Here is a 57281-nt window from a genome sequence, read left to right as displayed (position 1 = left end):
GCCCGGCGCTTGGCGTCATCGAATATCGATTGGGCGACGTCGGCCAACTTCCTGTGGTCCTTCTGGCTCATCTCGCGCAGTTTCGCGAATGCCTCCGCGCTTGTGCATCCACTGCGGCTCACCACGATGCCGATCGCGTGGTCGATCACCTTTCGATTGGTCAGCGCTTTCTGCAGTTGTTCGGACAGCGTCAACGCGTTGGCAAGCGCCTGGGCATTTTGCACCGAAACCGCTGCGGGAACGGCGAACAGCTCGCCCAGCGCGACTGCGCGGTCATCGAATGCATTCTTGGCGCGGGCATATACGTTCATCGCGCCGAGCACCCCGCCCTCCGTCTTGAGCGGTAGCGACAGAACACTGTGTACGCCGAGTCTGCCGACCCGGGGCCCGAAACGCGGCCACTGAGCGTCCCCCCCGAGCGAGCCCGAGCGCACGGTCTGCGCGCGCTCGGCGGCAGTGATGCACGGACCCTCGCCGAGCGAATACTGGATGCTGTCCACCGCGACCACGAAGTCGTCGCTGGCGACGACCGTGTTGCGGCGATCGCCGTCGAGCAACGTCAACCCGGCACCATCGGCACCGGGAATGGCGTTGACAGCGAATTCGGCTATGTGCGTGAGGGTTTGGGGAAGTGTCAGTGACGTCATCGCCAGCTGTGACAGCGAACTCAGACTGTTACGGAGGTCATCGACGTCGTCGCCGAAGAGTTCGTCGGGGTCCATCCCGAGTTCAGGGCGGGGGTCACCGTGCGCCGTAGCCGCGTCGGGGATGTCTTCGGTCATATGCGTCCTCACCTCGGTCACGGACGCACGCATCCTTCGAACAAAGATGAGCCCAGTTTATCGGGTGGTGACAGAAGGGGTCGGTAACGTCCCGGCGAGCATGATGAGACAGTCCACTGGGGGCCGTTCTTGAAGAGTCTTGCCGCTCAGGCCCGGGCTCCCTCCTCAGGGGCAGCGCACTGCCAGGGCTGCACGCGTCTAGTCCCGGCCTGGACAGGGTTCAAGCGTGGCGGGCTTTGCTCCAGCACTGGTTGATGGCCCGCTGGGTGAAGTCATGTCTCGATCGCGAGATGCAAGAAGTCGATGAGATCGGCTTCCCGGAACCGCCGCACGGTCGATGGCCCTCGTCCAATGCGCGGCGGCCCATGATCTCCGCACCGACTCCCCGCCCCAACAGACTGGTCACGGCGTGAGTACGTCATCTTTGACGCTCCGATCGGCGATGCTGGCCAGCTATTCGATTTGTTTGATGGATGTGTCATCCACGGAATCGGAAAAAGTGAACCCGCCCTGCTGGGCGGTGGTCAAGTACCAGAATTGGCCGGGTCAGTGAGGAGGGCTCGGGCAAGTCGGGTGGTCTGAGCAAGGAGACTTGGCCCCTTGCTGTGGACGTCTCGGGTGAGTTTGTTGATCACGGCGATGGCCGCATGAACGCGAAATCTGCCTTCTGCCTGACTGATTCGCGGATCGCATTGTCCTAGGAGTTGAACCCACTCATCGATATAGTTGTGCTGGTTCAGTCGGTAGATCTCGCGGAGTGATTCTGGCAGATTGACCACCTCGGCCGTCAGGACAGCCAACGTCGACGGGTTGCGGTAGACGAACTGGGCATAACTGTCGATAACCCTATCGAGGGCGTCGTCGACGCTGTTGGCAGCGTTGAGCGCGTGGCTCAACGACAACCACAGTGACTCGTTGCCACGTACAAGAATCGCGTCGAGGATATCGATCTTGCTCGGGAAGTGATGGTAGATCGCCGGTCCGGTGATTTTCGCCGCGGCGCCGATGTCGTTAAGGCCGACTGCGGCATAACCTCGCTGGTCGAACAATCGGGTTGCGGCGGCGAGAATGGCCTCGCGCTTGGTGATTGGAACCTGCGGCGCCATTCCGATGGGGGCGTAGGACACGGAAACCGGTTGCTGCGTGGTCGTGGTGGCTGCGTCGAGGAGACGAGCGGCCAACTGGGTGATTACGCCAACGGCCTTGTCGGGGCCCAAATCGATGGTGTGCCGCGAGGGGCTGAGCATCATTGCGAGCAGCGCTTGAGCGCACGTTTGGCCGTCAGTTGAGGGGTGATCGGCGTGGATGCGATCGCCGAGCCGACGGGTGATCGACTCCATCCGGCCAGCCAGTAGCTTGTGGTCGCTCTCAGGGAGTGAGGGTAAGTCGCGCATCCACAGCACGCCGAAGTTCCGGTTACTGATACCGATGCGCGCGACCGTGTTGATCGACTCGGCAAGGGTGCACTGTGGGTCGGCGATCGCTACCTCAATATCTGAAAGAGTGCGATCCAGGACTGCGGCGAAAAGGTCTTGTTTGCCGCGGTAGTGGCGGTAAACGGCGCTGGCGCCGACGCCGACATCTGCTGCAATGGCGGCCATCGAGACCTGGCTGAAACCCATCGTGGCGAATTGGTGCTCGGCGGCAGCGAGAATGCGCTGTTTTCGATCGCGAGGGCGCCGTTCGATCGCGTTGTGCTTCCCGTCGATTGTCACGCCAGCTCTCTAAGGGTCGATGGCACTGTGCCCATGTGTGGGTAACCAGTATTCCCTGATGCGCAGACCATCTCAGTGGTGGGTCGAGTGATGGTCAGATGGGCGTGGGCGCCAGACCCGAAGGATGGACGTTTTTCCATGGAGCTGCATACTCGAGTTGGGATGCCAGCTGCAGCAAGACGTCCTCGCGGCCGCGGGCCGCGACGAACATGACACCTAGAGGAAGTCCCTGGGGTGTGACGTGCAGAGGCAAGGTGAGGGCGGGTTGCCCGGTCGCATTGAAGATGTGGGTGAATGGAACGTACGAGAAGTATTGGTGGGCTAAGTCTTCGAGTGTATCTGCCGGACCCATCGCGAGCTCGCCGATCAGCGGAGCGCACCGTGAGACTGTTGGCATCACCAGTACGTCGTACCCCTGTTCCCACCATTGGGCGATTCCCCGTGAAACAGAGTTGCGCCAGTCGGGGTAGGCGAGATAGGCCGTTGCTGGAGTCTGCTTGCCGCGCTCGATCAGTGCCCACGTCCACTGCTCGAAGTCATCGGCAGTGAGTTCACGGCCGAGTTGGTGTTGCATGGTCGCAGCGCCCGCGGCTTCTTGGCAGGCAACGATATTCAAGAAGGCGTCGGTGAGACCGTCGTTCTCCAGTACCGCTGGGTGGGAGTCCTGGACACGGTGACCTAACGACGTGAGCAGGGTAAGCGCGTTTGTGAGGGCGGTCAGCGCGTCGTTGCTGAAGTCGGCTACGTCTGGTGGGGTGCGGTCGAGATACCCGATGCGCAGGTTCCCGGGGTCGATGCCGATCTCGTCGGAGTAGGGGCGGCTCGGCGCGGGTGCGGGAAAGGGATCACCGGGCATGCTCCCGGTGATGATGTCCAGTCCGAGCGCTGCGTCTCGCACTGACCGCGCCAGGACGCCCTCCTCGGACTGTGCACTGAGGTAGTCGCCATGCAAGGGACCCAGCGATGAACGCCCTCTGGTGGCTTTGAGGCCTACAAGTCCGCAGAATGCTGCTGGGATTCGGATGGAGCCGCCGGCGTCGTTGCCGTGCGCCAGTGGCACCATTCCCGAAGCGACCGCTACTGCCGATCCGGTGCTTGATCCTCCTGCCGCCCGGTTGGTATCCCACGGGTTGCGGGTGATACCCCAGGCGGCCGTTTCAGCCGATAGGGTGGCTCCCCACTCTGGAACCGTGGTTTGGCCGACTCGGATTAGGCCGGCGTCATCGAACTTCTGGGCGACGTAGCTGGTCGTTGTCGCTCTGTACTCGATGTCTTTCAACACTTTCCAGCCCATGGAGTGTGGCTCGCCGGCCACGGTTTGGATGAGGTCCTTGAGAAGGAACGGAACGCCGTGCAGCGGACCGTTGGGTAGATCGGCAGGACGTGCCGCTTCCGCACGCGCGGCCTCGAATCGTTGGTGGATGACCGCGTTGAGGGTGGGGTTCATCCGTTCGATTCGGGCGATGGCCGCGTCCACGAGCTCGAGAGGGGTGCATTCACCGTCGCTGATGGCCGCGGCCTGATCGGTGGCGTCCATCCATTGAGTGGCGTTCAGGTCCATCGTGTATGTCCTTTGGGATTGAAAGGTGACGCTTGTGATTCCACATGCGTCGTTGTCGTGGACTATTCGTTAAATTACGAGGACCTAACTAGCAGCGTGCAGTGGTTGTACGTTCCAGGGGTAGGCCGATTCGATTTGGGAGGCCAGGCGCAGTAGTAGGTCTTCGCGGCCATATCCGGCGACAAGCTGCACGCCGAGTGGCAAGCCCTCGGGGGTGATGTGGAGTGGAAGGGAGATCGCTGGTTGGCCGGTTGCGTTCCAGATGTGGGTGAAGGGAACGAAATCGAACGTGCGCCGGACTGCGTCGTCAACTCGTTCGCCGGGCCGGATTTGCCACTCGCCGAGACGAGGGGCGACGGAGCTCACGGTCGGCAGGATCAGGACGTCATAACCCTGTGCCCACCACGCGCCCGATCTCCGCGACACGTCGTTACGCCAGTCGGCGTACTGAATGTAGTGCGTAGCGGTATGGGTCCGACCCTGTTCGATCAGGGCCCAGGTGAATGGCGCGAAGTCATCGGGTCTTAGTGGTCGTCCGAGTTGGTGTTCGATGGGTTCGACCGCGGCTGCGAAGTGGCTCGCAAAGGTTCGGGCGTAGGGAACGAAGATGTTCTCGTCGTTGAGCATGTCTGGATAGGAGTCTTCGACGACGTGTCCCAGAGCGGTGAGGTGTGTGATTCCTGTTTCGAGGGCGGCAATGGCGTCGGAACTGAAGGGAGCCATATCGGCAGGTGCGGCGCGAACGACTCCGACTCGCAGTGTGCCCGGATCCCGGCCGACTTCGTCGGAGAACGGCCGGGCTGGGGGCGGGGCGTTGAAGGGGTCGCCGGGCATATTGCCTGAGACGATGTCTATCCCGAGGGCGGCGTCTCGGACCGAACGTGCGAGGACCCCTTCTTCCTGTGAGAGTCCTAGGCCCTCGCCCTGGAGGGGACCGAGTGAGGTTCGGCCGCGGGAGGGTTTGAGTCCGACGAGACCGCAGAAGGCAGCCGGTATCCGAATTGACCCGCCCGCATCGTTGCCGTGCGCGATGGGGACCATTCCGGATGCGACAGCTGCTGCTGCTCCGCCGCTGGAGGCCCCCACCACCCGCGTCGGGTCCCACGGATTGCGGGTCTGTCCCCATGCTGGGGTTTCGACCGACACGGCTGAGGCGCCCAGTTCCGGCACTGCGGAATGACCAAGGCGAATCAGCCCTGAGTTGATCAGCTTCTGCGCGACGTAGGAGGTCACGGGGGCGCGATAGTCGATCTCCTTGAGGACGCTCCACCCGATGGTGTGTGGTTCGCCTTCCACCATTTGGCCGAGGTCCTTGAGGAGGAACGGCACACCCGTCAACGGCCCGCGGGGTAGCGACCCGGGGTCGGCGGCTTCCTGTCGTGCTTGGTCGAAACGTTCGTAGACCGCAGCGTTGAGTGTGGGGTTGAGTTGTTGGATTCGAGTGATGGCGGCGTCGACCAAGTCAAGAGGGGTGAGGTCGCCGCGTCGGACGAGCGCGGCCTGTTCGGTGGCATCAAGCCTGGCAATGTCGTTGGTATCCATGTGCGGTCCTTGATTGGTGGTTGTAGTCGGAAGAGGGGTTCGCGGCGCGTTAGACCTTGCGCTCGAGATGGTTCCAATACTTCTCGCGCAGTTCGCGGCGCAGTACTTTGCCGACGGGGGATCGGGGCAGGTCGTCCTGGATGTGTACAGCCTTGGGGGCTTTGACTGAGCCAAGAGCCTTCTTGCAGGCGGCAATGACCTCGTCCGGATCGATGTCGTGACCGTCTTTCACTTCGACGAAAGCGGTGACAGCTTCTCCCCATTTGTCATCGGGTATTCCGATCACCGCGCAGTCGTTGATTGACGGCAGAGTGTGCAGGACGGCCTCGACTTCGGAGGGATACACGTTGAATCCTCCGGTGATGATGAGGTCCTTCTTGCGGTCGAGAATGTAGATGAACCCGTCTTTGTCTCGGTACCCGATGTCGCCGGTCCCGTGCCAGTCGCCGGCGCGGCGGGTCTCGGCGGACGCGTTGGGGTTGTTCCAGTACCCGCTGAACACGAGATCGGACCTGATCACGATCTCACCCTGTTCGTTGACGCCGAGTAGATGCCCGTCTTCGCCCATGATCTCAACGCGCGCAACGACACTCGGCCTGCCACAGGATGCGAGCCGATGGCGGAGACTGGCGTCTTTGGTGGCGTCGGCAATCTCTTCTGCGGTGAGGATGGTACAGACGAATGGCGCCTCGGCCTGTCCGAATACTTGGGTCATCACAGGGCCAAAGATGTTGACAGCTTCAGCGAGGCGCTCTGGAGCGACGGGGGCAGCCGCAAGCAGGAAATGACGCAAAGACGAAAAGTTCGTGTGTAGTACGTCCGGGTGTGCGAGCAGTGCGTAGAGCGCGGTGGGGGGAGGAATATGCGAGTGGCGCGATTGCGTTCGATGGAGCCGAATATCTCGGGCGCGTTGACGCCGCGGTGGATGATCACCTGACCTCCTTCGGCCAGCACCGGAAAGGCTGCCATGCCTGCTGCGTGTGTCATCGGCGTCGCACACACGTACCGCGGCGGTTCGGGCTCGGCTAAGTGTGTGTTGTGTGCCAAGCACATCAAGACCAGTTGGCGGTGACTGGCGGGGACGGCCTTCGGAGTTCCTGTGGTTCCGCCGGTCGGTGCGAGAACAGCGATGTCTTCGGGGTTGCGCCCGTGTGGTGGCCGATACTCGTCGGCCGAGGCGATCCATGTGTCGAGAGCCAGGTCGTCTCGTTGCCCTGAGCCAATCGAAATGACCGACGTGATGGTCGGAACGTGTTGCAGCAGTTCGTCGATGTGCTCGGAGAGATCGGCGTGGTAGATCAGACGGTTGCACCCGACCAGGTTCAAGAACGCTGCGATCTCGATGGGGCGGCTCGCCGCGTTGACGGCTGTCCATATGCCGCCGGCTCGTATGACGCCAATGACACACGCGAAGGCGTCCGCGTCGTTCGGGCTGTATATCGCTACTCGCTCCCCGGGGGCGAGTCCATCAGTGTGCAGGGCGGCTGCGATCTGCTCCGTGAGCCGGCTGAACGAGGCATGGGTGTAGATCTCAGATCCGTCGGATCTCACCATGCACGGCGCGTTCGGGCGGATCCGCACTCCGCGGTCGATGTAGTCGATCAAGTTCATGGATTCTCCTGGTCTGACATGTGGTGTGACACCACGGCCGTCGGTCATGGACGCTTCACTGGTCGACGAATGTAACCACCATCACAGACCGTGGCTTCAGATTAACCGATATTCACGTATTGGCAAGAGCACCTGGTCACGCCATCGTGGCCTTGACGTACGTTCCATTCAACTTTACGGTGATTCACATATCTCCTCAGCTGACGCTTCGCTGTGGATGCCAATCGAAGTCAGTGAGCAAGCCCAGCCGGATCGGTAGGGGGCGAAGAGAGGACAGAGGTTGAACTCATCAGTTGCTGGAAACGACGTCGTCATTGTGGATGCCGTGCGCACGCCAGTGGGCCGCAGGCGCGGGAAGTTGGCTCATATTCATCCCGCAGACCTCCTGGCTCACACTCTGAGCTACCTCACCGAACGGTCGGGGGTTGATCCGTCACGGCTATCTGACGTCATCACCGGCTGCGGCGCGCAAAACGGAGAGCAGGCCCACAACATCGGTCGCTGGGCCGCGTTGGGCGCGGGACTACCAGAAAAACTTCCCGCTACCACCATTGATCGGCAGTGTGGGTCTGGGCAACAAGCCGTACATTTCGCGGCACAGGCCGTGCGTAGCGGTGAATATGGCTTTGCTATCGGTTGCGGCGTCGAATCGATGAGCCGGGTTGACCTGGGCCCCCTGTTCGATCCGTCCCGCGGCCCGGGAACATGGTTCGGAATCAGAGCCCTGGACCGATACGACGGAGCCGTTCCGGCCCAGGGCCCCTCTGCGGAGTTGGTTGCCGCCAAGTGGGGGCTGACTCGAGCGGACCTCGACGCGTACAGCATTGAAAGTCACCGGCGCGCAGCAGCAGCCACCGACGCACACGCCTTTGACTCCCAGCTCGTACCACTGGCGATGGAAGGCAACGAGAGCCGCTCCGAGCCGCAGATATCGGCCACCGACGAAGGCATCAGAAGGAACATCGACCCGGACAAGGTCGCCAGTTTGGCACCAGTATTCGATCCGCACGGTGTGATCACGGCCGCGAACTCCTCGCAAATCAGCGACGGAGCGGCCGCCGTGCTAGTCGCTGATCATGCAGTCGCTGCCGATGCAGGACTGCGACCCAAAGCGGTCATACGAGCGATGGCAGTAATTGCAGATGATCCAGTTCTACAGCTGACCGCAGTCGTCCCGGCAACGCTTATGGCACTCGCGCAAGCTGGACTCACCCTCGACGACATCGACCGGTTCGAAGTCAACGAAGCTTTCGCCTGCGTACCGCTGATGTACATGCGCGAGCTGGGATTGGACGCTGAACGCGTCAACGTCAACGGTGGCTCCATCGCTATCGGCCACCCGATCGGCTCGACCGGCGCACGCATGCTCACCGACCTCGTCCATGAACTACACCGCAGCGAACTGCGTTACGGGCTTCTGACCATCTGTGAGGGCGGTGGAATGGCAAACGCCACCATCATCGAACGCATCTAGACAGACGCGCCGGTCCTCACCGCCTCCTTTGCGAGACAACGCATTCTGTGCACGACCGGTCAGGTGCATCCCCACCCGGGCGGCAGCGTTTGGCCGCGGCAGCCGTACCGAGTCTGATCGCAAACTGCAGCGCTCACGCACCCAGCGAGCGCCGCCCACATCTCACACCGGCTCGACCCGCACGATCGACTTCGTAGCAAGAGAAGGTCGGAGCTCGCTTCATCGTTTGATGCTTCCCAAGGAGAACCCATGCATTTTCGAAGGTCCTCGGCCGTCTTCGTCGTTCTCGGCGGCCTACTCATCGCTGCAGCCGCCGTCATACGCTTGGTCCTTGTGCCGTACGCGACCCAACTACCCGGCGATCTCGACAGCACTGCTCACTACGAGGGCACCGCGGACTTCTTGGACCCAGCAGCACTGCAGAACGGCGACATTGACAATCTCATCACCCGCGGTGTTCCCATCACCCTTGACCGTCGAATCTACGTAACCGACACCGATGGTGACAAAGCTACTGTCAACGACGACTCGACACTCAACACCCCCGCCGGGCCGGTACAGAGCAACCTGAGCTACGAGATGGACCGCACCACACTCAACAGCACTCTCCTGCCGAGAGATCCGACGACGAACGAGCAAAGTGGGTTGACTGTGTCACTGCCCCTGCATCCTCCCAAGTCGTCAGAGCTCAACTTCCTTGACGCCACTACGCGGACGAGCGTTCCGCTGGTCTACGTCGACGACGGCACCGTCGCGAACCGCGAGATCTACAACTACCGAGTTGACGCCGAGGGGTCGGTGAGAGACCCAGCCGTGGCCTCTTCGCTCCCGCCGGCGTTGCCGAAGGCGTTGATCACTGCTTTGTTGCCTACCTTGCCTCAAGACATCCAGAACGAAATCAGCAGCGCGCTTGCCGTTTTCGCTGACCCCGTCCCACTGACATACACCGCCGACACGGACCTCGCATTCTCTGCAGATGCAGTCACGGGGGCGCCGATTGCCGCAACGACGTCGCAGAAGGTGATCGCGAACGTGACGATTGCCGACCATGAGATACCTCTGCTGACCGTCACGTCTGTCAACGCCTCAATGACACCGGAGTCCACCAAGGACGCAGCAGAAAAAGCGCAAGCGGCAAGCCAGCAGCTCACACTCATTGGCACCGCGGCCCCCATAGTCCTTGCTGCACTTGGTCTTGTGCTCATTGCGATCGGCTGGGTTCGCCGCCAGCCGAAGACGGCTACTGGGTAGACGCGCTCAGGGATTAAACGAAGTCTCCTCGGGATCGGTACCGGCTGCTGAGCCATCTAAGCTACTGGGTGCAACTCGCGGACCGGTAGCATGAGCACACTACCGCAATGGTGGCCTGGGCGACACCATGAAGTACACACAGCGCCAACAGATTACGGTCGACACGCACGATACCCGACCACTCACGGTGAGAAGATCTTGGCTATGCAAATAGTGATGGCTCGGGTTCGAAAGCTGGCTCCGAACGCATTTCGACCAAGCGACTTGGCCCCGTGCGACTGCGCCGGCAGGAGCTCGCCGGGCCTCAGTCAGTACCACATCAACCATTCAGCGCGCTGCCACATGCGAACCGAGCATTCAGGGCAGCACGATGATCTTCCCTGCGATCCGTCCGCCGGCTGCTTCCTTGTGGAGGGCGGGCAGTTCGGTGAGGGGTATCCGCCGCGTGACCTCGATGGTGAGTGCGCCGGCGTCGACCAGGGACACGATCTCGGTGAGGCGTGTGCGGTTCGGTTGAACGAACACGGTGGCTGCCCGCACATTTCGTGCTTTGTCGTCGGGCGTCGCCATGAACGCGGTGGTGCTGACAACGGCGCCGCCGTCTCGAACGGCAGTGACGAGGGTGGCGAACTGCTCGGGTTCGATGGGGGCGAGGTTGAGCAATACGTCTACATGCCCGTCGAGGGCATCGAGTACGGCGGTGTTGGTGTGATCGATGATGTGGTCGGCGCCCGCGGCGCGGACTGCGTCGATACTGCGTGGGCTGGCGGTTGCGATGACGTGCACGCCAGCGCGTTTGGCCAGTTGGATGGCGTACTTGCCGACCACGCCTCCGGCGCCGACGATCAGCACGCTCTGTCCGCTGGTCAGCTGTCCGTCGTCGAACAGCGCCTGCCATGCAGTCAGGGCGACAGACGGTAGGGCCGCGGCGTCGTCCAACGGGACTGTGGTGGGGGCATGCACCAGTGCCTGGGCTGGGGCGGTGACGTACTCGGCTGCGCCACCGTCGTGTTCCATCGGCAGGAACCCGATGACATTGTCGCCGACTGCGAGGTCGTCCACGTCCTCGCCCAGCGCATCCACGGTTCCCGAAATGTCATATCCGGGGATGTGCGGCAACACAATTGGGATGGGCAAGAATCCAGCCCGCATGCCGTTGTCGGCGGCGTTGTACGCCGACGCTGCCACACGCACGCGGACCTGTCCGGCGGCCGGCGTCGGCTGCTCGACATCTCCGTAGTGGAGGACTTCGGGGCCCCCGACCTCGTGGAACTGTACTGCCTTCATGGTGACTCCTTCAGCTAGATGCTTCGAATCGGAAGCACTTGGCCAACATAGCAGTGCTTTGAAGTCGAAGCAACAGGTAAACTGTCGACGTGACCGAACGCAGAGAACAACAAGGTCTGAGCGCCGTCGAACTCGGCGCGTACCTCGCGCTGATCGAGACAAGCAGCCTGGTGCGGCATGCGGTTGAGCAGCAGTTGCAGGAGGCGGGCAACCTCAGCTACGTGCAGTTTCAGCTGCTCGCATCGCTTGGCGACGCACCTACGGGCAGTCGCCGGATGACGGAACTGGCCGACGGCGTGGTCTACAGCAGGAGCGGACTCACCTATCAAGTGGGTCTTCTCGAACGCGCGGGGCTGGTGACCCGCAGCCCTTCTGAGGAAGATGAACGCGGAATCACCGTCACCGTGACCGAGGCCGGCCGTCGAGTACTCGCGGCCGTGTTCCCAGGGCACATCGGGATCGTCCGGCAACTACTCTTCGACGCTCTTGATCAGGACGACATCGACGACCTCGCCCGCGTACTCACCAAAGTCCGTGACCACATGCGAACCATTCCCCCTCGCTCGGCCAAACCCCGCCGGGCGAGCAAGCGTCGGGGGAGTGAAGCGCGAACTACGAGGGGTCTCTTCGCAACCCGGATTCGCCGGGTAAAACGCTCTGATTGCGAGGACTTTCTCGGGGGCAGGATGAGGGTAAACCTGGATGTGCTTGCAGCTCACCGTTCGTAGGCTGTTTTCATGCGAACACACACGTCGACGGCACAGACCGCCGTCGCCTCGGTAGCCTTCGGCATCGCTGCGGCAGCCGGTCTACTGCACGCGGTGGCGAGTTTGTGCTGGGCCGTCGGCGGCCGTTGGCAACTCGAGTCAGTGGGAGAGTGGGCCGTCGAGCTCGCGCGCGAGAGCCCGGTCAAAATCGGTCTGGCCCTGGGTCTCATCGCGCTGGTAAAAGCGGTCGCAGCTGTCGTGCCGATGGTCAACGAGCGACGAAAGAGCCGGTTCTATCGATTGATTCGATGGTGTGGGTGGTCAGGCGGTGTCGTTTTGGTCGTGTGGGGTGGGGTCTCGTCGTTGTCGGCGTGCGCGGTGCTCGCCGGCCTCGTCTCGCCCAGCAATGGTTACAACCGGACCACCATGATCGGGCACGCCTTCATATGGGATCCGCTGTTTGTGGTGTGGGGTGCCGCGCTACTGGCGGGTCTGTGGCTCACCAGGCCCGCACGTCTCTTGGTGCGCCGAGGCCCCTGAGCGCGATCAACCGCGGAAGTCAGCACCTCCTTTTGTCAGCGATAATCATTCGCGATCAGCGCGGCGTTCAGCGACGATGAAACTGTGGAACCCGATGAAGTACCTGAGGATTGGCGCCCAGCGGCCGCGGACAGCCCAATCGACCTTGTTGTGGGTGGAGAACTGTTCCAGGTAGCGATCGCCCCAGACGGCGGTAGCCGATACACCTGGGTGAGCGGCCCCAATCCTGGCTACGGGTTCCAGTCCGGCGCCCCGAGCGTTGCATGGAGGACTGGCGATCGGCTTCCACCGGCGCCACTCCCGATCCCGCTACCGACCGTTCGCTATCACCGCACATGTATCAGTGAGTTTCTAGCGGAGATAGATCCTGAGACCGGCTACATGTCCGAGGCACCTTCTGGTAGTCCGTGACGAAATGGGTTGGGCGCCCGAAGTCGTTGTAACACTACCAAACTAGTCACCCGAAGATCGAGGTCAGCGCGGGCGCCACGTCGTGGTGGTCGCGGATCACTCGGCAGCGGCCGCGGCCGACGATTGCAAGATCCCGGCCGAGGTCCAGGTCGTGCTCACCTGAGGTGTCCAGCAATACATCGAGTCGCGGCAACCGTGCTGCGACACCGCGGGGATCCGGTCCGGCGTTGTGTACGCAATCACTGAGCAGCAGCACCCTCGCATCGGCGGGTGGAACGCCGGCCAGTTCGCGCACCGCGACCTCGAGTGCGAACGCGACGTTGGTCAGTCCTTGCGTCGGCAGGGTCAGCAGTTGGTCGAGCACGGTCTCGGGACCCACTCGTTCCCCCAGCCGAACCAGAAGCGCGGCATCTGACCAAAAGGCCACCACTGCAACGTCATCGCGAGCCAGTTCACCAATCATTGCGCCGACGGTGGCTGATGCGGTCCGCACTTGCTCGCCCTTGGTCGAGCCGGAGATGTCGACGACAAGGACGATGGACCGTCGGTTGCGGACCCGCTCTCGGACGAGAATGTCGTCGTCGGTCGGCAACGGGTTACCGGCAATCGCTTCCAGGGTTGCGTCGAGATCGAGTTCGTCGGTCCCACCGCGCCACCGCATGGTCGTGAGGGTGCCTGCGCTGGCCCGCCGCGCACGACGCTGCCGCATCGGTTGCGCGAGTGCGAGTCTGCGCGCGATCTGCCTCGCGCGCCGGCGACCGGCCTCATCGATGACCATGGCCCCGCCCGATGCCGAGAGCTCACCTTCGTCGTTCGTTTCTCCCGGTGCCGACGACCCCGGCAATTGCATCGGCTTCCCCGAGGGACCTCGGTTGGGGATCAGCGTGAATCCGCCACGACCACCGGCCGCAGGCTTGAGCAGTTCTGGTTCGTCGTCGAGCTGCTTCGGCTTGCGTCGCAACGGCTTCATGCGGGCGCGATCGTGTCCGGCACCCTTTCTCGGTCTCGACACAGGGCTGTCGGCCGGAACTGCTCTTCAACCGGGTTCGGCAGCGGCGGGGAGGAGGACGAAGTGGTCCTGCCAGATCTGGTGCAATACTGCTTCGGGTGTCTCGAATGCCGTGTCGTCGAGATGTATTCGACCGGACAGTGCCACCATCATGGCGTCGAGCACCACGGCCGTGTAGTCCTCGGGTAATCCGCGCGGCGGCTCCAGCGAATCGGCGGCAGGCAACTCCACGCCTCGCATCAGGGCGAGCTGCGCCACCATCAGCGCGACGTCGATGGCACCCCGGACGCTACTTCCCTGACGGATGTCGTCGCGCTCTCGCGTCGCCCTGGTCACCGCGACGGCATCGGCCACGACGCGGGCCGACTCGACTCCGGTTCGGAGGCGGACGATCTCACGTTCGGCCGCCGCATCCTGGTAGGTGATGACGAGTCGGCACATCCGGTCGTGCACGGACGTCGACAACCTCGTGGTGCCGATGTTGTCGTACGGATTCATCGACGCCACGATGCGGAACGTCGGAAGCGCGGTGACACTACCCACCCGTGGCACAGTGATCACCCGCTCGGCCATCGCAGTCAGGAGCGTGTTCAACGTATCCTCGGGTGCTCGGTTGAACTCCTCGATGTAGAGAAAGCCACCGGTGCGCATCGCCTCGATCAATGGCCCCTCGACGAAGTTGTCCGCCGTGTAATCCTCCCGGAGTACTCGGGCCGGATTGTGGTGGCCCACAAGACGGCTCGGTGTCAGATCCGCGTTACCCTCCACGAACACCAGCGGGATGTCCCATTCGGAGGTGATGGCGCCGAGCAGCGTCGACTTGGACGTACCCGGCGGACCCTCGAGCATCAGGTCACGGCCGGCGGCGACCGCGGCGAGCAGGAGGTCGGTCTCCCGCTCGCGGCCGACCACCTTGTGCGCGATACGCGACCGCACGTCCGCCAGTGACGCCGCTTCGACCACCGAGACGTTGTTCTGCACGCCCTAGAGTCTTCCACCGGCGTCGACAACATGGGTGGTCCCGGTTACGTATCGACCGGAATCAGACACCAGATAGAGGACCGCTTCAGAGATGTCCACGGGTTCCACCATCGTCACGGGAAGCCGGTTCATCTGGGCAGCGGCTTCATCGAAGTCGGCCCGGGTCGGCTTCTCCAGGTCAGGCCGGAACAGCTTGTAGGTCGGCTCGTTGAGAATCATCGGTGTCGCGACCGTTGTCGGATGAATGCTGTTGACTCGAATGCTCTGCGGTCCCAGTTCTTTCGCCAGCACGCTCATGAGACCGACCAGTCCAGACTTGGCCGCCGAGTAGTGGGCAATGTTCTCGTTGACGCTGATAGACGCCAGGGAACTGGTGATGACGATGGAACCACCACGGCCGCCGGCAACGATGTGTGGGCCTGCCGCACGGATCGTCTTCCACACGCCGGTGAGGTTGATGTCGATCATGGTCTGCCACATCTCTTCATCCATCTCGAGCGCGGGCGCCATACTGTTGATCCCCGCGTTCGCGATCACGATGTCGAGGCGACCAAGGGCTGCCACCCCGTCGTCGGCGGCCTTCTTCAGGGCCGCGAGGTCGCGGACATCGACCTCCGACGCGACGATCCTGCGATCGAGCGCCTCGACGTCCTTGACAGTCTGTTCCAGATCCGCCGCGGTGGCGGTGTCGTAGGGGACAGTGGCGACTTGTTTGGCGGTGTCCACCGCGATGATGTCCGCGCCCTCTTGCGCAAGGCGGATTGCGTGGCTGCGCCCTTGACCTCGTGCGGCGCCGGTGATGAAGGCGACCTTGCCTTCGAGTTTGCCCATGTCAACCACTTCCGTTCTGTTGTGACCCAGCTCTCACATCGAGGTTATGTCACCTAGTGCCAGAACGCCAGCATGGACTTCCCGCGGACGTGCACAGCGACGGACGGAGGTGAGACGATGGTCAGATGGCAGACGGGGAGGTCCGCGCCGCGGTGACCGACACAGTTGATCGAGGCGGCCGTCCTGCCGCGACCAGCGCGCACGAGCTGGCAGCTGCGGCCCAGAAGTTGTTCATAGAGCACGGCTTCGAGCAGACCAGCGTCGAGGACATCGCGAAGGCGGTCGGGGTCAGTCGCCGCACGTTCTTTCGCTACTTTGCGACGAAGGCCGACGTGCTGTGGGTCGAGTCTGACACCGAGTTCGCCCGCCTCACGGCGTTTCTGGCCGCCGATGACGGTACCGCCGCTCCGCGCGACGTCATCGAGGCCGCGATAGTCTCTGCCCTCGCCTTTCGCCCGGAGGACGAGGAATGGGCACGTCACCGTGCCCAGTTGGTCCTGACCGTGCCCGCAGTGCAGTCCTACGCATCGGTGCTGTACCGGCAGTGGCGCGAAGCAGTCGCTGATTTCATCCGCCGTCGCGGTCTCTGGCGCAGCGACGAATTGTTCGCAATCGCCTTCGCCCATTCCACCACGGCCGCCATCATGACCGGCCATGAATACTGGGTGTCGCATCCGGAAACGACGCTGCCGCAATGTCTTCGATCGTCCATTCAGCTTCTCGTTCCCAGCGGGCCGCCGGCTCCTGAGAATGTTGCGCGCGGCGACACTGCGGCGGTACTGCCGGTGGGCGTCGGTTGACATCTCAGAGAGCGCGCTGGGGAGGATATGTGACGTAGGTCACTTTGAGGGTGGGTTGCCTCAGGGTTGCGACTCCGAGAGTTCTTGGACATCTGCAGCAACAGATCACGCCGGAGTTGGGAGCACCATGTGAACGGCGTATTCGATCTCGGAGGGACCGATGGTCTCGGTCCGGTCGATCCTCCGGACAGTGAACCGGTCTTCAGGGCCGAGTGGGAGAAGGCCGTGTTCGCCATGTACCCGGCCTGCGTTGGCGCCGGGTACTTCGGTATCGACCAGTTCCGGCACGGCGTCGAGAGGATGGACCCGGCGACTTACCTCAGCTCGCCTTATTACCAGCACTGGCTCCACTCCATCGAGGCCCACGTCATCGCGGCGGGCGCTGTCGAGGCGGATGAACTCGCCCGCCGCACCCGCCACTATCTCGACAACCCCGAGGCCCCACTCCCTTCACACAGCCAACGCCAAGAGCTGCTCGACTTCGTTGATGTCGCGGTATCGGCGGGCGCTTCGGCTGCTCGAAGAACCAGCAAGCAGCCGCGGTTCACTGTCGGCGACAAGGTCCGCACGGCGCACGTCAGCCAGTTCGGACACACCCGGTTGGCCCGGTACATCCGAGGCAAACAGGCTGTAGTTGTCGCTCACCGCGGGTCGTTCATCTACCCCGATTCCGCAGGGAACGGGCTCGGCGACGCACCGGAGCACGTCTACACCATCAAGTTCACCAGCGAAGAGTTGTGAGGCAAAGGCTTTGGCGATCCGAACGCGTCGGTGTGTTTCGACGTGTGGGACCCCTACGTCGAACTGGTCGATGAACAGAACGGAGCACGCGCATGAGTGAAGGGGCCTCAAATCATGAAGAAACGGCCGCCCGCGTCAAGGCGCTGGAGTCGATGCTCATCGAAAAGGGGGTGGTGACGAGCTCGATGGTCGACCGCATCGTCGACATCTATGAGAATCAGGTCGGACCGCAGCTGGGAGCGAAAGTGGTCGCGAAGGCATGGGTTGACAACGACTTTCGGCAGCGTCTCCTCGACAACGCCGCCGAAGCCTGCCGAGAACTGGGCATCGGTGGCCTGCAGGGCGAAGACATGGTGGTCCTCGAGGACACCGAAGAGGTGCACCACGCCATCGTGTGCACATTGTGCTCGTGCTACCCGTGGCCCGTTCTCGGGTTGCCTCCCAATTGGTACAAAGACCCGCAGTATCGGGCCCGAATCGTGCGTGAGCCGCGCAAGGTCCTGGCCGACGACTTCGGATTCGCCATCGCCGACTCCGTCGAGATCCGGATCTGGGACTCGAGTTCGGAGATGCGTTATTGGGTGCTGCCGCAGCGACCCACCGGTACCGACGGCTGGAGTGAAGAACAACTCGCTGCACTGGTCACACGGGATTCGATGATCGGCGTCGGCCCGGTCAAGGCCGCATCATGAACGACGTGCCCGCCAACGCACCAGATGCGGACCGCCGAGCGGTGGATGATCTGGTCCGCAACCTACCCGGCGGGCGTCCCGGAGAAATGTCATTCGATCACCCCTGGGAGATCAGAGCTTTCGCGCTGGCAGTGGCGGCGCACACCGCAGGCGAGTTCGATTGGCAACTGTTCCAGGGCGCGCTCATCGACGCCATCAAGGACTGGGAGTCAACCCGCTCCGTCACCTCCGACGAGTCGTGGTCCTACTACGAACACTGGGTCAGCGCACTGGAGGCAGTCATGGCCACTGGTGGAGCCATCGACCGTGCCGCTCTGACGAATCGAACGGCCGAGGTGTTAGCCGCACCGCCGAACCGCAACCACCACAAAGCCATACTCGAACCAGTGGCGATTGACGCTGCGATCAGTGCAGCGACAAGCTGACTGCGCGCGCTTGACTGACTGGCCTCTTATTTACCCGAGGGTCCACATCACGAACCCAGAACCTCCCTCACCCTGTTCAACTGTTCCACGAACCGCTGACGGTAGAGCGCGGTGAATCGATGCAGGGGTTGATTGAGGATCGCACGGGCTGTCAGATCTGAAACCTCCAGCAGCTCAGCCACTTCAGCCGTCGCAACCGACGGATCTGCACTGTGCTGCACGATGTCGATGAGCTCGGGAGCATGGTCCAAGGCCCTGAGGTAGCCTGCGAAACGATCCCGGTCGGCCTGCAGCTGCCCGTGCGATTGCTCGGCGAAATCGGGTTCCACCACGGGCTCCGAGGGAAGGAATCGGCGAGGATCCACGGCGACGTTGAACTCGATGTTAGTGATCTCCATGAGGTGCGCGTCGCCGTCCGAGTGCTCGTAGACGCGTAGGCATGCTCCGGTGTGCTCATCAAGGGTGGCGTGCAATGGATTGATCTTCCCGCGCGGTGGATCAAGAAGGAACTGCCAAGCAGGCCGGCCTGCGACCGTGGTCGCGACGGGATCGGGAGCGGGGAGTGGTAGTTGCGCGGGTCGGCGAAGAGCCAATCGCCCGGGTCGCCCAGCAAACGGTACGGATGTACGTGCCGCCACTTGGCCGCAGCCGACATTGCCGAGCCGCCTGAAACAGGTTCGAGGCGGCCTCGACCGCCCCGTATCCAACACCGGTCTCCTTGCTGGATGTGTACCTCTCCGTGGTCATCGCTGACGTGCCAGCGGTCGCCGGGCATGATCGTGAAACTGGCGGTGGCCGCGGTCACCTCACCGCCGATGGTGGTCACTGAGCGCAATTCGCCTACGGCGCTGGTGAACCCGACGTCGGCGTACTTGGTCCGCAACTCATCCCACAGGCCTACCCGACGCCCACCAGGCTCGCCAGAGGCCACAACCGTGGTGTCCATGAATACATAGTGCCGAAAACCGCCGTGCTCACGTGGCGAGTTCGCCGATGGCGGGCACAACTCGACCGGACTGTGTGCCCCCATCAGGCAGGCGGGGGCGTCCGCCGCAACTCGATGAGCCCGGCACGGGCCATCCTCGCGACGTCAGATCGGAACTGCGACAACTGCATTGCCGCCACCGCCTCGGCACCACGTTCGGAGACACCGAGCACTTCGATGATGGCGGCTCGTGCGGCGGCGCCGTTGTCGGCGCCGGCGATGGCTTCGAGGACGTCTCGCGGCCGATCCAGAGCTGCCACCGTCGCCGCCATCACCTCGAGGGTCTGCTCATGTCGTTCGCGTGGGTCCGTGGGCCGGCCGCCCGGGCGCCCGCGGGGCTCGGCGTCCACGACGGGTCCGGTCCAGACGAAGAGATCAGCAGGTAGGTCGTCGTGCTCGCTGACGTTGTACACCTCGAACAGGTCGCCGCGTTCGGGATTGCCGACTCCCACGATGATTCCGGTGATGTCGTCGAAGGTGATCTCCACCGAATCGTCAGACCGGGACAGCAGAGTGGTTCTCCACGCAGCCCGGCCTGCTCTGTCGATGGGCGCCGAAGGTGCGGCTACGCGCATGTTCTTGCTCATCCGCCGCAGCAGTGAGTTCTCACCCAACAGGTCGAGAGGGCTGGCCCGCGAACCCAGATTGACGATGCCGAAGTCACCGCCGAGACGCCGCATCTCGCCGTCGATGCGGACCAGGGGCTTTTCGCCCGCGGCCTGGATGTAGACGGCATCGCCTTCACGCTCGATCCGCCACCGATCATGAGGTCCGTGCCAGAAGTCGAATACGAGCCCGGGCGTCTCGCTGCTTCCTCTGGCGGTTGTTCGCATCGACCCGGACACGTATACGGTCTCGGCGGCCGCATTGCGACCGGCCAACTCCACCCACGACGGTGTGCTCATGCCTGCGACGGTAGTCAGTACATCCGCGGTAGGTCAGACCGGTGGCGCGAACCCGCGTTCTGCGAGCGCATCCAGCACACGCTCAGAGCCACGGAACGGGTCACCGTCTCGCGGCCAGTGGATGATCACGTCGGTGAAGCCGAGTTCCCCGGCCCGGCCGACCATGTCATCGAACGTCGCCAGACTCGTCAGCGAGAACTGCGGCGATGCGTCGAGATTCAGGTAGCGATCGAAGCCATCAGGGGAACGACCTTCATCGGCCAGCGCCTCATCGAGGTGGTCGCACCCACGCTTGACCCCGTCGAACCACTCATCGAGCGTCTCGGCCTTCTGCCCGGTTGTCATCCAGGCATCACCGTGGCGGACGGCGAAGCGGATCGAACGGGGCCCGTTGCCGGCCAGGATGAACGGGACCCGGTGCCGGACCGAGCCGCCGACCAGACGCATGTCGCGAGCCTGGTAATACTCGCCGTCGGCCGAGACATGGTCGTCGGTGAGCAATCGGTCGAGTAAGAGGGTGAACTCCTGGAAACGGTCGACCTTCTGGCGCGGTGTCATCGCCGGGGCGCCCTGCAGTCCGTCGTCTGGTGTGCCTCCGGCGCCCAGCCCCAGCAACACGCGGTCGCCGGCGATGTCGAGCAAGGTCTCGACCTCGCGCGAAAAAGACACGGGATGGCGGAAATTGGGCGACACCACAAACGAGCCGATCTTGATCGTGGAGGTCACCATGGAGAGAGCAGTCATCGTCGGAACGCTGGAGAACCAACGAGCGTCGGGCAGCCCGCCCCACACCAGATGGTCGAACACCCAGGCGTGGTCGAACCCGATCTCCTCGGCTCGTTCCCATTCCGGCCGCGCGTCGTGCCACGACTGATCGGGCAGGATGGAGATTCCGTATCGCATGGGCTCACTGTAGCCGCGGGGGGCGACACCATCGCGAAACGCGATGCATCAAAGGCATATTGAGAGTTATCCACAAATCGTGGGGTTATCCACAGAGGAGTGTGGAGAAATTCGCCTTCGAAAGTGGCTGGGAGAGCGAAGAATCAAGCCCGCCGCCAGTTTGTGTTCATTCAGGTGAATCAAGTTGCTAAGCAGGTGTTCTCACAACCGACACCAAACGCACGAGAGCCCCGCCGCACGTAGCGGCGAGACTCTCGGCTTGCAAAGAGGTTTAGCGGTTGTGCCTGGGGACGTGGCTTCCGTTGTCGCCGGGGCCGTTCCCTGCCTGGCGGGGGTCCAGATTGTGGCCCGGACCGTTTCCGGTGTGGCGAGGATCGAGGCCGTTGCCGGGACCGTTGCCGGGGCCGGTTCCGGCCTGGCGCGGATCCATACGATTGCCGTTGTCCTGGCGGTTGTCGTCGCGTCCGTTCCGGCCGACATCCGGGTCGAGCTTGTCGGCGCGCTGGAACTCGGCGTCGAGTTCTTGGCGCTTGCTGGCGGCCGTGCCCTGATGGGTGCTCGCTTCTGCGGCCAAGCGCTTGGCCTCAGCGGCCTTGGCGTCGGCTTCCGCCTGAGCCCGTCGGGCGTTGGCTGCATGCTCTTCGGCGATGGCCTCACGCTTACGGACGCCGGCGACGCGTTCGGACGCCTGCTCCCGGATCTGTCCGGCTTGCACCCGACGGCTTTCCTTGCGCTTACGTGCCAAGAACAGTGCGAGCGCGATGAGGGCCAGCACCACCACTACTGCAATGACGATCCAGACGACGGTATCCACGTTGACTCCTGACGAGACGATTTCCTCCCGGACTACCCAGGGATTTGTGGTCTCAAACACAAGACTCCGCCGGTCAAGCGACTGCAAGCGGCCAATTTGTGATCTCGATACCGGAATGAGATCTGTGCAAGGTCGCTGGTCCGCAGCGGACGAGCCAGAGACACAGCGAACAGGGATGTCGGCGACGATGTCTAGAGTGCGGCTATGAGCGACGACGACGGCTACCCGGACGGCTGCCCCACCCTGTCCCGCGACGGCCAGGTGGTCGGCTTCTGTCCGTCGCCGAATGGCACCCACCTATTGGTGTGGTGGCGTGCGGACAGCGAGATCATCGGCGGCTACGAAACCTACGAGGCAGGCGTCACCGCGGCACTACGCGCAATCGCCGCAGATGGTCTCGATCCGGACCCCGACGACGTGCGCATCGAGGCCGCCAAACTGGAGGCCGACTTTGTGGGAACCGACTGGATGGGTCTCGGTTTTTGAGGTCGGGTGCCTCAGCGAATCGACTCATAGAGCACCGGCCACGAGTCGTGCACGTCGTCGCGCCAGTAGTCCCAGGAATGCGTTCCCTTGTCCTTGAAGTTGTAGGTGGCCGGGATTCCGAGCGCGTCGAGCCGGCCCCGCAAGTTGTGAGTGCACTGATTCGTCGCGGCTTCGATCACCCCGCCGGCAGTCAATTGCGCCACCAGCTGGCTGGTTTTGCCGTCGACGTTGGGGGCCTCGAGGTTGTCGTGCTCACCCGGCAGTCCTGAGCCGGTGGAGATGTACAGCGCGGTCCCACGCAGCCCCGCGGCGTGGACATACGGATCGTTCGCCTGCCAGGCGGGGTCGTCCGGCTCACCCCACATGTTGACGGGGTTGCCACCGAAGTTCGACACCGTGATGTAGACGTACGCACGCCCGAGAGGATCGCTGGTCTGTGCGCAGCCGCTGAACGAGGCCACGCCTTCATAGAGGTCGGGTTTCTGGATGGACAGCGCGAGCACCGAGGTGGCGGACATCGAGACACCCACGATCGCGTTCTTGCCTGTGGTGTTCAGGGCCGAGTCGACGATGGGTGGGAGTTCGTCGGTGAGGAAGGTGGTCCACTTGTTGCGCCCGAGTTCGGGATCGTCGCGCTGCCAATCGGTGTAGTAGCTCGAGTCTCCACCGAGCGTGGCGACGACGTTGACGTCTTTCGTCTTGTAGAACGACGCTGCATCGCCCCAGCTGAGCAGGCCGTTCTCCTCGCCGGCCCCACCGACCCCGTCGAGCACATACACGGTCGGTCGCGGCTCGTCTCCGGGCGCGATCAGCAACTTGAGCCCGATATTCTTGTCCATCGCGGCGGAGTACACCTCGGCGGTGGCCTCGCGTCCTTCTCCGCGTACAAGACTCACGAGATAGGAGCCGTCGGGCGCCGCGATCGCGCGGTCGAGGATGGGGTCGGCGGAGGACGTGGCGGCAGGCGCCAACGCCACCGCTAATCCCGCGACTGCCGCAGCGACGAGCAGACGGGAATTCCGGCGGAGCTGTGTGACGGGGTTTCTCATGGTGTCCCTAGTGACGTCGCGAGCATGAACATGTGATGGGTCGAAGGAGAGAGATCAGGGGCAGGGTGCAGGGTTCGTGTCGGCATGGTCTGGGTCGAGAGCGGTGTGGATCAGCCACAAGGAGCGCGGGTGGGTGGTCAGACCCATGTGGTCGACGGCCAAGCCGGGGCAACCGTCCTGAACCCACACGTTGCGCACCGTGGCGTCGGGGCCGGCGGTCAGGAACGCCGACTCCGGCGGGGTGACCACCCTGTCGCCGCGGGTTGCCACCGCCACGTAATCCACCCCGGGTACGGTGTCGCCCCCGGCGTTCAGCTGCGTGAGGAAAGACGACCCGGCCATTTGCTGGGCGTACGCGGGACCGACGGTCGCGGCGAGCACCTCGTCGGCGGGCAGTCCGGCGGCGACGGCCTGCCTGCGTATCTCCGAGTTGGAACCAAGGGGCAGGTCCGTGTTCGATTCGAAGGTCGATCCGTGGTTGGTGCCGCCGACGCTCACCACAGTGTGAATGGTGTTGCGCTCCACGAACTTGAGGTAGTGGCGTGCAGTGAGTGCGCCCATCGAATGGGCGACCACGTCGACCTTGTCGGCCGCCGTCGCCGATCGCACCTTGCTGATGAACGCGGCAAGCACGTCCGCTGACTCCCCGATGTCGCTTCCGCCGGCGAGGTCAAGGAGGTTCTCATCGCTACCGGGCTGATGACGTCCGTAGTCGAGCGCAAACACGCAGAAGCCGGAGTCGGAGAGCCGCTTCGACAACGTCCGCCAGGTCGCGGCCATACCGGACCCGTTGCCGTGGACCAAGACCACGGGTCGTTGATGTTCGGGTGCCGGCGTGCACGAGGTGAACTGGTTGACGCCGGGGAGGGTCGACTCCTCGGTAGGCGCGGCGTACGCCGGGACAGGCACCAAAAAGGCCAACACGAGTACCGAAACAGATGCGGCCAGTACGGCACCCAGACGTAGGTGACCCATTCGATACCCCTTGGCTTCCACCCGACCATCACGTCCGCATCCGCGTGATATACGAGAGGCTTACCACACCCTGCGGCCCGTGGTGCGGTGAAGACGTTGGTTCGCGGGTGGTTACAGGAGAAAGTGATCGTCACGGGCACGCTACCCGGCAGATGGATAGTTTTACTCACGATCTTTGTGACGGGTTGGCAAGGCGCCGAACGGCATTCGGTGCGGCGCAGCAGGGTCGTGATCGAGAGCCGTCACGCGTTCCGCTGTGAGTACCCGTGTGGTCTGAGAGACTCGATCGCGTCGGTAGGCCTGTGCGGCACCGCGTATGAAAAACCAGGAATGGGGGCCACCGTGGCGGCTCAGGGCGCCGATGCGATCCGCGAGCTGAATGCGGCGTTGCCAGGCCGGGTGCACGAACCTGGAACGGACGCTTACCGCGGCGCGCTGGGACGGATCTTCTTTCCGGATGCAGCCCGGCGTCACCCGCTGTGCGTGGTGCAGCCGACCTCCGTGAGCGAGGTGGCCGCGGCCGTCACCATCGCCGAACGGTCGGGCAATACGGTCACCGTGCGAGGCGGCGGACTGAGTTCGAACTGCGTCGCCGATCAGTCGATCATGATCGATCTGTCGGCCCATATGAACGGTGCGCAAACTCACGGCGACACGGTCATCGTCGGTGGGGGAGCGAGCGTGGGCACCATGCTCGATGCTCTCGCCCCTGGACGCATCGTCCCGGTCGGGATCTCACAGCACGCCGGGTTCGGGTTGGTCACACGCGGTGGGGTCGGCTATTACACCCGCAGCCTCGGGCTGACCCTCGACCATCTCGTCGCCGTGGAGCTGGTCCTGCCCTCCGGCGAGGTGGTGCAGCTGTCCGAGACCAGTACCGGCCGGAACGCAGACCTCTGGTGGGCGGTTCGGGGGTGCGCGCCACCGTTCGGCGTCGTCACCTCGGCCACCCTGAACTCGCATCACGCGGGCCCGATGTGGGTGCACCGAACTGTGGTGGGTCTGGACGCTCTCGCCGCGTATTTCCGCGTCGCACCAGAGGTGCCGAGGCACACGATGATGGGTGCAGTGCTCGGCTACACCGACCTGACGCCGGGAGAACCGGTGATGCTGCTGTTCACCACGTGCGCCAGTCAAGACACCGCCGACATCGACGAGTCACGAAGGGCAGCAACGGCTGTCATGGATGCGTCGAAACAGGTGCACTACCGTTCGGAGATGTCGGGCCGCTACCTCTCGGGCCTGCCCGAATACACCCCGCCTGGTGCGGGCGGTGCCGAACCGTCGCCGCTCTCGCTGCCCGAACCCGCCGACGCCAGGGGATCGTTCTTCGGCAAGGCCGTGTTCACCGGCCCCACACTCGATGCGTCGGTCGCGGACGCGCTCGCAACACAGATTGCCGCCGCACCTACACCGGCCTGCCGTATCGACTTCCAGCAGACCGGGGGCGCTCTCGCCGATGTCGGTGACACCGACACAGCCTTCTGGGGGCGGTCAGCAGAATGGAACATCCCGCTCAACGCGATCTGGTCGGATCCGTCTGACGAACAAGCATGTCTGTCCTGGGCGAACGAAACGCTGGCCGCCCTGTCCGGGCACATCACCGGTGTCTACAGCGTGGAAGTCCGTCCCGGATTCGCCGAGACAGAAGCCGAGATCGATGCCGCGTTCGGTGGGAACCTCGAGCGCCTGCGCGGGCTGCGAGACCAGATCGACCCCGCCGGAGTCTTCGGTACCTACCCGCTGTGATGGCCGTCGACCCCGCGGTGATGGCCGTCGATGAGGTGCGGCGTCGGCCCGTCATGTCCGCTTGCCATACTTGTCGGGCCACCTCGGCATCCGAAGGGAGCTCACAATCAACAGGTTTCTGGCGCCCGCGCTGATCTTTTTCGGCGTCGCGGCCGTGACCGCTGCCATTGCCGTCCCGGTCTGGTTGGTCCCCCAGCTCAAGGTGGTGCCGCTTGATCTCGACATCACCACCGTGGCGGTGTCGCAGCCGGCCGGAATCACCGACGACGACGAACTGCCGGCAAAGGTCTTCGACCGCTGTTCGGTGTCCGGTCCACGCGCCGAGGTGTTCGACGCGCACCTCACCCAGCAGCGCCGCACCGTGGTCATCGAACCGTCTGACGCCGATCAGGTGACCGTTCAGTCCGGGCAGACCGTGCGGATCGACCGCATCCGCGACGGCGACGAGATCGTCGAGCCGGATGTTGCTGCTGTCGACAGCGCCCGCACGTGTTCCGACGGTGTGCTCACCGGCAACATCGATGTCGTCTCGATCAACCGGGAGACGAGCAAGCCGAACGGCGAGATCCACCGCCTGCACACTGTGCAGGCGCCGGCCGGCGTTCGAACCATCGAGGACGAGAGCAACTTCGTGGAGGCGCCGCGAGAGGGCTTCCAGTACAAGTTCGGCTTCGATGTCGAGAAGTCGGAGTACCCGTACTACGACGTCAACACCCGCCAGGACGTCCCGGCCAAGTTCGTCGGCGAGACGAAGATCAACGGACTCACCGCGTACGAGTTCGTGAGCGAGGTGCCCGAGATCGATCAGGTGCAGCTCGAGACCCCCAGCGGCGAACCCGCACCAGGGACGTCACTCGAGATGCCTGCGAGCTGGTGGGGCATCGAAGGTGTGCCTGCCGACGAGAAGATCGTGATGGACCGCTTTGCGACTGCCACGCGGCATGTGTGGGTGGAACCGAAGACGGGAACCGTCTTGCGCGGACTCGAAGAGCAGCACCAGTACTTCAAGTCGCCGGGTTGGGAAGATCCGGGTCTCGCCCAGCCCGTCCGCGACTTCCGGATGGACGTCTTCAAGGCGACGATGGCCTGGGATTCGGCAACCGAGGACCGGCAGTCGGACAAAGCCTCCGGCTATGTCGATCAGCTCCGATGGGGTGGTGTCATCATCCCGGCGATTGTGGGAACGATCGGCGGCATCTCGCTGATCGCGGGCATCGTGCTGCTGATCCGCCGTCGTTCTGACAGGCCCACGGGTGGTCAGAACCTCGCCGGCTGAGCAAAGGTCTAGACACGAATCAGGGCGACGCGCATTGTGCGCGTCGCCCTGATGTGTCATGTGCCGGTGATCAGACCGCGATCACCGGCGCGGTGATCATGCGCTGGCGTTCTCCCGCCGTGGCAGCTTCCAGCCCGGACGCACGAAGTGGCACGTGTACCCGTTCGGAATCCGCTGCAGGTAGTCCTGATGCTCGGGCTCGGCCTCCCAGAACGGTCCCGCAGGAACCACTTCGGTGACGACCTTGCCCGGCCACAGGCCGGACGCGTCGACATCGGCGATGGTGTCAAGAGCGACGCGCTTCTGCTCGTCGTCGGTGTAGAAGATCGCCGAGCGGTAGCTCATCCCGATGTCGTTGCCCTGCCGGTTCTTGGTCGACGGGTCGTGGATCTGGAAGAAGAACTCCAGTAGATCGCGGTAACTCGTCTGTTCGGGGTCGAACTCGATCTCGATGGCCTCGGCGTGCGTGCCGTGGTTGCGGTAGGTCGCGTTGGGGACGTCGCCGCCGGTGTAGCCGACCCGGGTAGCGATGACGCCCGGCTGCCGACGAACCAGTTCCTGGACACCCCAGAAACATCCGCCCGCCAGTATCGCCTTTTCGGTCATCGTGTGGCCTCCTCGCTGTTGAACAGATGCAGGTACTCGCCGTAGCCGGCGCTTTCCATCTCGGCGACGGGGATGAAGCGAAGTGCGGCCGAGTTGATGCAGTAACGCAGGCCACCCTCGTCGATCGGGCCGTCGTTGAAGACGTGCCCCAGGTGGCTGTCGCCATGGGTGGACCGGACTTCGGTGCGCACCATGCCGTGAGTGCTGTCCGTCTTCTCGACCACGTTCGCCGGTTCGATCGGCGTGGTGAAGCTGGGCCATCCGCATCCGCTGTCGAACTTTTTGGTCGACGTGAACAGGGGCTCACCGGACACGATGTCGACGTACAAGCCGGCCTCGTGGTTGTCCCAGAATTCGTTCCGGAAGGCCGGCTCGGTGGCCGACTTCTGGGTGACGGCGAACTGCGCCGGGTTCAACCGGGCGACGGCGTCAGGGTCTTTGCGATATTCATGCGACACGTTGTCCTCCTCGGGGGATTCGTCTCCGCTGGCTGCGGGACGGAGGTGTCACTCGGGTATGACAACACCAAGTGTGTCCCTGGTGTTCCTCCGACGCCAGTGGCGCATCAGCGGTCCTCGGTTGTTACCTAGGCTACCGATTGCGTACCCCTGAATGGCTGTGCGCACGCGACCGGTGTGGACTGAGGGCATCGCGGTGGCGGCGGGTCGCGGGATGAGCGAGTACAGCGAAGGAGGAACGGTGCGCGCTTGGGTGGTCTGGTCCGTCGGAGTGCTGGCGTATGTCGTCGCCGTTCTGGACCGGACAACTCTCGGAGTGTCCGGACTCGACGCCGCTGACCGGTTCTCAGCGAGTCCGAGTGTGCTCTCCACCTTCGTGGTGCTGCAGGTGATCGTGTACGCGAGTATGCAGATCCCGGCCGGTCTGCTGCTCGATCGATTCGGCAGCCGGGCGCTCATCGTGACGGGCGCCCTGATCATGGCCGTCGGCCAGATGACCCTGGCGCTCACCGAAGCCCTTCCTGCAGCCATCGTCGCCCGTGCTTTGGTCGGAGCCGGCGACGCCTTCACCTTCATCTCTGCCCTGCGGCTGGTGCCACGGTGGTTCACGCCCAAGCGGGTACCTCTGGTGACCCAGTTGACCGGCATCCTCGGTCAACTCGGCCAGGTGCTGTCGGCGGTGCCGTTCCTTGCCCTGCTGAACGGGCCGGGCTGGACGGCCGCGTACTCCTCGGCTGTCGCGCTCGGCCTTCTCACCGCCGCACTGGCACTGGCTCTTGTGCGTGACGCGCCCCCCGGCACCGAGTCTCCCTCCGAGTCGGTATCGGTGAGCGAGACACTGCGCAGCATCAAGATTGTGTGGTCGCGGCCGGGAACCAGGCTCGGGTTCTTCAGCCATATGGGCACTCAGTTCTCCATCACCGTCTTCGCGTTGATGTGGGGTATCCCGTATCTGACAGCGGGGCAGAACTTATCGGCGGGTGCGGCGGGCGCTCTGCTGAGTGCTTCGGTGGTGTCGATCATCGGTGCCGGGATCATCATCGGTTTGCTCACCGGCCGCTTCCCGGCTCGACGCTCCTGGCTCGTGCTGGGAATCATGGGTAGCAATGCGGCCATCTGGACTGTGGTGCTGGCATTGCCGGCACCCGCACCCACGTGGCTACTGGTGATCCTCGTGGTGGTCATCTCCGTGGGCGGGCCGGGATCGGTGGTCGGTTTCGACTTCGCGCGTACCTTCAATCCCAGCAAGAGCCTCGGAACCGCACAGGGCATGGTCAACATGGGTGGCTTCCTGGTGTCGCTGATCGTTATGCAGGTGATGGGCATCATCATCGGTGCGATGGGGGGCTACTCGTTCGACTCGTTCCGTGTTGCATGGACGGTGCAATATGCCGTCTGGCTGATCGCCGTCACCGGAATATTGACCACTCGTCGCAAGGCAATCCGTGAGATGGAACGCGAAAAACGTGCGCAGCTCGAGGAGTTTTGATCGGTCGTTGCGCATGAGCAGCGTGCATCCCTCTACGTTGGTGTCACGACGTGACTGGACATGCTCACTGGTGAGTCTTCGATGAGAAGGGCCAACGATGACCCGAAACAACCGCCCAGGCGGCCTGCACAGCGTGCCTACCAACGCGGACTGGCAGGGCGTTGCGGCCGTCATCGATGCGCTGCCGATCGGTGCGATTGTTCTGTCACAGAATGGGCTCCTGCAACTCGCCAATGACGTGGCAAGCAGCTTGTTCGAGCTCGACGAACGCCAGGTCGACGATATGTCGTTTCCGAAGGGATTCGGGATATTGTTCCACGACTCCCAGGGAGAACTCGTTGAGTCGCAAAGTATTTTATCTAATCCAGCCGATCATGACGACAAAATAGACACTGCGACAGTCTCTTTCGATGGCCTCAATGGTCAGAAGGTGTGGCTCGAAATGTCCCGAGCTAACCTACGGATCGACGATCCTGATTGCTCGGTGTTGCTGTCGTTCCGCGACATCACGGAACTTCATCTCTCGCGGAAACGTTTGTTCGCCGGCGACGTGAACGATCAGTTGACCGGACTTCCCAGGCTGCCCGCCGTCCTTGAGCACCTCGCCTCGCTGCTCGAGTCTCCGCCCGACGATGTCGGCCGCAGCAACGTTGTGATGGTCATCAATTTTGACAAGCTGAGAGAACTCAACGCCTCTTTGGGCCACCTACGTGGCGACGAGGCCCTCGCCGAGACCGCGCAACGCCTACGTGACTGCCTTCCCCAGCCCCATCTGCTGGGTCGGGTCGTCGGTGCAGAGTTCATCGCAGTTCTCCAAGGAGTGGATCAGGACTTCGTCGACGACGTCTCCGATTCCATCCACCTGGCGTTGACCGAACCGGTGGTCATCGAAGAGACTGCTGTCCGGTTGCGCGCCAGTGTGGGAATCACCCACATATCGCCACACGACGAACGCAGCCCAGAGGAGATCGTCAGCTCCGCCGACACTGCGATGTACGTCGCCCGCAACAAGGGCGGCGGCCACACCGTCGACTTCGGCTCTCTGCAAATTCGAGATGTCCTAGAAGACTGATCCTTCGAGCTCGGCGTGCGGAGGTTGTTGTCAGCGACTGGCTGTTCAGTCATTTTGGTGGAAAGCAGAAACCCATCGCAGCCACCAAGCCGGTGAGGCAGACAACCGCGACGTACGGCACTTGTGCCGAGTCTCCGCCAGCCAGAACAAAGAAGACGATGAAGAGCAGCATCCCGATGACTGCACTGACGTAGGCACTGAACACAACTCGGAACCATCTGTGTCGTGACACCCTCCGCTCACCGCCGCCGGAGGCTCTGAGGAAGAGTGCGCCAGTGCCAACGATGATCAGGGCCGCGATCGCCCCAGCCGGCACCGCCATCATTGCCCCGACGATGGCGCCCACGATCGTCGTCGAAGTGACTGCGCCAACATAGCCACCGGCCAGGGTTGCCAAAAAGAGGGAAGAGATCCACACCATACGAAGCCAATTCGTGGACTGTTGCCGCTTCTCGGTGGAATTGGCACCGATTCCGTTCGCCTCGCGTACTGCGTCGACCAAATGCACCGCGTCGGTAAGGCCTAGGGCGGGGTAGGTCTCGCGTAGTGCCTTGACTGCGTCGAGGCGGTTGTGTCCGTACACGGCCTGATCCACATCAGTGGCGGTTACATCCACATCCGGCAAAGCCGCATCGGGGGTGCGCCGGGTGCGCCACGCCCTTCTGGTCGACCATGCGGCCCCAAGGACCGTGCACACCCATACGGTCAGCAGAAACCAATCCCACGGGGACCCATCAGACGCTGCAGTCCCGATGAATGCCGGACCACCCAAAGCGACCATGACGACGAGGAACATGGTGGTCAGCAACCGATCGCTGGTCGCGTTCGGCTGACTCCCCATTCTGTGATCGTCGCACAGGCAACCGAGTATTTGTCTGGCTCATTGCTGCGGCTGTGGTCACAGCCATCCAAAACGTCAGGCCGATGTCTCGCGAGCAGTCGGATGATCGGCGAACCAGCGATACGCGGTAGCGGGCGATCCACCCGGGTCGATTTCAAGGAGTGGAGTTGACCCCGACGAAACCTTACGTTCGCCGGCCGTGGGTGTTCTGTTTCGATTCGCGTCTTTCGGGGTCGACAACCTGTGGGGTATGCCTGAGACGAATCCCATGTTGAACCGCCGTACGCTGCTGCGCGCCGGCGCCATCGGCGCTCTGCTCATCCCGGCCGGAAGTGCACTTGCGGCATGTGGCGGGTCCGGGTCGGCAACGTCACCATCGTCGAGCGGACTGGCGGTGCCACGCCCGCGGCTCACCCACGGAGTCGCAAGCGGAGATCCGCGCGCCGATGGTGCCCTCATCTGGGCGCGCTCCGACACCCCGGCGACCATGTTCGTCGAGACATCCGCAACCGAGTCTTTCACTAATACAGGGCAATTTAGCGGCCCGATGCTCACGCCGGCATCGGACGGAACCGGACGTGTGCGACTCACCGGCCTCGAGCCCGGCCAGACAATCCACTACCGCGTGATCCTCGAGGGAGAAAACGGCGCTCGGTCCGAGCCCCTGACCGGTGTATTCAACACGGTGCCGGCGCGACCAAAAGAGATGCGCTTCGCTTGGTCGGGAGATGTTGTGGGGCAGGGTTGGGGCATCAACGAAAGCCTGGGAGGTATGGCGATCTTCGGCGCGATCGCTGATCTGAAGCCCGACTTCTTCCTGCACTCCGGTGATGCAATCTATGCAGATGGCCCGGTCGCGGAGTCGCAGCAGCAGAACAACGGTGGCACGTATGTCAACGTGACATCGGACGCGAAATCGCATGTGGCCGAGACGCTGGACGATTTCCGCGGCAACTACGCCTACAACCTGACCGACACCCACTACCGTAGGTTCGCCGCTAACGTCCCGCAGATTGTTCAGTGGGACGACCACGAGGTGGTCAACAACTGGTTCCCCGGGGAGTCCCTCGCCGGGCAGGATCGCAAGGGCTACACCGAAACCGATGTGGACAAACTCGCTGGTTTCGCCGCGCAAGCCTGGCAGGAGTGGCAGCCCGTCCAACCCAGTGAAGCCGTCGACGGACGTCTGTACCGCAAGATTGCCTATGGCCCGGACTTGGACCTCTTTGTCCTCGACATGCGTAGCTACAAAGATCCGAACCCGGATGCTTGGAGCCCGAACAGCCCGGAGGGTGTCCTCGGGGCCAAGCAGACGCAGTGGCTCATCGACGGATTGAAGATGTCGTCGGCGACGTGGAAGGTCGTGGCGAACGACCTACCCCTGTCGATCGTCGTGCCTGACAAAGCTACGGACCCCGTCGAAGGCCCGAAATCGATGGAAGGTGTTGCCCAGGGAGACAACGGCCAACCGCTCGGCCGCGAGATCGCGTTCTCCAGAGTCCTGTCCCAGACCAAGAACGTCCCCAACATTGTCTATCTGACCGCCGACGTGCACTACACCGCCGCCATCTCGTATGACCCGAGCCGAGCCGGGTTCACCGACTTTGCGCCGTTCTGGGAGTTCGTGTCGGGTCCACTGAACGCCGGCGCGTTCCCGGAAAGCCCGCTCGATGGAACGTTCGGTGCCCGGTATGAGTTCGTGCACGCGCCGACGGAAGCGAACGTTTCACCGGCCGAGGGCTTTCAGCACTTCGGTGAGGTGACCATCAACCCCGAAGATCGCACCTTCACGGTGAATCTGCGTGACGCGAAGGGTGTCAGTCTCTACTCGAAAGTACTGACGGCTGTGTGACGGAGTCGGCGTCATCGGCGTCAGTCCAGCGAATCGGACGTACCGAGCGCACCTCGCAACGTCGTGATCACCTCGGCCCTGATCTGTGAATCGATCCGGTCACTGGTGGCCGCGAGAGGGCCGGTCTGGTCAGTCGAAGGTGCAGCCGGCGACGGGCTTGTTTGCAAACCGATCCATGAGGTAGTCGACGGCGCCACCCGTTCCTAGACCGTCGATGAGATCGGGTCCGAAGTGGTTGGGCAACACCAAGCCCGGGGTGATGGGCGGCAGCTGGTTGGTGCGGAACGTGACGTCGGCGCCCTTCTCACACCACTCGCCTGCGAGCTGCCGCGCCTGCTCGTACGGGATGGTGTCGTCGTTGATGCCGCTGGTCACGAACACCGGACTCGCCGGTGTCAGGGTGCCGATGCGTTGTTCCTCGAAGATGGGAGCAGCTTCGGGAATGGTGTCGAGGTTCTCGAGTAGAGACTTGCCGTCCCTGGTGAGCGAGCTGGTGCGCAAGAACGGTTGCTGGAAGATCACATCACCGATGCACTCGGTGCCCAGGCGATCCAGCATCGCCTGTCCCGCAGGCGTTGTGCGTTCGGCGAGGGGCTTCTTGAGCGCGGGATGGCGTGCGACGAAGCCGTTGATTGCGTAGCCGATGACACCCCCGATCAGATTGCCGTCGACCTTTGCCAGTACGTCGAGGAGATCCGCCGGGGGCGCGCCTGCCCAGGTGCCCTTGAGGTTGAGCTCGGGGGCGTCGGTCGGCTGTAGTTCGGCCGCGGACGCCGATGCCCCACCACCTTGGGAGTACCCCCAGAAAGCTATCGGCGTGCGAGAACCGGTACCGCTGAGTGTGTTTGCCGCTCGGGCAGCATCGATCATCGCGTGGGCTTCCTCGACGCGGTTGACGTATGTGTGGATGCCCGGTGTGCCCAGCCCGACGTAATCGGTGACGAACACCCTCGCGCCCAGGGCATTCCAGCGTGCCGCCGACAACGCTTCTTGATTCGCGGAGAAGGAAAGAGGGTCGGTTTGTGCGATCAACCCGGTGGCGAATGCTCGCGACGGTGCGCATTGATCGCCTTGACCCATGGTGCCCGGGCCGATGATGACGGTCGGCCGCTCGCCCTCGCCTTGCCACGGCTGGGTCGAGTCGATGAAGGTGCCGCTGACCGGCGTCGGCTCACCGTTCTCCAGACGCGAGGTGTAGAGGACGCGGCTTGCTGAACCCGGCCACGGGCCGTTCACACCCGGGATCGACACCAGCAGGGGCATCGACTCGGTTCGGATCACCGAACCCGGAGTGGTCGAATACTCGGCGGGCGTGCTGTAGAAGTCCGAGGACGGGGCAGCCGACGCAGACGGAGCCGCGCCTACGGCGGCAGCCGTCACCACCGAGACACTCAGCGCCAGAATCGCGAAGCGAACCCGCCTGGTGGCTCCGCTGCGCATGGAGAGGTTGTGTAGCAACGTGATTCCTGACTATGAAAGGGATTCGCCGACCGCTGGTGATCGTGGACTCAGATGACCGTACCGACATCGGTGGTGACGAGATGATCGAGTGCCCGTTCAGCCACAGCGGCGATGGTCATCGACGGGTTGCACGCTGCCGAGTTGCCGGGCATCAGCGCGCCGTCGAGAACGTAGAGACCGCGTTGCCCACGCACGCGACCCTCGAGGTCGCACACCGAGCCCATGCTGGCACCACCGAGCGGATGCCAGGTGGAAGGGAAGAACTCGTTGGTGTCGGTGAGGATGCCGCCCGGTCCCGCGATCTTGCGCACCGTGGGGCCGATATGGCGGTTCTGGATCTCTGCGTCACTGTCGGTGGGCCACCGCAGGATCGCGTCGTCACGGTCGGAGTCGTAGTGGAAGCGGCCGCGTCCTGTGCTCACTCCGTAACCCACCATCATCGTGCTGCGGGCATCAAATGACAGCGGCGGCACCGACGCCTGGATCACGGTGTGCGCGGCGTTCGGGTCGGACCAGTTCTTGCTGCCGTAGATGACCGGCCCACCTTGCGGCGCCCCGAACTCGGTCTCCAGATTGGTCCACACGTAGATGCGGTCGGCGTTGCTGCCCCAGTTGCCGCCGAGGTCGTCGGGCATGTCGGGTATCTGTCCCTTTGCCGCGGCGCGCATCAGCAACTTGGAGGTGTTCATACTGCCGGCGGCCATCACGAGTGCGTTGGTGGTCAAGATCTTGTTCTCGAGAACGTTTCCGGCCGAATCGATCCGGTCCACATAGACCCGCCAACGGCCTTCGGGTGTCCGCTCGACATCGGTGACGTGGTGCTGCGTGTGCACGGCAACCCGCCCGGTCGCTTCGGCCGCAGCGATATAGGTGACGTCGACCGAGTGTTTTCCGCCGTTGTTCACGCCGAGTGCGCCGTCGCCGTTGGTGTACGAGGGTTTCATCTTCCCGCGCAGCTCGTCGAGGGCAAAGTTCCAGTCGATCGGCATCGGGATCTTCGACACCGGCAGGCCCGCTTCGCGAACGCTTTGGGCGAACACCCGCGCGGCCCGGTAGTTCGGGGTGCCGATCAGCTCGTCGGGTGCTTCCGCGAGCCGGAGCATCTTGGCGACACGGGGGTAGTGGACACGATTCATGGTCGCCCAGTCGAGTTCCTGGGGGAAATGTGTGTTGAACACCGATTCTTCGGGTTGCAGCGTCATGCCTTGATAGACCAGCGACCCACCGCCGACCCCGGCCGCACACAGCGCGGTCATGTTCTCGCCGGGGACCGCCTCGAGCAGTCCGACGTAGGGCTCGAACACGGCGGGTTTGCCGAACAGTTGAGGCGCAGACCGGTACCAAAGAATGCGCTTGTCGGGCGTGGTGGCTCTGGGGAATGTCTCCGAGTTCGGACCTGTCGCCCAGCGCCTTCCGCGTTCGAGCACCGTTACCGGCACACCCGCTTCAGCCAGACGGAGTGCGGCGACACCGCCACCGAATCCCGAGCCGATGACGATCGCCCGATGGTCTTCACGGACAACCGGGGTGCGCTTTCGCGGTGTGGGATTTCCGCGGGCGATGGCCGGACTCGCGATGGCGGCTCCGACCACGGCAGCGCCGGTCAGAAAGGAACGGCGGTCGAACGCGGACATAGATCCCCCGAATCACGAACTGGACAAACCCCGAATGCCCTGGCCGACGCGAGTGGTGACCGTTCTGCAGGCGTGGTCAAAACTAGACAGTAATCGGCCAATGTGTCAATAATTACATCCGGGCCATCAAGTGGGTTCCAGCGCAGGCCGAAGCCACAGGGTGAGGAATTGGCGTAGATCATCGTCGGTGTGTACGGCGTCGCTGTCGAACAGCACCACCGACAAGCCGAGGCGCAGAGCGATCTCGACGATGTTGTCGAGGTTTTCCGCGACGTGGGGATCTCGAGCTGCCAAAGGCGAGAGGAACTCGCGGGCAACCGGTTTCGCTCGCGACATCATGCCGGTGTCGAACACGGGGTTGCCCTGCTGTGCTCGTAGCAGCAGAGCGAGTACGGGGTCAGCGCGCACCGCAGATCGTCCGGCCACGATGAGTTCGACAACATAGGCGATCGAGGTGTCGATGGTGTCCACCCGGGCGTGGATGTCTCCCAGCACGTGGACGGTGAGATCGGCGATCGCCGAAGAGACCAGTTCCTCGCGGGACCCGAAGATGGAGTAGACCGTCTGCCGCGACACCCCCGCGGCGTGTGCGGCAGCAGCGATGTTGACGCCGTCGAACCCCTGCTCGGCGATGAGTGCACGAGTGGCTTCGAGGATCTTGTGCCGCGACCGCATATCCGACATTATCGCCCCACGCTGCACAAATCTGTCGGACCCGGCTCCCGGAATCGAAACAGGCTGAGAAGCAAACGGATACGCGACTAGTCTGGGCGACAACACCGATGTCATGGCTGCAAGGAGGCTTCAATCGTGTTCACCGAGTTGTTCCCCATCCTGTCCAGCCGAGATCTCGATCGCCTCGTCGCCTTTTATCAACAGGCATGCGATGCCCAACTGGTCTACCGGTTTCCGGAAGAAGGGCCCGCGGTTTATGCGAGTCTGCAGATCGGGAAGTCGTCTTTCGGAATCGGATCAGATTCCTCAGCACCGGAGACACCCAGCCGGGGAGCGCTGTGGCTGTACGCAGAGAGCTGTGAGGACGGGTTCGACGCGCTGGTGTCTGCGGGTGCCACGGTTGTCAGTCGGCCCACTGACATGCCCTGGGGCGAGCGGGTTGCAGACGTGACCGACCCTGACGGCAACCTGATCCATGTGGGCCAGCGACCCGAACCCGTCGAAGACCCGGAACCCACTGAGCTGCAAGGTCATCCGACCTGATCAGTGGGCTCCGGGTGCACTCACACGACTGGCGACACCGGACCGCCGGTGAGCACGCGGTACGCGTAAGTGCTTGCGATGAGCGTGACCGGAATGGTCACCAGCAGGCCGACCAAGCAAAGGATCGCGCCGAGGACGTTGAGCCCGAAGCAGGCCAGCGCCAACAGGAGCAGTGACCCGATGTTCTTCGATGTCAGTTCGAAGCTCGACTTGATCGCGGTGAAGGCGTCCTGATCACGATCGATCGCGAAAGTCAGTGCGTACCAGGTCAAATACAAGACTATGAGGCCGGGGATGATCAGCAGGATGAACCCGACGACGGTTGCTACGCCCACCAGGACCGCGATGATGAACACCGCGCTGAGATTGCGGAAGTTGAAGAACGCGCCGATCGGGGGCCGGTTACCGTCGAGCTCGGCGAGAGCGCCGTTGGTGAACGCGGCACGGAACAACGTGCTGACGATGAACGACAGCACCGTCCCGATCACACTGAGCGCGGCCCCACCACCGGACAACTCATTCTGGAAATCAAAGCCGGAGAACGCGAACTGGACAAACCAGCTGGCCACCAGGGACAGCAGGCAGATCGCGATCCAGGCGCCGGCATTTGCCTTGTATTTGGACCATCCGTAACTCAGAGCCGAGCCGACCGATAGTTGCGGTGGTCCGAAGCCGGCAGGCCCGGGGTAGCCACCCTGAGCGGAGTACTGATCCATCGGAGGAGGTGGTGGCGGGAAGCCGCCTTGAGGCGGAAAGCCCTGGCCGGGCGGTGGATAGTTCTGGCCGCCGGGTGGGGGGTACTGCCCGGCCGGTGGCTCTGGCTGACCCGAACCCTTCCCGAGGGGGACGTTGGGTTCGTTCTCGCGCGGTGGGTACTCGGTCATGGCCTGCTCCTACGTCGGTGCGGCTGGTCGATTGTGCACACTGTTCTGACCAAAGCCCGTATGTAGGTGCGGTGTCAAGTAATACGCGTGGTGTTAGCCGAGCTGTGCCTCAATCGTTCCCGCAGCGACAGCGGCGACCAGTTCAGCGTGGTCGCGTTCGGTCTGGTCGGCGTAGTTCACCGCGAACGCCGCGATGTCCTTGTCGATCACCTTGCCACCGCCGAAGTAGCCGGCCAGCAGGCGCGGGTCGACCGACCGCGAGTGAGCTCGCGCCAGCAATCCGCCCGCCAGGCGCCCGTAGTCATCGAGCAGACTGCCCTTGAGGGTGGTGGGGTCGATGTCGCCTTTGAGGTTTCGGAACTGTCGGACGATGAACGGGATCCCACCGATCGTCGTCCAGCCGAGCAGGATATCGGTCTCGGCCTGAACCATCCGTGCGCCGTTGACTATGCGCCGGCCCTCGTGCCGGGGAGTGTCGGCTGCAACGTAGGGGGCCAACGCCGATGGCTTTGCCTGTTTCACCTGCATCACAAGGTCTTCCGAGCGATTCCCGTGCAGCAAGGCCACGTAGTTCCGAAGGCCCACGCTGCCGGTACCCACTATCCGGAAGGCCACATCGGACACCGCGAATCGGGCGATCAGGTTCCGTCGCGACTCGCGCAGCGTGTCGACGTAGTCCGTCAGGCCGTCGATGACCGCATCAGCGGTAGCGGCGTCCACCCGGGTGAGGTTCGGTGGATCGGCGACGAACCGGTGCCGCAGGATTCCGGTGGCAGGGTCGTCGACCTGTTGCGTCCACTTCGCCACCACCTTCTCGCTCGTGTTCCTCATCGCCTTGTCTGCGGCAGCCTCGAAGCTGTCCAGCAGAGAGTCGGCTTTGACCTGATCCAGAACCGAGACGTCAGGGATCACTGACCACGACCGCAGAAAAGGCGCGTCGGCGAGCTTCTTCATCGTTTTGCGATACGACTTCACGGCGTCCTCCGCGGCTTCGCGACAGCCGGATTCCGAGACCCCGCCCTGCCGGCCCGCGAGCACCAGACTCGCCGAAAGGCGCTTGAGGTCCCACTCCCACGGCCCCGGGATGGTCTCGTCGAAGTCGTTGATGTCCATCACGATCTTGCCGTCGGGGGTCCCGTACAACCCGAAATTGGCGGCATGCGCATCGCCGCACAATTGTGCAGGCAGCCCGCTGTCGGGTGTACCGGCCAGGTCGGCCGCCATCAGACCGGCCGCACCGCGGAAAAAGAGAAAGGGGACGCGGTCATCCGCCCGATGCGCAGCGGAATGAGGTCGGGCATCCGGCCTTCGTTGCTGGCAGCGATGTATTCGAGCACGCCGGGTCGATCCCTGGCCGCGGCGCTGTGGGCGTGAGCACCGGGTGCAAGGTCCTCGCGCAATCGACGTCCTTGCTCGAGGACATCATCTGCGCGCACGAACCGGCGCAAGTCGATCGTCTGTCTGGCCATGCCGGCGCCCTCCGTCGAATCAGTCAGCCACTCGCGGGGTGGTGAATCGGGCGAGGATGGCGTGCGCCGCACGGGATGCGAGGTCACGGTTGTAACTCTGGACCACGTCGAAGGTGCGATCGAGGTCGGGGACCGGTTCGTGCCGGTCTCGCGCGGACAGGAGTGCCGAGGCGTGCGGGCCGAGAACCACCACCGTCCACTCGTTGACGAGGTCATCATCCGGGTCGAGCGGGGCGTGCTGAACGTTTCCGTCGAGCATCTGCGGCAGGCCGACGCCGTACACACCGGCGAAACCGGCTTTGTCCGCCAGGGAACGCCAACGCCGTGCCGTCGCCGGCGTGAACTGCCGAGCCTCCTGAAAGGTGCCCAGCACCAGGGTTCCCGGGCCGGCGGCCGCAGCCTGCGTCGCCAGGGCCTTGCTCATCTCGATCAGCAGGCGTTTGTCGCCGGGGCGGGGAACGTGACTCGCACTGACGATGGCGTACGGGGTGGTCGCCGAATCATCGTCTGCGGGGCCGGCCGCGGTGTCACGCGGCGGAAGCGCAGCCAACGGCTCGCCGGCGAAAAGTGCCGGGCTGTGGGCGGTCGGGAACAGGGCACCCATTCCGTGGGTGGCGCCGACCGTCTGCGCGGCCACCCGCAGCGCCTCGCTGTCGACACCTTCGGCGATGACCAGAGCCCCGGTCCGTTCCGCATGGGCGGCCAGTGCGTGGGCCAGCCCGGCGATCTCTGGATCGCGGGTACGAGCCAGTAACTCTGCAGGGGTGAAGATCACGTCGGGTTCGATCAACCACAGCAGCGTCAACGCGCGATCATCGAGTCCCAATCGGTCCACGCAGATCAGACGACCCGCGGCACGGGCCGCGGCGACCTCGTCCAACACCGAGCGGGGCCGGCGGAAGGTCTCGCCGGGGTCTACGGAAAGAAGCAGATGGCCCTCGGGCGGCGCCGCGAACGTGAGGTGAACGGGCGACAGCAGATCAACAGTCGCAAAGGTGGGCACGGTGGTCGTCGCTGGGGCCGCGTTGAAGAAGGAAAGCTTGCGACCGTCGACGACGTCGGTCTGCTGCATCATCCGCGCAGCGCGGCGCAGCGATTTCGGGGTGTTCAGGGCCGTGTCCCCGCGTCCACGGACCTGTAGTTCCACAGCGACCAGCGCATCGTCGGCGAGCCGGCGAATGGGTGCGTAATGCGGTACGAGTTCGAGTCCCTCGAAGATCTCGTCCGACTCAGAGGTCGAGGTCACCGGTTGCCACTGTCAAGCACTTGCGTTCGATCATCAACCCAGCCAACCACACGGTAGGCCCAGGTGTACGCCCGCCCGTTACCGAACTGTTATGGCAAGGTCGCAGTTCGGTCTCGGCGGCACGGTCGGGTTTGAGATCTGGGTCGGCAGGGCAAACTGCGGTCATGACTTTTACCGCGCCTGGCCTCTCTGATGACGCCACAAAGAAACTGGTCACTGTCCTGCAGGAACGTCTCAGCGCGTTCAACGACCTCCATCTGACTCTGAAGCACATCCACTGGAACGTTGTCGGTGCCAACTTCATCGGCGTTCACGAAATGATCGATCCCCAGGTCGAACTCGCCCGCGGTTACGCCGACACGCTCGCCGAGCGCATCGCGACCCTGGGTGGCTCACCGAAGGGCACCGCCAAGGCGATCGAAGAGGATCGGTCCTGGAACGACTACTCGGTCGGTCGCGACACGGTACAGGCCCACCTCGGTGCCCTCGACCTCGTCTACGTCGGTGTGATCACCTCGCAGCGTGAGGCCATTGCCGTTGCGGGTGAGATCGACCCGGTCACCGAAGACATCCTGATCGGCCAGACCGCTGAACTGGAGAAGTTCCAGTGGTTCGTCCGTGCGCACCTCGAGAACGCTTCGGGAGAGCTGGCCAACGCCGGCGCAAGCACTGAGCAGGGCGCCGCCGACCAGAGTCGCTGACCGCTCACGACAACCATCTAAGTCATCTCGAGGTGCTCACCCATTGCGGGTGGGCACCTCGTGGCGTTGGTGGGGGTTTGAACCTTTCCGGGACTCAGCCGGCCATCACGGGTAACGTCCTCGAACTAGAACATGTTCTAGTCGATGAGGGAGATGCGAAATGCCGAGTGTCGAGGAAATCAAGAAGGTCGTCGAGTCCTACGTGGACCTGGTGGCGAACGGCAAGCCAGAGCAGGTCGCCGATCTGTACGCAGAGGGCGCGACGGTCGAAGACCCGATCGGCGCCGACGTGCGCAGCACGCGCGAATCGATCGTGGAGTTCTATGGCGTGATCGCTGCGATGGACAAGACCACCGCTGAGCTGCATTGGTCCAAGATCGCCGGCGACACGGCAGTCTTCGAGTTCACCCTCATCACCGAGGCCGGCGGCTCCGCATTCAAGATCACGCCCGTGGACATCATGGTCTTCGATGACAACTGCAAGATCACCAGCATGCGTGCGGTGTGGAGCCAGGAAGACCTCCAGCAGGTCTAGTCGGTGCCCTACCGAACACTGACGGTCGACGGATTCACGTGGAACCTCGTGGACGACGGACACGGTCCGGCCGTGCTGTTGCTCCACGGGTTTCCTGGGCTCGCCTACAGCTGGCGTCACCAGGTTGAGCCCCTGGTGGCGGCCGGCTTCCGTGTCATCGCGCCGGACATGCCCGGCTACGGGGCCACCGATTCGCCCGGCGGCGTTGCCGAGTACACCTTCGCCGCAGTCGCCGATCGTGTGGTCGCGCTGCTCGACTCCCTTGAGGTGCAACAGGCAACCGTTGTGGGCCACGACTTCGGTGCCCCGACAGCATGGACCATTGCCCTCGAGCATCGCGACCGGGTGGCCGGTCTGGTGCTGCTCGCCATGCCTTACGCCCCAGACCGGCTGCCGATCAGACCGTCCGACGCCTATTCGGCTCTGGCACAGCAACATTTTTTCATTTCGAGTACTTCATGCAGCCAGACCTCGCCGAGGCCGAACTGAACGCGAAACCGCGGGAGTTCCTCATGCGGTTGTTCCACGCCTTGTCGGGGAACTTTCGCTATCTCGACATCTGGCAGCATCCGAGCCACCGCGACGGCCGCCGACTGGGATACCTCGATGTGCTGCCCGCAGCCCCGCAGTTGCCGTGGTCGTGGTTGTCGGAAGGCGACCTCGACGAGTACGAGACCGCCTTCCGCAGAACCGGATTCACCGGTGGTCTGAACTGGTACCGCGCCGCGGACCTCAACTGGGAGAGAGCCGTCGACGGTCGTGTGATCGACGTCCCGGCCTGTTTTCTCGCCGGCGGCGAGGACCCGGTGATCACGATGGCAGGTCGCAAAGCCATCGGCCGGATGCGCGAGACGATGCCCAGGCTTCAGGCAGTCCGCACCTTCGACGGTGCCGGCCACTTCATCCAGATGGAGCGGGCAGACGAGGTGACCGCGGCGTTGATCGGCTTCGCGAGGTCGGTGCAGGACGGTGTTCCAGCTGTGGGCTGCACCTGAGGGAGTTCTCGAGGGTGCAGTGTGAACCAATCCGCCGCATCGTCGGCGACGAACTTCCCATGTACACACTCCAGAAGGCGGCGGACATGGCAAGCAGCGTGCGAACAGTCGATGACGAGGCGCGTTCTTCAGGTGACTCGATGAGGAGTCGGGGCGATGCGGAGACAGGCGTCAGGAGTATCGAGTTGGTTGGCGACGACGGCACGGTGACCACGCTTCTCCAGCGCGCAGACGGGACCATCGAGATCCACACTGCGGCGATGTCGTCGGTCGGGCGCGCAGTTCGGGTGCCGCCGACGGGTTCCGCCGTCGCATACGCCACCAACTCCTGATACCCGACAAGGCGGAGAGGTTGCGGTCGACGTCACCCGGAGTCGAGACTCCGCAGGAGTTTCATGAACGGCAACATCATGTCGTTCAACGTCTCCATGTCGAGGTGTTCTGCGAGCAGGGCATCCAACTCCGCGTACCACGAGTAGCCCACGGCCAGTAGTCTTTTGCCTTCCTCGGTCACGAAGAGCGTTGCTGTGCGGCCCCTTCCGCCAGTCGTCGTCCTCTCCACGGCGCCGATCGCCTCCAGCTTGTTCAAGGTCGCCTGCATGCTTTGCGGGGTCACAGACGCACGGCGTGCGAGCTCGCTGTAGGAGATCCCGGGCCTCCGTGACAGGTGGCCCAGAGCCGACAAATGGCGAATGGCAATACCTTCGGCCGCCAAGCGGGACTCCACCCGCGCGCGCATCCGGTTGCCCAGGGCTATCAGGACGAAGGCTGCACTCGAGGGCGCGATGCCACCCTCGGCGGCGGTCGGAGTCACCTCGGCACTCCGATCGTCCTCCGGCACGTTGACATTCCTCACTCGTCGATTCCGACCAACAGTAGACCACCGTGGGGGGTGAGTGCGGCCGAGAATGAGGCGCCGATCCGACGGTTTGACATGCGAGCATCCTCGGTTACAGTCTGACTGAAACTGCCGCAACCAGTGGGCGCCAGACGAGGTCTGCCCTGTGGCGGCCGAGGCAAGGGGTGAGCGTGGACGTACTTCGTAACGTCGTGATCTGGTTTCATCTGATCGGGTTCGCCGTGACCTTCGGTGGCTGGGCGGCGGAGGCGCTGGCACGCCGTTTCAGGACCACCGCGGCGATGGACTACGGCTTGCTGGTCTCCTTGATCAGCGGGGTCGTGCTGGCTTTACCCTGGCCTGCCGGTGTGGAGACCAATTGGCCGAAGGTAGGCCTCAAACTCGCCATCCTCGTCGTCCTGGGTGGGGTTCTCGGTGCGGGGAACGCGAAGCAGCGACGCACGGGCCGTCCCGTCCCGCGGCCGCTCTTTTTCGCGGTGGGGGTGTTGTCCCTCTTGGCCGCCGGGATCGGTGTCATCTGGCGGTGAGCGCGTACTTCCGATCATGTGTGATCTAAATCTCGCATCGCACCGAAGTTTGCGGTATCAAGAATTGATGGCCCGACGCAGAAACCGTCGGTCAGCCGTGATTCTTCTTTCGTCGATTGGGGAGGTGTGTTTGCGATGTCGCTGAAACCCCAGCAGCAGCAAATGGTGGAGTTCGAGTCGCACTGGTACCAGTTCGGCGGTGGCCCGTCCGATCAGATCCGTGAGCGGTTCGGCATGCCCGTCCGGGACTTCTTCGCCGAATTGAACAACATCGTCGACGAAGAACCGCCGTCGTCGCTCAATCCGCACGATGTCGAACGGATGCGCGGAGTGATCCGACGCCGGCTCTGGCTCGCCAGCTGACCGAACCGGTTACTTCTTCTTGGTCCCTGGGAGGATTCCCGCGTCGATCACCGATTTGACGAATGGCTTTGTCGCCGTGAGCAATTGCTCGGTGTCGCCGTCTGTGCACCAGGCAGCCGCGGCTGCATCGTCGGTGAGTTCCTCGATGTGGTTGTAGAGGTCGGCGCCGGCTGCAGTGAGGATCTCGCCCGACTCCGTCTGATCGATCAACCCCCGCACCCGCAGGTTGTCCGCGGCCGCACTCCAGTCGTCCTCGGACCAGCCGCGGGTCACCATCACCAGCTTCTTACCGAGCAGACGGCGCCGCACCGTGGGGTCGGGATGCTGTGCCTCGTGAAGCACCAGGGCTTCGAGCCGGTCCAGGCCCGCGGTGACCAACGCGGCGATGTGGGCGTCACCCCGCCACTCGCGGACGATTGCGATGGAATGCCACAGCCGAACGTGCGGTTGGGTCGGCGGCTGCGAGTTGGCCCACGCCGCGGCAAGCGGGCGCCCGCCCATGGGCAGGTCTGCGGCCTTCTGGGCGTAGCGATCCGCCAACTCGTCGAGTACCGGATTTCCGACGTGATCACCGAGTGCGCGGCCCAACGTCTCGTCGAGCATTTGGTAACGGCGGTCGTTCACCACGTCCAGGCCCACGGCCTTGGCGGCATCCCACCCGGGACCGACCACCGCGGGGCTGAAGTTGAAGAACGCCGCAGCGACAACCGAGGCGTCGCATGGCCCCAGCGGAGCACCCCGAGCGCCCACATACCAGCCGTGGAAGTCCAGTCCGGTGTCGGCGCAAGCGGCTTTGATGTCGGGGCTGAAGTAGGCGACGACGTGAAACGGTTCGAGGGTCTCGTACGCCGCCCGGGCAAGTGCCCGATCGGATTCTGAATACTTCAACGTCATGTTCTCCCCAACTGCCGATTGCGCGGTGTGCCCGATGACCCTCACCCTACGGTTCGAGAATCCGGCTGCGGGCCGTTGACACCGAACCCGGCTGCATCGTCGAGGTCAGACGTTTCAGCGACGACCTGTCGGTTTGAGCACCACCTCATGGGGATGGGCGTCGGCCGGCGTGTGGATGGCTGCCACCACCGCCGACGCCACCGTGTCGGGCAGCAAGAACTGGGTGGCGTCGTACTCGCCGCCCTCCATCGCCACCAACTCCTGCTGCATGTCGGTGTCGATGCGCCCGGGAAAGATCGACGTGACCCGCAGCGATGGTTCTTCAGCCCGAATCACATCGGCCAGCGCGCGTAGGCCGAACTTGCTCGCGGCATAGACGCCCCACCCCGGATTGGCGTGTCGGCCGGCACCCGAGTTGATGAACACGACGTGCCCCCGCGCGGCACGGAGCGCAGGCAGCAGGAGCCGGGTCAACTCGGCGGCGGCGATCAGGTTGACCTCGAGCACGCGACGCCATTCATCGGCCGGTGTGTCTTCGATCGAACCCCAGCTGATCACACCGGCGTTGTGCACCAAGACGTCGAGTTCGCTGATCGCCTCGGTGGCGGCCGCGAGCTCGTCGGCGTCGGTGAGTTCGACAGGCCAGGTGGTGGCCCCGTCGAGTTGCAGTGCGATGTTGTCCAATTCGGTCGACGGGCGACCGCCGAGCAACAGGTCGTGAGTGGGCGCGAGCAGACGGGCGATGGAAGCGCCCAGACCACGACTGGCCCCGGTGATCAACGCGGTTGGCATGGTCGCCACCCTAGTCAGCACTCTGGGCTGCAAGAGGGTCTGGACAGCGAGATGGGCACGATCGCGCCCGCGGGGCCAGAATGTGACCGTGGGATACGTCGGCTTCACCAACACGCAACTGTCGGCGCGCGCGGCCTATCTGCTGCGTGGCAATGATCTGGGCACCATGACCAGTGCGGCGCCGCGTCTGTATCCGCACATGTGGAGCTGGGATGCGGCTTTCGTCACGGTCGGCCTCGCGCCGCTCAGTGTGGAACGAGCGGTGGTCGAGATGGACACCCTGCTCTCGGCGCAGTGGGGCAACGGCATGATCCCGCACATCGTCTTCGCGAACGGCCGCGACGGGTACTTCCCGGGTCCGGCGCGATGGGAGTGTTCACAGCTCGCGTTCAACGCACCGCGGGCGCCGCACACCTCGGGCATCACCCAGCCGCCCGTCCACGCCATTGCGGTGCAACGCATCCTCGACCATTCCCGCCGCCAGGGCCGCACCACACGCTCGGTCGCCGAGGAGTTCCTCGACCGCAGATGGGGCGACCTCGTCCGGTGGCACCGATGGCTTGCGCATGCCCGGGATCCGCAGGGTCGCGGTCGCATCACGCTGTACCACGGCTGGGAATCGGGGATGGACAACTCGCCCCGCTGGGATGCCGCCTACGAGAACGTGAAGCCCGGGGCCGATCTGCCGCCGTACACCCGTGCCGACCTCTCTCACGGCGCCGACGCCTCGATGCGCCCATCCGACGTCGAGTACGACCGCTATCTGTGGCTGGTCCACGAGATGAAGATGGCGAACTACGACGATGCGGTGCTGCCCGAGGTGATGAGCTTTGCCATCGAAGACGTCTTCGTCAGCGCGATCTTCGCGGTGGCGTGTGACGTGCTCGCGACGATCGGCGAGGACTATTCGAAACCTCGCTCGGATGTCCGTGACCTGCGGGCCTGGGCGGATCGATACCGTGCCGGCGTCGCGGCGGCGTCCTCGGAACGCAACGGGGCCGCTCGCGACTTCGATTTGCGTGCGGGCCGCTGGATCAACACCGAGACCATCGCGATGTTTGCACCGCTGTTGTGTGGTGGCCTGCCGCGCGATCGTGAGCGTGCACTGCTCAAGCTCTTCGAAGGTCCTCGCTTCTGTGGTCACCCCGACCTCAAGTACGCGGTGCCGCCGTCGACCTCACCGATCTCGGCGGACTTCAAATCACGGGAGTACTGGCGCGGGCCCGTATGGCCGGTGATGACCTGGCTGTTCTCGTGGGCATTTGCCCGTCGCGGATGGTCGGAACGTTCGGCGCGGTTGCGCGAAGAAGGGCTGAGGCAGGCGCAAGACGGGTCGTTCGCCGAATATTATGAGCCGTTCACCGGAGAGCCGCTGGGTAGCATGCAGCAATCCTGGACCGCTGCAGCCGTTTTGGACTGGCTGGACTAGCTGAACTGATTGGATCAGTACATGCATGAGCCACCTGCCGGAGCCGAGTCGATCTCACTGACGTTGCCGACCGTGGATCTGCAGGCGTTCGCCTGGGGGCCGGTAGACGGAACACTGGCGCTGTGCCTGCACGGGTTCCCTGATACCGCGTACACATGGCGGCACCTCGGACCGCGGCTGGCCGAGCAGGGCTACCGGGTGATCGCTCCGTTCGGCAGGGGATACGCGCCTTCCGGACTGGCCCGCGACGGCGATTACCACGTGGGCGCACTGATGTACGACGCCGTGGAGATCCACCGATGCCTGCGCGCCGATGATCAGGCCGTGGTGGTCGGGCACGACTGGGGTGCACTCACCTCGAATGGGCTTGCGGCCTTCGAAGGCTCACCGTTCCGCACTGTGGTGTCAATGGCGGTACCTCCGATCGGGGCATTCACCCAGGTGCGATCCGACCCCGCTGCGATGGCGAAATTGTATGCACGGCAAGCCTTTCTGAGCTGGTACACCATGTTCGTCCAATTGCCGCGCCTGTCTGAGCGGACATTGGACAAGCTCATCCCGCTGCTCTGGCGGAGATGGTCACCGGGATTCGACGCCACCGAGGACCTGCGGTACGTCTTCGCCTCGTTGCCCACCGCAGCGCATCGCACCGCGGTCTTGGCCTACTACCGGGCTACGCTGCGACCCACCCGGCCCGCAGAGCGGTACCGGTCGATGCAGAGGGCGATGACAGGCGAAGCGCGCACACCCACCCTCTACCTGCACGGTGCCGACGACGGATGTATGCAGGCCGGCTTCGCCGAACGGGCGGGTGCGGTTCTGCCTGCCGGCAGCGACGTCCGCGTTGTCGAGGCCGCCGGGCATTTCCTGCATCTCGAACAACCCGAGGTGGTCGGCGACCTGATCATCGAGTTCCTGGCGTGACCGGGTAACTGCAAAAACAGTCCGTTCGCCATTGTTCCGGCCGTGCCCCGGATCTAAACTGCTCGGTGATGAGCACCTCAACCCGGAGGACGCGCGCAGAGAGTCGCGTGGACAAGTTCGGCGAACGGCAGCGAGAGCTTGCCCGGTCGGCGCTGGCCACTCTGGCGGAACGGGGTTATGCGAACACCAGTCTTCGCGACATCGCCAGCAACTCCGACTTCACCCACGGGGTGCTCCACTACTACTTCGCCGACAAGAACGAACTCATCATCTTCGGCGTCCGCGAGTACAAAGCCGAGTGTGTCACCAGGTACGACGCCGCTATCGACGGCTCCGAAAACGTCGATGACCTCGCCAAACGATTCTCCGCTGCCATGGCGACGAGCCTGACGGACGAGGCTCCGATGCACCGTCTCTGGTACGACATGCGGGCCCAGAGCTATTTCGACGAGGTCTTCCGGCCCGCTGTCGGCGAGATCGAACAGGGTCTGGAAGCGATGATCTGGCGAATGGTCACACGCCATTCCGAGTTCACCGGTCGACCCCCGGTGTTGAGTCCGCCGGTGGCCTACGCGATCTTCGACGGCCTGTTCCAGCAAGCACTCTTCCGGTGGTTCACCGGCGACCAGGGTTCCGCCGACGCCCTGGCCGCGCAGGTCGCCGCCATCATCGTCGCGATGACAGCCAAACCCTGACCTCACAGACAGATCCGCTCCACTTACGCGCGTTTGCGCCCGTTGCACCGGGAGCAGACGTCGGTAAGCGGAGCGAATCTGGCAGGGAGTGAGTCAGACGCCGATCTGACCGCCCGACTTCCACACCGAGACCACCGACGGGCGAGGCTGCGAATCGCCCCCTTCGGGCCAGTTCGAGTACGGCTTGTCGGCCGAGTACTCGTCCTCTTCGCCGGGGTGTTGTACGCACACGATGATCCGGTCGGTGTCGATGATCGGCCCGCAGGTCTCGGCACCTCTCGGCACGGTGAGGAACTGCTTCGTCTCGCCGCGGTTGTCGCCCTCGAGTGCCACGGCGAACAGTCCGTCGTTGTTCTTCAGCGCGTTGCCGTCGGTGGAGATCCACAGGTTCCCGTGTGGATCGAAGGCCACGTTGTCCGGGCACGAGATGGGGCTGACCTTGGTCTTGTCGAACCCGCCGTAGTAGGTGTCGGCGGCGGCCGGATCACCACACACCAGCAACAGGTCCCAGGTGAACTCCGTACCGGCATGGTCATCGGTGAACTCGATGACCTGTCCGTTCTTGTTCTCGTTCCGGGGATTGGCCTCGTCGACGCCGGCCTTGCCCGCCGTGCCGCGCTTGTCGTTGTTGGTCAGCGCGCAGTAGACCTTGCCGGTCTTGGGGTGTGGCTCGATGTCTTCGGGACGGTCCATCTTGGTGGCACCGACCTTGTCGGCAGCCAGGCGGGTGAACACTGCCACCTCCTGGGCCGTCATGCCCTCCACCTTGGACTCGGCGCCGTCGTCGGTGACGGTGAGCAGCGGGAACCATTTGCCCGTTCCGGCAAACGATCCCGAGGAAGGAAGCTTGCCGCTGCCGTCGATCTGATCGGGCTGGTTGCCGGTCAACTGGGCCACGTACAGGGTGCCGTTCGACAGGATTGTCATGTTGTGCTGCATGGCTGCCGCACCCACGCCTGGCTGAATCTTCTTGCTGGACACGAACTTGTAGATGTACTCGAAGCGCTCGTCGTCACCGGTGTAGGCGACCACGGTGCCGTCGTCGGTGACAAAGATGTTGGCGCCTTCGTGCTTGAGGCGACCCATCGAGGAATGCTTGACCGGAGTGGAGTTGGGGTCGTGTGGATTGACCTCGACGACGTAGCCGAATCGGTTGGCCTCGTTGGGTTCTTTCGCCAGATCGAACCGGGTCTCGTACTTGCCCCACTGATGGAAGTCGTCTTCATCGTCGAAGCTGTACCGCTCGAGGCGCTCTTTCGCCGTGGAGTCGGTGACGGTTGACGCGCCGGTGAAGTAACCGTTGAAGTTCTCTTCGCCGGAGATCATGGTTCCCCACGGTGTGAGACCACCGGAGCAGTTGCCGATGGTGCCGAGCACCGTGGTCCCCTGGGGATCGGCGTTGGTCTTCACGAACTCACTGCCTGCCGCCGGGCCGGTCAGGGTGAACGGACTCATCGCCGTGAGGCGTCGATTCCGTTCGCCGACAACGGGAGTCAACTTACCCGACCCGTCTTCGCTCTTCACCTCGACAACGGTGATGCCGTGCGCAGCCATGGCGATCCGCGCTTGCTGCTCGGTCGGTTCCTTCGGCTTGTAACCCTTGAACATGAACTCTTCGCTGGTGTACTCCTGGTTGACCACCAGGTAGTAGTGCCCCGCCTGTCCCTCGATGGGGATCAGTCCGGCGAAGTCGTTGTTGAACCCGAACTGCTTTTCCTGCGCTTCAGGGGTCTGGTTGTCGAAATCGAACGCGGGTGCCCCGGGGACCACCGGGTCGCCCCACATGATCACCACGGCCTGCTCATACCCATCGGGGATGACCAGCGCGTCCTCGGTGTTCGGCGCGACCGGGACGAAGTTCATCCCGTTGCCGTTGCCGGTGCCGGTGACCTCCACCGCACTCGACGGTTGTGCCGTCGACTTGCTGTCGTCACCGCATGCGGCGAGGGCCGAGGTGGCTCCCACCGCGACCACTGCGGCGGCCGAACCACGCAGTACCGAGCGGCGTGAGACCGCGTTACGGGCGATGTCCCGGAAGTACTCGTTGTCGCTGGTATTGGGAGGTTCATGCCAGCATGCGTCGCCACATTTGTAGTGGCACGTCACGCGGGAGCGCTTCGAGGCGCCTGCGTGTTTATCAAAAATGGCAAGTGGAACTCTCACCGTGGTGACTCCCTGTGCTGACGAAAGTGATGGGCTGACGAGGTCGCGGGCTTCGACCAACTTGTCGAACGGTAGGCATCGCAGTGAAACCGGCGGGAACCTGAACATGAATCAGCGGTAAAGACTCGCGGCTACGCGATTAAGGTTGGTGTTTGTGAGGGCGGATGGTTACGACGCGGTGGTGGTCGGATCAGGACCCAACGGTTTGTCGGCAGCGGTCACACTCGCCAAGGCCGGCCACAAGGTTCTGGTACTCGAATCTCATCCGACGATCGGTGGGGGAACCCGGACGAGCGAACTGACCGAACCCGGTTTCTGGCACGACATGTGTTCGGTGGTGCACCCGACCGGATTGGCCTCGCCGGCATTCAATTCGATGGATCTGGGCCGGTATGGGCTGGAATGGCTCGACCCCGAGGTACAGCTGTCGCAGGTGTTCGGAGACGGCACCGCCCTGCCGCTGTTCCGGGATCTCGCGCGTACCCAGGAGACGCTCGGCCGTGACGCCGCCGCATGGGGCGCGACCCTCGGGTTTGCCGCGAAACATTCGCAGGACCTGATCAGCGACTTCTTCGGACCGTTCCGGATCCCGCGCCACCTGTTGGTGGCGGCCAGGTTCGGACCGCAGGCGCTGCTGAGTGCAGACGCGTTCAACAAGATCATGTTCCGCGACCCACGCACCCGTACGTTGTTCGCGGCCATCGCAACTCACGTGGTCCGGCCCACCAGCGGGGTGGCCACGGCGTCGTTCGGGTTGATACTCGGGATGCTCGCGCACGCGGGCGGATGGCCGATCGCGCGAGGCGGGAGTCAGTCGATCGCCGATGCCCTTGCCGGCGCGCTCAAAGCTCACGGTGGCGAGATCCGAACCGATCATCCGGTGCGGAGTTTCGACGACATGCCCGACACCCGCCTGAAGTTCTTCGACATCGACCCGACCCAGTTCAGCAGGATCATGGGCGACCGTCTGCCGACCCGGTACCGCAGCCGCCTGGCCAAATACCGTTATGGCCCAGGGTCGTTCAAGATCGACTACGCACTGAGTGAACCGATCCCGTGGAACGACCCCTACACCGTGAAGTCGGCGACCTTCCATATCGCCTCGGACGACCAGCAGATCAGGCAGAACGAAGAGGACGTGAAGGCAGGACGCCATCCGGAGCGTCCCAATCTCATCGGCGGGACGCCCAGCGTGATCGACCCATCACGTGCTCCGGACGGCAAACACGTCGCCTGGGCGTATTGCCATGTGCCTCATGGCTCTGACGTCGACATGACCGAAGCGGTGGAAGCGCAGATCGAACGCTGCGCCCCAGGGTTCAAGGACGTGATCATCGCCAGGCACAGCATGACGGCCAAGCAGCTCTCGGTCTACAACCCGAACTACGTAGGCGGCGACATCAATTCGGGTGTGTCCGATTTGCGGCAATTGTTCACGCGACCCGTGGTTGCGCGCGTGCCGTACGAAACCCCCGTGGACGGGGTCTATCTGTGCTCGTCGTCCACCCCTCCCGGTGGCGGCGTCCACGGAATGTGTGGCATGCATGCCGCGCAGGCCGCGATTCGTCGGCACGGTTGATGCACACTGGAACTCATGAGCACACCAATTCAGATCGCAGTCCAGCTACAGCCACAGCACGCGGCCGACTACAACAACATTCGTGACGCGGTTCGCCGCGCCGAAGACGCCGGTGTCGATGTCGCGTTCAACTGGGACCACTTCTACCCGCTCTACGGTGAGCCGGACGGTGCACACTTCGAATGCTGGACGATGCTCGCGGCGTGGGCCGAGCAGACCTCGCGCATCCAGCTCGGCGCTCTGGTCACCTGCAACAGCTACCGCAACCCGGATCTGCTGGCCGACATGTCCCGCACCGTCGACCACATCTCGGGTGGCCGGCTGATCCTCGGTATCGGCTCGGGTTGGTTCGAACGCGACTACACCGAGTACGGGTACGACTTCGGGACCAAGGGAAGCCGCTTGGACGCCCTCGGTGAGGCACTGCCCCGGATCAAGAACCGGTTCGCGAAGCTCAACCCGGCGCCCGTTCGCGAGATCCCGATCCTGATCGGTGGTGGCGGCGAGAAAAAGACGCTCAAGTTCGTCGCCCAGCACGCTCACTACTGGCACTCGTTCGTCGACCTGGAGACCTACCGGCACAAGTCGCAGGTACTGGCCGACCACTGCGCAACTGTCGGTCGCGACCCCGGTGAGATCGCCCACTCGGCGGAGCTGTCGCAGGCAGGCGGTCTCGACGAAGCCGTGAAGCTCGCCGACAGTCTCGCCGACGAGGGCGTTTCCCTGTTCACGGTCGGTGTCAACGGCCCCGACTACGACATCTCGCTGGCCACCGAACTGTGCAAGTGGCGTGACCGCCGGAACGGATAGGTAGGCGCGCACCTCCCCACATGCGCGATAATGGCTTCGATCGCACGCCGATCACGAGATCGCGACACGTGACGGATCAGAAGGCCGCAGGTGGGGAGGTGACTGCGCGATGACGTATTGGTCCTCGACGCAAGCCCGCCTGATGGCTGAGCCCGAGTTCATCTCGACCATCGCCAGGCTCATCCAATCGGTCGCGCCCCTCGGTGCCACCGGAGCCAAAGCCGCATTCAGTTTTGCCGGTACCGCCACCCGCTACGCCCTGACCTACTTCGGGCCGGTGCCACCGACGCCCATCCCGATGCCGCCGCCTGCGCTCGAAGTAGCCAGAGACCTGAGGGTGGGGCGGTATCAATCCGGGGCGGATGCGTGTCTGCTGCTCGAGATCGTGCTGGGGCCCGGCGCCCCGGTTGTCCGGTTCGACCACGGTGAGCACGGGCCGATCGATCCGGCGCTGATGTTCGACGCCGAGGCCTACCGCGACGATTTGCTGAGGTATCCGCGGGACGCCCCGCGATGGTTGGTCGACTACGTCGGCGGCGTTCCCCTCGCACACCTGCTGTCGGGCTCCTACTTCCCGTTCCCATCCGCAGGGTCGGTGCCCGCCCGAGCCACCGATGCCGCTGCAGCGGTGACCATCACGCTGGACTTCATCCGCAACCACCGGATCGACCACGCGGGGCACAATCTGTACTCCCTGGCAGCGCAACGGATTCAGGCGGGCTGGCGGGTTTTCACACAGACACCAGCCGACCCGGCGCGATCAGGCGGCCGCATGCGTTTGGTGTTTCTCGTAGCCGACGACGCGGTGGTCGAGATCCCCTCGCCTGCAATGACTCCCGAGTCCAACGAGATGGCCTTCACCCAGCGTGCGTTCGAACGGGCACATGCCCGTTCGCAGGTGCCGACTCCGACTCCGGTGCAGCACGGCGGAGGGGCGGGCGTTGCGATTCGCGGCCCCCAGGAGTCGACACAGGATGTTCCCGGCGCACGTGAGGCGCAGACGGCACGCGACAACATCTGGCGGGGCGTCGGACGGATGTACGAGCAGATACTCGCACCGCTACCCGACAACGAGGTGTTGTGGCCAGGCGGTACGAGGGGCTTTCGGGTGGTGGCGCGCGAACGGACCACCGTGGTGGCCACCGATGGTCTGTCGGCGCCGAGTCTCGTCGGTGCGCTGAACGGATCGATGGTCGGTGTGGGCGCGGAGTTCTTCGTCGAGTCCATCGACCCCGAGCTGCGTGCCGACGAAAGTGCGCGCGAACATTGGCTTTTCACGATCATCGCCGCGGTCGCGGCCCATGCCGCCTCCGGTGGGCAAGACTTCGTACGCACCATCACCGCTTCTGTCGACCCGGTGTACGTGGAGCTTGCCGGAGTGCGGGCGCCCCGGGAGTGGGCGGTCGGTAGCACTGTGGGTGTACTTCTGAGCAACAAGGGTTGGGGCGCCCCGGGTGGTTTCGACACCCCGCTCGGCCGCGTCGCCCTGGTCTCGGTGACGCTCTTACGAGCGAGCGAGGCAGTCACCACCTCCGCGTGGCCGACGGCCGCAGGCGAGATCTTCCGTCAGCTCTCCGCCCGGCGGATCGGCCACTACTTCGATCCGCACCGCGAAGCCATCTACTGACCCCGCCGGCCGGGCCCCTACCGCCGTCGACGGGTTCGGTACTAGCGGGTGGGAACCACCACGGCCCGACCCCGGACCTTGCCCGCGTGGAGTTGTTCGTAGGCCGTCGGCGCATCGTCCATCGAGAACTCGGACACCGTCACGCTGATCGCACCGCGTCGGGCGAGTTCGATGACCTCCATCAGTTCGCTACGCGAGCCCCAGTTGACCACGCGCACAGACACATCGAACGGCAGGGTGAGGTACCCGGCTCCCACGGTGCCTGTGCCGACACCGATCAGGACGATCTCGCCGGCCACGGCCACCAACGATTGCGCCAGGTCGGCTGTGCTCTGCGCACCGACGAAGTCGAAGACCGCATCGACACCGCGACCACCGGTGAGCTCCCTGATGCGTTCTCCCGCATCGGAATCGGAGATGAAAGAGTGGTGCGCGCCCAGTTCGAGTGCCTGATCGACCCGCGATCGATCGAGATCAACAGCGATGACAGTTGCCTGAGTCAGCGCACGGAGCAATTGAACACCCACGTGACCCAGACCGCCGACCCCGATCACGAGTGCGGTGGTGCCGGGGGACAGACGCGACAGCGAGGGCTTGATGGCGTGATACGGCGTGAGTCCGGCGTCGGTCAGTGAAACGCTCGCGACCGGGTCGAG

54 protein-coding genes and 3 pseudogenes (2 of these 57 cut by a window edge) are annotated in these 57281 nt (G+C 63.8%); 27 read left to right on the top strand and 30 right to left on the bottom strand.

What is annotated here, in order from left to right; all coding sequences use genetic code 11:
- The 6 genes and pseudogenes from MVA47_RS03460 to MVA47_RS03435 form a co-directional block, all read right to left on the bottom strand.
- Positions 1–782 carry the 5' portion of a GAF and ANTAR domain-containing protein gene (locus MVA47_RS03460; RefSeq protein ID WP_247206689.1) on the bottom strand. Its footprint begins 25 nt before the window's first position, so only the first 782 of its 807 coding nucleotides appear in the window; the start codon lies at positions 780–782; its stop codon lies off the left edge, out of view.
- Between the two features lie 524 nt (positions 783–1306).
- On the bottom strand, positions 1307–2497 hold the full coding sequence (locus MVA47_RS26930; RefSeq protein WP_308280470.1) for a TetR/AcrR family transcriptional regulator: 1191 nt from the start codon (positions 2495–2497) through the stop codon (positions 1307–1309).
- A gap of 94 nt (positions 2498–2591) precedes the next feature.
- Positions 2592–4058 (bottom strand): amidase, encoded by a 1467-nt coding sequence (locus tag MVA47_RS03450; RefSeq protein WP_247206687.1) that lies wholly within the window; start codon positions 4056–4058, stop codon positions 2592–2594.
- A gap of 84 nt (positions 4059–4142) precedes the next feature.
- Entirely contained in the window at positions 4143–5600 is a 1458-nt protein-coding gene (locus MVA47_RS03445) for an amidase (protein ID WP_247206686.1), read from the bottom strand.
- A 49-nt stretch (positions 5601–5649) separates the two neighbouring features.
- A complete protein-coding gene (locus tag MVA47_RS27175) occupies positions 5650–6168 on the bottom strand; it encodes a class I adenylate-forming enzyme family protein (protein ID WP_374474344.1) in 519 nt (172 codons plus the stop codon).
- Positions 6145–7154, bottom strand: a pseudogene (locus MVA47_RS03435) (AMP-binding protein); the annotation flags it as partial. The pseudogene MVA47_RS03435 and the gene MVA47_RS27175, both read right to left, overlap by 24 nt.
- 337 nt (positions 7155–7491) lie before the next feature.
- On the opposite strand from MVA47_RS03435, the gene MVA47_RS03430 reads away from it, so the two are divergent.
- Both MVA47_RS03430 and MVA47_RS03425 read left to right on the top strand, forming a co-directional pair.
- The gene (locus tag MVA47_RS03430; RefSeq protein WP_281504636.1) at positions 7492–8685 is read left to right on the top strand and encodes a thiolase family protein; all 1194 of its coding nucleotides are present in this window, start codon (positions 7492–7494) and stop codon (positions 8683–8685) included.
- Positions 8686–8934: 249 nt separating this feature from the next.
- Positions 8935–9936 (top strand): porin PorA family protein, encoded by a 1002-nt coding sequence (locus tag MVA47_RS03425; RefSeq protein WP_247206684.1) that lies wholly within the window; start codon positions 8935–8937, stop codon positions 9934–9936.
- 357 nt (positions 9937–10293) lie between these two features.
- Here the strand turns inward: MVA47_RS03425 and MVA47_RS03420 are convergent, their stop codons facing one another.
- On the bottom strand, positions 10294–11223 hold the full coding sequence (locus tag MVA47_RS03420; protein WP_247206683.1) for an NADP-dependent oxidoreductase: 930 nt from the start codon (positions 11221–11223) through the stop codon (positions 10294–10296).
- An 89-nt stretch (positions 11224–11312) separates the two neighbouring features.
- Here MVA47_RS03420 and MVA47_RS03415 point away from each other — a divergent pair, with 89 nt between their 5' ends.
- Both MVA47_RS03415 and MVA47_RS03410 read left to right on the top strand, forming a co-directional pair.
- Positions 11313–11951 (top strand): MarR family transcriptional regulator, encoded by a 639-nt coding sequence (locus tag MVA47_RS03415; RefSeq protein WP_308280469.1) that lies wholly within the window; start codon positions 11313–11315, stop codon positions 11949–11951.
- 9 nt (positions 11952–11960) lie between these two features.
- The gene (locus MVA47_RS03410; protein ID WP_247206682.1) at positions 11961–12470 is read left to right on the top strand and encodes a DUF3995 domain-containing protein; all 510 of its coding nucleotides are present in this window, start codon (positions 11961–11963) and stop codon (positions 12468–12470) included.
- A gap of 457 nt (positions 12471–12927) precedes the next feature.
- On the opposite strand, the gene MVA47_RS03405 is transcribed toward MVA47_RS03410, so the two are convergent.
- From MVA47_RS03405 to MVA47_RS03395, 3 genes are all read right to left on the bottom strand, one after another.
- A complete protein-coding gene (locus tag MVA47_RS03405) occupies positions 12928–13851 on the bottom strand; it encodes a VWA domain-containing protein (protein ID WP_247206681.1) in 924 nt (307 codons plus the stop codon).
- A 66-nt stretch (positions 13852–13917) separates the two neighbouring features.
- Positions 13918–14871 carry a MoxR family ATPase gene (locus MVA47_RS03400; RefSeq protein ID WP_247206680.1) on the bottom strand — a complete coding sequence of 318 codons (954 nt, stop codon included), beginning with the start codon at positions 14869–14871 and terminating at the stop codon, positions 13918–13920.
- Between the two features lie 3 nt (positions 14872–14874).
- The gene (locus MVA47_RS03395; RefSeq protein WP_247206679.1) at positions 14875–15702 is read right to left on the bottom strand and encodes a mycofactocin-coupled SDR family oxidoreductase; all 828 of its coding nucleotides are present in this window, start codon (positions 15700–15702) and stop codon (positions 14875–14877) included.
- Between the two features lie 125 nt (positions 15703–15827).
- On the opposite strand from MVA47_RS03395, the gene MVA47_RS03390 reads away from it, so the two are divergent.
- From MVA47_RS03390 to MVA47_RS03375, 4 genes are all read left to right on the top strand, one after another.
- The gene (locus MVA47_RS03390) at positions 15828–16502 is read left to right on the top strand and encodes a TetR family transcriptional regulator (RefSeq protein WP_247206678.1); all 675 of its coding nucleotides are present in this window, start codon (positions 15828–15830) and stop codon (positions 16500–16502) included.
- 129 nt (positions 16503–16631) lie between these two features.
- Positions 16632–17243: a nitrile hydratase subunit beta gene (nthB, locus tag MVA47_RS03385; protein WP_247206677.1), complete on the top strand. Its 612-nt coding sequence runs from the start codon at positions 16632–16634 to the stop codon at positions 17241–17243.
- A gap of 92 nt (positions 17244–17335) precedes the next feature.
- Positions 17336–17935 carry a nitrile hydratase subunit alpha gene (nthA, locus tag MVA47_RS03380; protein ID WP_247206676.1) on the top strand — a complete coding sequence of 200 codons (600 nt, stop codon included), beginning with the start codon at positions 17336–17338 and terminating at the stop codon, positions 17933–17935.
- Entirely contained in the window at positions 17932–18360 is a 429-nt protein-coding gene (locus MVA47_RS03375) for a nitrile hydratase accessory protein (protein WP_247206675.1), read from the top strand. Before nthA ends, MVA47_RS03375 begins: the two co-directional genes overlap by 4 nt.
- 47 nt (positions 18361–18407) lie before the next feature.
- Here the strand turns inward: MVA47_RS03375 and MVA47_RS03370 are convergent, their stop codons facing one another.
- From MVA47_RS03370 to MVA47_RS03355, 4 genes are all read right to left on the bottom strand, one after another.
- Positions 18408–18758, bottom strand: a complete 351-nt coding sequence (locus MVA47_RS03370) for a hypothetical protein (protein ID WP_247206674.1) — start codon at positions 18756–18758, stop codon at positions 18408–18410.
- Positions 18759–19389: 631 nt separating this feature from the next.
- A complete protein-coding gene (locus tag MVA47_RS03365) occupies positions 19390–20250 on the bottom strand; it encodes a hypothetical protein (protein WP_247206673.1) in 861 nt (286 codons plus the stop codon).
- Between the two features lie 33 nt (positions 20251–20283).
- Positions 20284–21153: an LLM class flavin-dependent oxidoreductase gene (locus MVA47_RS03360; RefSeq protein WP_247206672.1), complete on the bottom strand. Its 870-nt coding sequence runs from the start codon at positions 21151–21153 to the stop codon at positions 20284–20286.
- A gap of 271 nt (positions 21154–21424) precedes the next feature.
- Complete coding sequence (locus MVA47_RS03355; protein WP_247206671.1) at positions 21425–21967, bottom strand: hypothetical protein; 543 nt, start codon at positions 21965–21967, stop codon at positions 21425–21427.
- A gap of 204 nt (positions 21968–22171) precedes the next feature.
- Here MVA47_RS03355 and MVA47_RS03350 point away from each other — a divergent pair, with 204 nt between their 5' ends.
- Positions 22172–22453 carry a hypothetical protein gene (locus MVA47_RS03350; protein WP_247206670.1) on the top strand — a complete coding sequence of 94 codons (282 nt, stop codon included), beginning with the start codon at positions 22172–22174 and terminating at the stop codon, positions 22451–22453.
- Positions 22454–22464: 11 nt separating this feature from the next.
- On the opposite strand, the gene MVA47_RS03345 is transcribed toward MVA47_RS03350, so the two are convergent.
- Both MVA47_RS03345 and MVA47_RS03340 read right to left on the bottom strand, forming a co-directional pair.
- The gene (locus MVA47_RS03345; protein WP_247206669.1) at positions 22465–23502 is read right to left on the bottom strand and encodes an alpha/beta hydrolase family protein; all 1038 of its coding nucleotides are present in this window, start codon (positions 23500–23502) and stop codon (positions 22465–22467) included.
- A 54-nt stretch (positions 23503–23556) separates the two neighbouring features.
- The gene (locus tag MVA47_RS03340) at positions 23557–24477 is read right to left on the bottom strand and encodes an alpha/beta fold hydrolase (protein ID WP_247206668.1); all 921 of its coding nucleotides are present in this window, start codon (positions 24475–24477) and stop codon (positions 23557–23559) included.
- A 330-nt stretch (positions 24478–24807) separates the two neighbouring features.
- Between MVA47_RS03340 and MVA47_RS03335 the strand changes: the two genes are divergently transcribed.
- Both MVA47_RS03335 and MVA47_RS03330 read left to right on the top strand, forming a co-directional pair.
- On the top strand, positions 24808–26226 hold the full coding sequence (locus MVA47_RS03335; RefSeq protein WP_247206667.1) for an FAD-binding oxidoreductase: 1419 nt from the start codon (positions 24808–24810) through the stop codon (positions 26224–26226).
- 61 nt (positions 26227–26287) lie between these two features.
- Positions 26288–27502 carry a DUF3068 domain-containing protein gene (locus MVA47_RS03330; protein ID WP_308280467.1) on the top strand — a complete coding sequence of 405 codons (1215 nt, stop codon included), beginning with the start codon at positions 26288–26290 and terminating at the stop codon, positions 27500–27502.
- 96 nt (positions 27503–27598) lie between these two features.
- On the opposite strand, the gene msrA is transcribed toward MVA47_RS03330, so the two are convergent.
- Entirely contained in the window at positions 27599–28108 is a 510-nt protein-coding gene (gene msrA / locus MVA47_RS03325; protein WP_247206665.1) for a peptide-methionine (S)-S-oxide reductase MsrA, read from the bottom strand.
- Positions 28105–28566: a peptide-methionine (R)-S-oxide reductase MsrB gene (gene msrB, locus MVA47_RS03320; protein ID WP_247206664.1), complete on the bottom strand. Its 462-nt coding sequence runs from the start codon at positions 28564–28566 to the stop codon at positions 28105–28107. Before msrB ends, msrA begins: the two co-directional genes overlap by 4 nt.
- A 241-nt stretch (positions 28567–28807) precedes the next feature.
- Here msrB and MVA47_RS03315 point away from each other — a divergent pair, with 241 nt between their 5' ends.
- The gene (locus tag MVA47_RS03315) at positions 28808–30055 is read left to right on the top strand and encodes a nitrate/nitrite transporter (RefSeq protein ID WP_247210551.1); all 1248 of its coding nucleotides are present in this window, start codon (positions 28808–28810) and stop codon (positions 30053–30055) included.
- Positions 30056–30305: 250 nt separating this feature from the next.
- Positions 30306–31127 (top strand): GGDEF domain-containing protein, encoded by an 822-nt coding sequence (locus tag MVA47_RS03310; protein ID WP_247206663.1) that lies wholly within the window; start codon positions 30306–30308, stop codon positions 31125–31127.
- A gap of 49 nt (positions 31128–31176) precedes the next feature.
- Here MVA47_RS03310 and MVA47_RS03305 read toward each other — a convergent pair whose 3' ends face one another.
- The gene (locus tag MVA47_RS03305) at positions 31177–31968 is read right to left on the bottom strand and encodes a hypothetical protein (RefSeq protein ID WP_247206662.1); all 792 of its coding nucleotides are present in this window, start codon (positions 31966–31968) and stop codon (positions 31177–31179) included.
- Positions 31969–32218: 250 nt separating this feature from the next.
- Here MVA47_RS03305 and MVA47_RS03300 point away from each other — a divergent pair, with 250 nt between their 5' ends.
- Positions 32219–33820, top strand: a complete 1602-nt coding sequence (locus tag MVA47_RS03300; RefSeq protein WP_247206661.1) for an alkaline phosphatase — start codon at positions 32219–32221, stop codon at positions 33818–33820.
- Between the two features lie 129 nt (positions 33821–33949).
- Here the strand turns inward: MVA47_RS03300 and MVA47_RS03295 are convergent, their stop codons facing one another.
- The 3 genes from MVA47_RS03295 to MVA47_RS03285 all read right to left on the bottom strand — a co-directional run bounded on the left by MVA47_RS03295 (position 33950) and on the right by MVA47_RS03285 (position 37590).
- Positions 33950–35260, bottom strand: a complete 1311-nt coding sequence (locus MVA47_RS03295; RefSeq protein WP_247206660.1) for a lipase family protein — start codon at positions 35258–35260, stop codon at positions 33950–33952.
- A gap of 68 nt (positions 35261–35328) precedes the next feature.
- Positions 35329–36915 (bottom strand): GMC oxidoreductase, encoded by a 1587-nt coding sequence (locus MVA47_RS03290; protein ID WP_247206659.1) that lies wholly within the window; start codon positions 36913–36915, stop codon positions 35329–35331.
- A 126-nt stretch (positions 36916–37041) separates the two neighbouring features.
- Positions 37042–37590, bottom strand: a complete 549-nt coding sequence (locus tag MVA47_RS03285) for a TetR/AcrR family transcriptional regulator (protein WP_247206658.1) — start codon at positions 37588–37590, stop codon at positions 37042–37044.
- Positions 37591–37725: 135 nt separating this feature from the next.
- Here MVA47_RS03285 and MVA47_RS03280 point away from each other — a divergent pair, with 135 nt between their 5' ends.
- Positions 37726–38133 carry a glyoxalase/bleomycin resistance/extradiol dioxygenase family protein gene (locus MVA47_RS03280; protein WP_247206657.1) on the top strand — a complete coding sequence of 136 codons (408 nt, stop codon included), beginning with the start codon at positions 37726–37728 and terminating at the stop codon, positions 38131–38133.
- 20 nt (positions 38134–38153) lie between these two features.
- On the opposite strand, the gene MVA47_RS03275 is transcribed toward MVA47_RS03280, so the two are convergent.
- From MVA47_RS03275 to MVA47_RS03265, 3 genes and pseudogenes are all read right to left on the bottom strand, one after another.
- Positions 38154–39017, bottom strand: a complete 864-nt coding sequence (locus MVA47_RS03275; protein WP_247206656.1) for a hypothetical protein — start codon at positions 39015–39017, stop codon at positions 38154–38156.
- A gap of 93 nt (positions 39018–39110) precedes the next feature.
- Positions 39111–40486 (bottom strand): annotated as a pseudogene (locus MVA47_RS03270) (DUF2252 domain-containing protein).
- 19 nt (positions 40487–40505) lie between these two features.
- Positions 40506–41732: an EAL domain-containing protein gene (locus tag MVA47_RS03265; RefSeq protein ID WP_247206655.1), complete on the bottom strand. Its 1227-nt coding sequence runs from the start codon at positions 41730–41732 to the stop codon at positions 40506–40508.
- Between the two features lie 164 nt (positions 41733–41896).
- Here MVA47_RS03265 and dps point away from each other — a divergent pair, with 164 nt between their 5' ends.
- The 4 genes and pseudogenes from dps (at position 41897) to MVA47_RS03245 (ending at position 44295) form a co-directional block, all read left to right on the top strand.
- Complete coding sequence (gene dps / locus MVA47_RS03260; protein WP_247206654.1) at positions 41897–42433, top strand: DNA starvation/stationary phase protection protein Dps; 537 nt, start codon at positions 41897–41899, stop codon at positions 42431–42433.
- 160 nt (positions 42434–42593) lie between these two features.
- A complete protein-coding gene (locus MVA47_RS03255; RefSeq protein ID WP_081729770.1) occupies positions 42594–42968 on the top strand; it encodes a nuclear transport factor 2 family protein in 375 nt (124 codons plus the stop codon).
- Positions 42969–42971: 3 nt separating this feature from the next.
- Positions 42972–43963: pseudogene (locus MVA47_RS03250) on the top strand (alpha/beta fold hydrolase).
- Between the two features lie 14 nt (positions 43964–43977).
- Complete coding sequence (locus MVA47_RS03245) at positions 43978–44295, top strand: hypothetical protein (RefSeq protein ID WP_247206653.1); 318 nt, start codon at positions 43978–43980, stop codon at positions 44293–44295.
- A gap of 32 nt (positions 44296–44327) precedes the next feature.
- Here the strand turns inward: MVA47_RS03245 and MVA47_RS03240 are convergent, their stop codons facing one another.
- Complete coding sequence (locus tag MVA47_RS03240; protein WP_247206652.1) at positions 44328–44804, bottom strand: MarR family winged helix-turn-helix transcriptional regulator; 477 nt, start codon at positions 44802–44804, stop codon at positions 44328–44330.
- A 188-nt stretch (positions 44805–44992) separates the two neighbouring features.
- Here MVA47_RS03240 and MVA47_RS03235 point away from each other — a divergent pair, with 188 nt between their 5' ends.
- Together MVA47_RS03235 and MVA47_RS03230 are read left to right on the top strand one after the other, a co-directional pair.
- The gene (locus MVA47_RS03235; RefSeq protein ID WP_247206651.1) at positions 44993–45349 is read left to right on the top strand and encodes a Fe-S protein; all 357 of its coding nucleotides are present in this window, start codon (positions 44993–44995) and stop codon (positions 45347–45349) included.
- Positions 45350–45484: 135 nt separating this feature from the next.
- Complete coding sequence (locus MVA47_RS03230; RefSeq protein ID WP_031332404.1) at positions 45485–45712, top strand: DUF3263 domain-containing protein; 228 nt, start codon at positions 45485–45487, stop codon at positions 45710–45712.
- Positions 45713–45721: 9 nt separating this feature from the next.
- Here MVA47_RS03230 and MVA47_RS03225 read toward each other — a convergent pair whose 3' ends face one another.
- Entirely contained in the window at positions 45722–46606 is an 885-nt protein-coding gene (locus MVA47_RS03225) for a hypothetical protein (protein ID WP_247206650.1), read from the bottom strand.
- A 114-nt stretch (positions 46607–46720) separates the two neighbouring features.
- The gene (locus MVA47_RS03220) at positions 46721–47398 is read right to left on the bottom strand and encodes an SDR family oxidoreductase (RefSeq protein WP_247206649.1); all 678 of its coding nucleotides are present in this window, start codon (positions 47396–47398) and stop codon (positions 46721–46723) included.
- 88 nt (positions 47399–47486) lie between these two features.
- Between MVA47_RS03220 and MVA47_RS03215 the strand changes: the two genes are divergently transcribed.
- From MVA47_RS03215 to MVA47_RS03205, 3 genes are all read left to right on the top strand, one after another.
- Entirely contained in the window at positions 47487–48827 is a 1341-nt protein-coding gene (locus tag MVA47_RS03215; RefSeq protein WP_247206648.1) for a glycogen debranching protein, read from the top strand.
- Between the two features lie 21 nt (positions 48828–48848).
- The gene (locus tag MVA47_RS03210) at positions 48849–49751 is read left to right on the top strand and encodes an alpha/beta fold hydrolase (RefSeq protein ID WP_247206647.1); all 903 of its coding nucleotides are present in this window, start codon (positions 48849–48851) and stop codon (positions 49749–49751) included.
- Positions 49752–49819: 68 nt separating this feature from the next.
- On the top strand, positions 49820–50446 hold the full coding sequence (locus tag MVA47_RS03205) for a TetR/AcrR family transcriptional regulator (RefSeq protein ID WP_247206646.1): 627 nt from the start codon (positions 49820–49822) through the stop codon (positions 50444–50446).
- Positions 50447–50539: 93 nt separating this feature from the next.
- Here MVA47_RS03205 and MVA47_RS03200 read toward each other — a convergent pair whose 3' ends face one another.
- Complete coding sequence (locus MVA47_RS03200) at positions 50540–52609, bottom strand: PhoX family phosphatase (RefSeq protein ID WP_247206645.1); 2070 nt, start codon at positions 52607–52609, stop codon at positions 50540–50542.
- A 154-nt stretch (positions 52610–52763) separates the two neighbouring features.
- On the opposite strand from MVA47_RS03200, the gene MVA47_RS03195 reads away from it, so the two are divergent.
- From MVA47_RS03195 to MVA47_RS03185, 3 genes are all read left to right on the top strand, one after another.
- The gene (locus tag MVA47_RS03195; protein ID WP_247206644.1) at positions 52764–54188 is read left to right on the top strand and encodes an NAD(P)/FAD-dependent oxidoreductase; all 1425 of its coding nucleotides are present in this window, start codon (positions 52764–52766) and stop codon (positions 54186–54188) included.
- Between the two features lie 15 nt (positions 54189–54203).
- Complete coding sequence (locus MVA47_RS03190) at positions 54204–54998, top strand: LLM class F420-dependent oxidoreductase (protein ID WP_062796226.1); 795 nt, start codon at positions 54204–54206, stop codon at positions 54996–54998.
- Between the two features lie 109 nt (positions 54999–55107).
- Positions 55108–56625, top strand: a complete 1518-nt coding sequence (locus MVA47_RS03185; protein WP_247206643.1) for a hypothetical protein — start codon at positions 55108–55110, stop codon at positions 56623–56625.
- A 41-nt stretch (positions 56626–56666) separates the two neighbouring features.
- Here the strand turns inward: MVA47_RS03185 and MVA47_RS03180 are convergent, their stop codons facing one another.
- Positions 56667–57281 carry the 3' portion of an NAD(P)-dependent alcohol dehydrogenase gene (locus MVA47_RS03180; protein WP_247210549.1) on the bottom strand. Its footprint extends 417 nt past the window's final position, so the window shows 615 of its 1032 coding nt (coding positions 418–1032); its start codon lies off the right edge, out of view; it ends in the stop codon at positions 56667–56669.

It is taken from the genome of Williamsia sp. DF01-3 (assembly GCF_023051145.1).
GTDB lineage: Bacteria > Actinomycetota > Actinomycetes > Mycobacteriales > Mycobacteriaceae > Williamsia.
The sequence above is the reverse complement of the archived record's forward strand: the minus strand, read 5'-3'. Positions and strand labels throughout refer to the sequence as shown.

Coding starts and splice junctions, on each gene's coding strand:
- MVA47_RS03450 (WP_247206687.1), bottom strand. CDS start 4,058: ATGGACCTGAACGCCACTCAATGGATGGACGCCACCGATCAGGCCGCG.
- MVA47_RS03445 (WP_247206686.1), bottom strand. CDS start 5,600: ATGGATACCAACGACATTGCCAGGCTTGATGCCACCGAACAGGCCGCG.
- MVA47_RS27175 (WP_374474344.1), bottom strand. CDS start 6,168: ATGGGCGAAGACGGGCATCTACTCGGCGTCAACGAACAGGGTGAGATC.
- MVA47_RS03425 (WP_247206684.1), top strand. CDS start 8,935: ATGCATTTTCGAAGGTCCTCGGCCGTCTTCGTCGTTCTCGGCGGCCTA.
- MVA47_RS03420 (WP_247206683.1), bottom strand. CDS start 11,223: ATGAAGGCAGTACAGTTCCACGAGGTCGGGGGCCCCGAAGTCCTCCAC.
- MVA47_RS03410 (WP_247206682.1), top strand. CDS start 11,961: ATGCGAACACACACGTCGACGGCACAGACCGCCGTCGCCTCGGTAGCC.
- MVA47_RS03405 (WP_247206681.1), bottom strand. CDS start 13,851: ATGAAGCCGTTGCGACGCAAGCCGAAGCAGCTCGACGACGAACCAGAA.
- MVA47_RS03395 (WP_247206679.1), bottom strand. CDS start 15,702: ATGGGCAAACTCGAAGGCAAGGTCGCCTTCATCACCGGCGCCGCACGA.
- MVA47_RS03390 (WP_247206678.1), top strand. CDS start 15,828: ATGGCAGACGGGGAGGTCCGCGCCGCGGTGACCGACACAGTTGATCGA.
- nthA (WP_247206676.1), top strand. CDS start 17,336: ATGAGTGAAGGGGCCTCAAATCATGAAGAAACGGCCGCCCGCGTCAAG.
- MVA47_RS03375 (WP_247206675.1), top strand. CDS start 17,932: ATGAACGACGTGCCCGCCAACGCACCAGATGCGGACCGCCGAGCGGTG.
- MVA47_RS03370 (WP_247206674.1), bottom strand. CDS start 18,758: ATGGAGATCACTAACATCGAGTTCAACGTCGCCGTGGATCCTCGCCGA.
- MVA47_RS03365 (WP_247206673.1), bottom strand. CDS start 20,250: ATGAGCACACCGTCGTGGGTGGAGTTGGCCGGTCGCAATGCGGCCGCC.
- MVA47_RS03360 (WP_247206672.1), bottom strand. CDS start 21,153: ATGCGATACGGAATCTCCATCCTGCCCGATCAGTCGTGGCACGACGCG.
- MVA47_RS03350 (WP_247206670.1), top strand. CDS start 22,172: ATGAGCGACGACGACGGCTACCCGGACGGCTGCCCCACCCTGTCCCGC.
- MVA47_RS03345 (WP_247206669.1), bottom strand. CDS start 23,502: ATGAGAAACCCCGTCACACAGCTCCGCCGGAATTCCCGTCTGCTCGTC.
- MVA47_RS03340 (WP_247206668.1), bottom strand. CDS start 24,477: ATGGGTCACCTACGTCTGGGTGCCGTACTGGCCGCATCTGTTTCGGTA.
- MVA47_RS03335 (WP_247206667.1), top strand. CDS start 24,808: ATGGGGGCCACCGTGGCGGCTCAGGGCGCCGATGCGATCCGCGAGCTG.
- msrA (WP_247206665.1), bottom strand. CDS start 28,108: ATGACCGAAAAGGCGATACTGGCGGGCGGATGTTTCTGGGGTGTCCAG.
- MVA47_RS03305 (WP_247206662.1), bottom strand. CDS start 31,968: ATGGGGAGTCAGCCGAACGCGACCAGCGATCGGTTGCTGACCACCATG.
- MVA47_RS03300 (WP_247206661.1), top strand. CDS start 32,219: ATGCCTGAGACGAATCCCATGTTGAACCGCCGTACGCTGCTGCGCGCC.
- MVA47_RS03295 (WP_247206660.1), bottom strand. CDS start 35,260: ATGCGCAGCGGAGCCACCAGGCGGGTTCGCTTCGCGATTCTGGCGCTG.
- MVA47_RS03290 (WP_247206659.1), bottom strand. CDS start 36,915: ATGTCCGCGTTCGACCGCCGTTCCTTTCTGACCGGCGCTGCCGTGGTC.
- MVA47_RS03285 (WP_247206658.1), bottom strand. CDS start 37,590: ATGCGGTCGCGGCACAAGATCCTCGAAGCCACTCGTGCACTCATCGCC.
- MVA47_RS03275 (WP_247206656.1), bottom strand. CDS start 39,017: ATGACCGAGTACCCACCGCGCGAGAACGAACCCAACGTCCCCCTCGGG.
- dps (WP_247206654.1), top strand. CDS start 41,897: ATGACTTTTACCGCGCCTGGCCTCTCTGATGACGCCACAAAGAAACTG.
- MVA47_RS03255 (WP_081729770.1), top strand. CDS start 42,594: ATGCCGAGTGTCGAGGAAATCAAGAAGGTCGTCGAGTCCTACGTGGAC.
- MVA47_RS03230 (WP_031332404.1), top strand. CDS start 45,485: ATGTCGCTGAAACCCCAGCAGCAGCAAATGGTGGAGTTCGAGTCGCAC.
- MVA47_RS03225 (WP_247206650.1), bottom strand. CDS start 46,606: ATGACGTTGAAGTATTCAGAATCCGATCGGGCACTTGCCCGGGCGGCG.
- MVA47_RS03220 (WP_247206649.1), bottom strand. CDS start 47,398: ATGCCAACCGCGTTGATCACCGGGGCCAGTCGTGGTCTGGGCGCTTCC.
- MVA47_RS03210 (WP_247206647.1), top strand. CDS start 48,849: ATGCATGAGCCACCTGCCGGAGCCGAGTCGATCTCACTGACGTTGCCG.
- MVA47_RS03205 (WP_247206646.1), top strand. CDS start 49,820: ATGAGCACCTCAACCCGGAGGACGCGCGCAGAGAGTCGCGTGGACAAG.
- MVA47_RS03190 (WP_062796226.1), top strand. CDS start 54,204: ATGAGCACACCAATTCAGATCGCAGTCCAGCTACAGCCACAGCACGCG.
- MVA47_RS03185 (WP_247206643.1), top strand. CDS start 55,108: ATGACGTATTGGTCCTCGACGCAAGCCCGCCTGATGGCTGAGCCCGAG.